We start from the raw sequence: 57,671 nt of genomic DNA, 5'->3' as shown, positions 1-57,671 counted from the left end.
GGCGAGTGAGTGACTTGGTGTGGACGTATTCGATCTTCTTCGTGGTGCTGGGTGCGGCGGCCGCGCTATGGGGCGGGTGGCTAGAGCGCGTGGGGCCACGCAAGGCGGGCGTGGTCGCTTCCTGCTGCTGGTCAGGTGGACTGCTCCTGGGAGCGCTTGGCGTCTACCTCCATCAACTCTGGCTCCTGTGGTTGGGCACGGGCCTGATCGGTGGTATCGGACTTGGCCTTGGCTACATCTCGCCAGTTTCAACGCTTATCAAATGGTTTCCGGATCGCCGAGGCATGGCGACAGGTATGGCCATCATGGGCTTCGGCGGTGGGGCGATGATCGGTAGTCCTTTGGCTACGATCCTCATGGAAAGATTCGCCACTGCTTCGCAGGTGGGCGTTTGGCAAACGCTGTTGGTCCTGGCTGTGCTGTATTTCGCCTTCACCATGGCGGGCGCACTAGGCTATCGAATCCCTGCGCCCGGTTGGGCACCAGCCGGGTGGACGCCGCCGGCGACGGTGGCCAGCAGCCAGTTTGACGTGCACCTCAAGGACGCGCATCGCACCCCTCAGTTCTGGCTGATCTGGCTTGTGCTATTCCTGAATGTCTCCGCTTCCATCGGGATCATTGGCATGGCCTCACCCATGCTTCAGGAGATCTTTGGTGGAAAGCTGATTGCTTTGCCGAATATGGCCTTTTCCGAGTTCGGTGATGCCGAGCGTGTGGCTGCCGGCGCGATCGGTGCCGGTTTTGTAGGGGTCATCAGTCTGTTCAGTATCGGCGGTCGGTTCCTGTGGGCCAGTTCCTCGGACAAGCTGGGTCGCAAGCTTTCCTATGCCGTCATGACGGGCCTGGGAGCGCTGCTCTATGGCGTGGCGGCACCGGCGCTGGTGGGTGGCCCCATCGCCTTGTATATCCTGGTGTTCTGCATCTGTGCCTCGATGTATGGCGGGGGCTTTGCCACCGTTCCGGCCTACTTGGCCGATACGTTTGGCACCCGGTTTGTGGGCGCCATCCACGGACGCCTGCTTACGGCTTGGTCCACCGCAGGCATTGTGGGGCCTTATCTCGTCACTTCGATTCGAGATGCGCGCATTGCTGCTGGGGCCCAAGGCGGAGATGTGTATCAGCCCATTTACTGGACATTGGCGGGACTTCTTGTGGCCGGCTTCTTGCTGAACTTGCTGATCAGGCCGGTGAACAAGCGCTTCCATATGGGCGCTTCATCAGAAGAGCGTGGGAGCAAGAGCGCGGCCCCTAAGGCGCTGGGTTTGGTTGGGGGCGAATCCGTTCACCCTGTCCATGGAAGGCTAGCCCTTGCTTGGATTGCCGTGGGCATTCCCATCAGTTGGGGCGTGTTTGAGACCATCGAGAAGGCAACTGCATTGCTGAGCTGACTATGCCACTGGCACAATGGCAGCACATTGCCTGAGTCCTCCTCATGACCTTGCCTGCAACCCATCCTGACGCTCCCAAGGGGCATGGCGCTTCCAGGCGGACGGTGTATGCCGCGTTAGCTGGGAACCTCGCTGTGGCGATCACCAAGATCGTCGCAGCGGTGGTCACGGGCAGTTCGGCCATGCTCAGTGAGGCCATCCACTCCATCGTGGATACTGGCAATGAAGTGCTTCTTCTCTATGGGTATCGTCAATCGGAGAAGCGGCCCAACCTGATCCACCCGCTGGGGTATGGGCGTGAGCTCTATTTTTGGAGCTTCATTGTCGCCTTGTTGCTCTTCTCGGTTGGGGCGGGTGTTTCGATCTATCAGGGCGTGCGCCATGTCATGGAGCCTGATCCCGTAGAGAACATTCGCGTCACCTATGTCGTGCTGGGGCTGTCCATTATTGCGGGATTGCTAGCCATGGAGAGCAAAAGCTTGCTGATTGGAGAGCGGGCGCCGCCAGCGCTGGTTAAGGCGATATGCCGAATCGCCGCCCAACAGCCCGGCGTGCGTTCGGCCAACAGTGCGCTGACCGCGCAGCTATCCCCCAACCAATCCCTGGTAGCGCTAAGTATTGAGTTCGCTCCCACCCTGACAGTGGCCCAAGTGGAGTCTTGTGTGTCCTCCATTGAGAACAGGGTGAAAGTCATGCATCCCGATGTGATCGCCCTTTTCGTGAAGCCGCAGACCCTGCACCAATTCCAATCAGCCGTTCGCCATCGGTTTGGCGATGCCGAAAACTGAGTTCAACAATGCCTGGAATAGATACAAGCTTGACCTTCAACCCTGTGATGCAGGGCAACTTGGAGGTCGTGCGTGACCTGCTGGGAAGTCAGGCCGATACGGCGGATGTCGAGCTCAAGCTACTGGACGAACAGATACACCGAATCAGCACAATCGTGACAAAACTCTTGCAGTTCTCAAAGCCGGCGGAGTATGCCGGGCACTTGGATCAGCAGGATGCTTCGGAAGTTGTATTGGATACGCTGCCGGTGGTCCAGCATATTCTCAGAAAGACGTTGATCGTGGTGGAGAAGCAGTTCTCTGCCACGAGATTGGTATCGGTGAACAAGAGTGAGGTCCAGCAGATTCTGGTCAATCTCATCGTCAATGCCATTCATGCCATGCCCAAAGGCGGAGAATTGGTGCTCCGGACGGTGGATGCAGAGAGCGCCACGGGCGATGCGGGAGTGGCCATCCAGGTTGCGGACACCCGAGCGGGTATTGCGGCAGATATGCTCGACCGCATCTTTGACCCCTTCGTTTCGACCAAGCAGCAGGAGGGGACGGGGCTTGGCTTGTCCATCAGTCAGATGCTGGCTGTCAGGCAGGCGGGCACACTCACCGTTACAAGTGGCGTTGGAAAAGGGGCAACCTTTACCCTCTGGCTGCCCGAAAGCGTCCCTTGATTGCCCTCTATCGGGCATCTGAAGTGAACACGTCTGTGGAGATCAGGTTTTGAGCAATCCATACCAAGTGCTTGGCGTCGAGGCCAACGCCTCCCTTGATCAGATCAAGAAGGCCTATCGTCGGCTGGCCAGGAAGCTGCATCCCGATTTGAATCCTGGCGATAAGGCGGCTGAGGAGACATTCAAGGACGTTAACAATGCCTACCGCTTGCTCAGCGATCCTGAGAAGCGAGCGCGATTTGATGCGGGGGAGATCGATGAGACCGGCGCCGAAAGGCCGCGGCATAACTATTACCGTGACTATGCCGATTCCGAGCAGGCGTATGGATACGGTGGTGGTGATGCCTATGCGGACTTCATGCAAGGCGATGATCCGTTCGCCGACCTGCTGCGGCGAAGCGCACAGGCTCGAGCCAACCGCCCCGGACAGGATCTCCACTACCGCTTGTCCATTGACCTGTCTGAGGCCATCGAGGGCGGAAAGAAGCGTTTGACCTTGCCCACAGGCGACACGTTGGACGTCGTCGTCCCGGCCGGTGTGGTGGACGGACAGGCCATAAGATTGAGGGGCAAAGGCGCACCGGGCGCCGGCAAAGGCAGGGCGGGCGATGCGCTGATTGAGCTCGAAGTCAGGCCAGATGCTCGCTTCACGCGCGATGGTGATGATCTGACCATTGAGATTCCGATATCACTCAGCGAAGCCGTGCTTGGTGGGAAAGTTCGCGTGCCGACGCCCACTGGCAGGCTCGAGGTGACGGTTCCATCGGGTTCAGACGGAAGTGTGAAGATGCGGTTGAAGGGCCATGGGATGCCAATCCGCGGAGGGGGCAGGGGAGATGAGTTCGTCAAGCTGCGGATCGCACTGCCGAGGCCAGTTGATCCTGCTCTGAAAGACTTTGTAGCCGCGTGGGAGGCTGGGCGTTCCTTCGACCCACGCCAGGAGAGCAAGCAATGAACATTGATATCGAAGTGTTCCTATCCAATTCCGGCATCAAACGTGAAGTCCTGCAACATTGGATTGAGAACGAGTGGGTCAGTCCGTCAAAGACCGAAGTGGGTGTTCACCTGACAGCGGTGGATGTGGCCAGGGTCTACTTCGTTCGGGATCTTAGTGCAGACTTCGGTGTGAACGATGCGGGTATCGAGGTGGCGTTGCATTTGGTCGATCAGATCCACGCGCTGCGCAGGGTGCTCAGGTCGATTCAGCATGAGCTGGGATCATCAGGCGCGTCGAACGAGGACTCCGTGTCCTGAGTCTTCTGACTCCATGGTGCCTAAGCCCGTCGCTGGAGAATAGCCGGCAGTAGATGGGATTGAACGATGGCCTGCGCCGCCGGACGAGTGAGTTCATCGCCCACGAGGTCGATATTTTCGGCTGACATCAAGAGCAGGCTACGGGTGTCTTGTTCGGACAAGGCGCCTCGTTCCAAGAGTTTTCTGATCAGGTTCTGCAGGATGAGATTGGTCAGTGCCACGTCGACGTCCCCCCGGTTTTGAGTAGCACGGCGAATTGGAGTCCAATCCCACCTGACCAGGAGATTGGACGTGAAGAAGCGCTTTTCCGAAGAACAGATCATCGGCTTCCTGCGTGAAGCCGACGCCGGCATGGCGGTCAAGGACTTATGCCGCCGACATGGCTTCAGCGAAGCCTCGTACTACCTGTGGCGCAGCAAGTTCGGCGGCATGAGCGTGTCCGATGCCAAGCGGCTCAAGGAGCTGGAGGCGGAGAACACCCGGCTGAAGAAGCTGCTTGCCGAGCAGATGTTCGAGAACGACGTCATCAAGGACGTGCTGCGAAAAAAGCCGTGACCGCACCGGTGCGTAGGGCACTAGTGCGGGAGATGATCGATCGCGGTCTCAGTGAGCGGCGGGCCTTGGTGGTGGCCCGGATGAGCGCCAGTGCGTTGCGCTACCAACCCCGGCCCGATCGGAACGTCGAGCTGCGCGAACAGATCCATGCGCTGGCCATCCGGCACAAAAGATACGGCGTGGGGATGATTCACCTCAAACTTCGGCAGGCGGGCTGGCCGGTGGAGTTACCAGGATTTAGTGGAGACCTGAGCGGCGAGGCCGATGTGCCGCCTCGAACTCGATGGGACTGACGCCGCCGAGATGGCTGTGTCGACGGATCGGATTGTAGAAGCCTTCGATGTACTCGGACACGTCCAGAGCAGCCGCTTGGCGATCCGCGTAGATGCGCTTCTTGATCCGCTCCTTCTTCAGACTTCCGAAGAAGGATTCAGCGACGGCATTGTCCCAGCAGTTCGCACGCCTGCTCATGCTGGGCTCAAGATGGTTGGCCTTGCAGAAGCGCCGCCATGCATCGCTCCCATACTGTGTTCCCTGATCCGAATGAATCAGGGTCTTGCGGGGTCGCCGAGAACGAACAGCCTTCAATACCGCTTCCAGGACCAGCTCTCGATGAATCGTCGGCTTCACAGCCCAACCCACGACCTTACGCGAGAACAGATCTACGACGACGGCCAAGTAGAGCCATCCCTGCCAAGTACGGATGTAGGTGATGTCCGTCACCCACGCCTCATTGGGCTTGGATACCGTGAATTGACGTTGCAAAACGTTGGGGATCAGCACGTGTGGCTTGGCAACCGGGATATGACGTATGCGGTAGCCGTGGAGCGCGTGCAGGCCGTTCTCGCGCATGAGTCGAGCAACCCTGTGCTTGCTGCAGGTCTCACCTCGTTCGCGCAGATCCAGGAATACCCGGGGGGCGCCATAGATCCCGTGACTGGCTGTGAATGAAGCACGGATGAGACGCAGCAAGCGCGCATCCTCCAGTGCTCGCTCGGACATCGGATGATCGAGCCAGGCGTAGTAGCCGGCACGAGCTACACCGAGAAGCCGACACATCATCTGAATGCTGAACTCATTCCGATGCGACTCAATGAACTGATAAACCCGCCGTGTCCGGCTCGGAACCTTCTTCGAAGACATGATGCTTGCCTCCCGCTGATCGCGTGGATGCTAGACCCTGTCCACAAGATGCTGGTAACTCCACGGCCGCCCGGTCCAGGTTTCCGGATGGCGGTCGGCGCTGGGCGGCAGGCTTGCGACGGCCTGTGACGGGGTTTGCGCCGGGGTCTGTGCGGCCTGCGTGGCTTGCCGCACTTCGGGGTGATGCGTCCGCGTGGGTTCGGCATGCGGCGGCGGCGGATGCTCGGCATGCTGCACCAGCGTGGTCTGCACCGGCGTGCTGGCCTTGGCGTGGCGGGCCGAAGGCGATGCGGGCTGCTTGCTCTGCACCGGCTGGGGCGAGGCGTCGCCGACGAAATCCACCTTCATCCGGCTGCCGCCGGCGGCGCCGTCGGGGTCGGACACGGTGGGTACCGAAGACGACAACAGCAGAAGCAACAGCAGCAGGTGCAGCAAGGCGCTGACCAAGGCCGCCACCCACGATTGCAGCCGCTCGCTCCGGGTGCGGGCCCGGGGCGAGGTGCGCAGCGATGCGTGGCTCATGCCGGCACGGCTTCTGCGGGGAGGTGAGCCTTCATGTGGAACGTGCGCAGCGCGGCCGACGGGGTGGCGACATCGTACGGCAGGCGCGTCGGTGCCGGTTGCCGGCAGTGGCAAGATCGACGCGATTTTCCGCAGGCGCTAAGGCGCGGTTTACATGCCCGGGTCACGCCGTGACCGGCATGGCGGGCATGTCGGCCGTGCGCAGCATCTTCTCCCCGCATGCCGCCGCCCGCCTCGACAGGCCACCGGTGATGGTGCGGCTATGATCGGCCCTGCATCGGGCCGTCCGGCCCGCCACGTCAACGGGAGAATCACTCCATGAACCTGCGTCGTTTCGTCATCGCCGTCGGCCTGCTGGCCGTGGCCGGGTCGGCCTCGGCCGTGGACCTCAAGAGCCTGAAGAAGTCGCTGGGCGGCAGCGAGTCGTCCGCGCAATCGAGCGAGGGCGTGTCGTCGCTGGGGGGACTGGGCGGGTTGGCCTTGCCGGGCATCAGCGGCAAGACCGCGGGCAACGCGGCCGGCGTGCTGGAGTACTGCGTGAAGCGCAAATACCTGAGCGGCAACGCGGTGGCCTCGGTGAAGGACAAGCTGCTGTCCAGATACGGGCTGGGCACCGAGAAGAAGGCGCAGCAGGACAGCGGCTACAAGAGTGGCCTGCAGGGCATCCTGCAGGGCGACGGCGGGCAGTCCTTCAACTTGGATGCGGTCTCGGACAAGCTCAAGGACAAGGGCTGCGATTACGTGCTCGACAACGCCGGCAAGCTGATCTGAAGGCTGGCGCCGGCATCGGCCGCAGTGCTGTTTTCCCGGATGAAGAAAAGGCCCGGCAATTGCCGGGCCTTTCCGTTTGCACCGCCGCCGCGATGGGCGGCGGCGTGATCGGCCGGACGGCATCGGCCGCCCGGCCGGTGCGGCTTACTTCTTCGTCATGCTGTCCGGCAGCGCATAGGCGATCACGTAGTCGCCCACGTCCGGCGAATGGCTGGTGCCGCCGGCGGAGATCACCACGTACTGCTTGCCGGTCTTCGGCGAGACGTATACCAGTGGCGCGGCCACGGCGCCCACGGGCAGGCGGGCCTTCCACACTTCCTTGCCGGTGGCCGCGTCCAGCGCGCGCAGGTAGTAGTCCTGCGTGCCGGCGAAGAACACCAGGCCCGAAGCGGTGGAGGTGGGGCCGCCCAGGGTCGGCATGCCGATCGGCATCGACAGGTGGGTCTTGATGCCCAGCGGGCCGGTGTCTTTCACGGTGCCCAGCGGCACCTGCCACACCAGCTTCTTGGTGGTCAGGTCGATGGCGCTCATCGTGCCGAACGGCGGGTCCACGCAGGGCACGCCCAGCGGCGACTGCAGGATGTCGATCTTCACGCCGCCGTAGGGGCCGGCCAGCTGCGGACGGATGGTGCCCATGAAGCCGGGCACTTCGTCGGTGGACACCTTGAACTTCTTGGCGTCCTCGCGGGTGATCAGCTGCATCCGCAGCGCCATGCGCATGTCGTTGACGAACATCAGGTTGCGCGATTCGTCGATCGAGATGCCGCCCCAGTTCATGCCGCCCAGCAGGCTGGGCCACTCGATGTAGGGCTTCTCGCTGGGCGGGGTGAAGGCGCCCTGGTAGTTGGAGTCCTTGAACTTGATGCGGCAGTACAGCTGGTCGAACGGGCTGATGCCCCACATCGAGCGCTCGGTGAGGGTATCGGCGCCGATGATCGGCATGCCCACCGAGAACGGCTGGGTCGGCGACAGGGTGTCGCCCTGCGCGTGCGGGGTGGTCGGGACCGGGCGTTCTTCCACCGGCGTGACGAACTCGCCGGTGCGGCGGTCGATCACGAAGATGTGGCCGGTCTTGGTGGTCTGGATCAGCGCCGGCACCTTGCGGCCCTGCGCATCGGTCACGTCATGCAGCACCGGCTGCGAGGGCAGGTCGTAATCCCACACGTCGTGGTGGATCAGCTGGCGCACCCAGCGCACCTTGCCGGTGGAAGCATCCAGCGCGATCACCGCCGAGCCGTTCTTCTCCTTGGCCGGGTTGCGGCTGCCACCCCAGTAATCGGGCGGGCCGTTGCCGGTGGGCAGGTAGACCAGGTTCAGCTCGTGGTCGTAGGTCGGGATGGTCCACACGTTCGGCGTGGCCAGCGTGTAGTCCTCGCCGGGCTTGGCCAGCTCGTCGGGCTTGCCCACGTCCCAGGCCCAGGCTTCCGAGCCGTCGCGCACGTCGTAGGCGCGCACCACGCCGGAAGGCTCGCCTTCCATGATGTCGCGCACCCAGCCGCCGATCACGGCCAGGTGGCCCATCACCACCGGGATCGAGGTCGGGTGGTAGCGCTTGCTGTTCTCCACCGGGCCCATGTGCGGCTTCAGGTCCACGACGCCGTTCTGGCCGAAGCCCGGGCACTGTGCGCCGGTGGCGGCATCCAGCGCGAACAGGCGCGCATCGACGGTGGATACCAGGATGCGGCGGCGGCAGGTCTGCCCGGTGTACGCGGCCTTCTGCGCGGCGTCGAGGCTGGCGTCCTTGTCGATGTCGTAATAGCCCACGCCGCGGCAGGTCACGTGCTCGGCGGTGTGCGCCTTGGGATCGAACTTCCAGATCGCCTTGCCGGTATCGGCGTCGATCGCGGTCACCAGGTTCTCGGGCGTGCACGAATACAGCGAGGTGCCGATCTGCAGCGGGGTGTTTTCGTCCACGCCCGCCGCCGCGCCCGGTTCGGACACGGTGCGGCGGCCGGTTCGATAGGTCCACGCCACCTGCAGCTGGTTGACGTTGGCCGGGGTGATCTGCTCGAACGGCGCAAAGCGCGTGCCGGCGGCATTGCGGCCGAAGAACTCCCAGTCACCCGGGTTGGCCGCAGAGGCCTTGGCGGCGGCCGGATCGGCGGTGATGGCCGCCGGGTTGGAGATCGTGCCGTGCGGGAAGAATGCGGCCACCAGCGTGGCCAGCAGCGCGACGAAGGTGGCCAGCGCACCGCTGTTGCCCAGCCGGCGGGTGATGGCCGACACGCCCGGATAAGCGGCGCCGGACCACAAGGTCATCATCAGCACCAGCGCCGGGAACACCAGTCGCGGCAGCAGCTCCCAGTAGCCGAAGCGCGGCGTGTCCAGCAGCGCCCACACGGCGGTGGCAACGAACACCAGCAGCGAGAACGCGGCCGTGTGGCGATGGCGCAGCAGCACCAGCACGCCCAGCACCAGGTAGGCCAGGCCGGCGATCAGGTAATAGGCGGAGCCGCCCAGCTTGAGCAGCGATATGCCGCCATAAGCCAGCGCCACGCCCGTGGCGAGGACGATGAGGGCGAGCAACAGCCGGGGGATGGCGCGCAAGGCGGATCCCTGTCCCGGCAAGGGAGTGTCGACCATGAGGTTTCTCCGTGATCAGGTCAGTGAAAGGTGGGGGAGGCCACGCGGCGGCGGTGCAGCCCGTCGCGATCCGCGTGGTGGTAACCAGCGCGTCATCCGGAACCGTGCATGCATCCGGCATGAAGGTTCCCGATCGGGCGATGGTTGCCGAACGGACACGATGCCGTCCAGACGTGCGGTGGTGAATGGATTTGCTTGCGTGATTGAACCATGTGCAGCGTGAAACCGGTCATCCGGCATGAAAGCGCGGCCGAATGTGGCGGCGCGTGAAGGCCGCCGCTCAGGCGGGGACCGCGATTTCCGCCGCTTCGGCCTCGCCGGCGGCGAAGAAATGGCGCAGCCCGATCAGGCCGAGCAGGCCCTCGTCGCGGCCGGTGCCGGGCGGCAGCGTGCGCACGCGCGCCAGCGATGCGTCGATCGCCTCGCGCAGCGCGGCCGGCGCCGCCAGCTTGCGGCCATGCGCGGCCTGTTCGCGGTAATGCCGGCAGACCGCATCGAGCAGGCGGTCCAGCGCGGCGGCATTGGTTTCGGGCAGCACCCGGCGCGCGCGGCGCAATTCGATCACGTTGAGGCCGGCGCGGATTTCGTCGAGCAGGTCGACCGTGGCCAAGTGGCTGTCGCTGGATACGGCGGCCATGCGCGAGGCGAGCTGGCCGAGCAGGTCGATCATGCGTGCGGTGAACACGTCCCGGTCCAGCACGCCGTGCCCGGCCGACGCCTCGGCGATCACCGTCCACGCCCGGCGCACCAGCCGGCGCGCGCTCAGTTCGGCACCGACCGAGCGGAACAGCCGGGTCATCACGATGAAGAAGCCCACCCCCAGCACGATGGACACGCTGGAATTGACGAAGGACTGGAAATCGCCGGTGTAGGTGCTGCGCAGGTTGAGCAGGGTGGCCCTAGCGCTGTATGCCATCGAGGATCGCGTGGATGGGGCCGGCCAGATCCTCTACTCCGTCTTGTATGGGACATAGCTGGCCATTGATGAAGAAGCTCGGCGTGCCGTTAACGCCACTTCGCAAACCGCCGTTGAGATCGGCTTGAATGCGGCTGGCGAGTTGTCCGGCTTCGAGCGCTTCCTGCAGGCCTTCTATATCCAGTGCGAGTTCGCGCGCCAGTTCGACATAGAACGCAGGGCCTAAACGGTCCTGGTTCTCGTAAAGGGCATCGTGTGCTTCCCAGAACTTGCCATGGGTGGCTGCATACTCAGCAAAGACGGCTGCGGGCAGGGCTTGTGGGTGGTCATCGCTCAGAGGGAAGTTGCGGAATACGAAACACAGGCTTGCGCCGAACTGTGCCTGTAGTTCTTTGATTCCTTCATAGGCTTCGCCGCAGTACGGGCATTGATAATCGCCGTATTCGACCAGGATGACGGGTGCGTCGAGGGGGCCCTGCGCGTGATCGCGAGTGTTTACAGGAATGCGAAGCGTGGACATGGCGGATATCCTGTTCTGGGATGAGGTCAGGAGTGTTTGAGAGATTCGAGCGCGTCCAATACGCCGTCAACGCCAGGGTTGATGGCCGTTGGCGAAAGGTAGCTCCAGGTAATGCGACCTTGTGCATCGATGACGAACAGGGCTCTCTTGCAATAGCCATTTTCGGCGTCATATGCGCCATAGAGCGCCGACACAGAGCCTTTGGGATGGAAGTCCGAGAGTAGATCGAAACGTAGCTTGTGCGCGGCGGCGAAGGCTTGGTGGCACCATGCGCTGTCTACAGAGATTCCAAGCGTTGTGGTGCCACTTTCCGAGATGAGCGAAAGGGCCTGGTTGAAGAGTGTAAGCTCATCCGAGCAGACTTCGCTCCAGTCGGCGGGATAGAACACCAACACGACGGGCCTTCCCCGTAGCTCATGGAGCGATAATTTCTGGTCGGGCGTGGCATTGAGCGTGAAGTCCGGCGCCAGGGTGTTGGGCGATAGGATGGCATCTGATCCAGGAGTTGGGGCGGACATGGCTTCCTCGATAGATTCAGTATTCTTGCTGAGCTATTCTTGCTGAGCTATCAGCGCAGGTGGGCGAAGACACCTGTTGGAGTTCCACCGAATAGTGAGAGCGAGCCTGGCCCCACTGCGGCGAGCAGGAAGAAACCACCTGCCATGCCCACATGAGCCAATAGTTGGTTCACATCGCCCCTGTGGGCCGCATAGCCCGTCAGCAGGCACCACACGCCTAGCAGGACGCCTACCGTGCGAACGGGATAGCCAATGCACACGGCTATTCCACCAACAAGTTCGCAAACACCCACCAGGTAGGCCAGCACCCTGGCGTCGGGCAAGCCCATGCCGGCAAGGACGGGCACGAGCTTAGCCTCACCCCCATGAAGTTTCATGACGCCCCAGATGATGAAAGGCACGCCCAAGAACAGCCGAGCCACAAGCAACGCTATTGCGTTCATCATATATACCTCCCCGTGTGCCGCCGCTCCCGTGCGTCGCGACCGCCGCGCGCATTGCAGGGCTTACCCGGGCCAACTCTACGCCTCCGGTAGGTGAGTGAGAACCCTTCCCTCACGCGGATTGAACGCGGACATTCTGATAATTTGGACAACTTGTCCAGCATTGTGCGGTTCAAATACTGATAAGTTTGGCCCCCGCGACGGCATTTCGATCCGGCATGAGTCGGCTGGATTGATGTCCGCCGATTTGATGCGCTGTAGGGAGAGCAGATGCGTCTTGAGAAGCTAACCTCGCGCCTGCATCAGGCATTGGTCGAGGCGCAGGCATTGGCTGCTCGCCACGACAACACGCTGATCGAGCCTGTGCACCTGCTTAAAGCCCTTGTGGATCAGAGCGGAGGCACGACGCGGCCCCTGCTGGTCAGGTCCGGCGTGAATGTTTCCCATCTGGATGAGCAACTTGACGCAGGGATAGATAGGCTCGCGCGCGTTAACGGGCAATCAAACGTCTCCATCGGCAATGACCTTGCGCGTCTTCTCAACGTGGCGGACAAACTGTCCCAACACAGTGGCGATACCTATGTCGCCAGCGAATGGTTCCTACTGGCGGCGGCAGAGGACACCGGAGAGGCGGGGCGGACACTTCGACACGCAGGTGCGAACAAAGAAAGGTTGCTGGCCGCGATACAACAACTGCGGGGAGGAGACAAAGTGGATTCCGAGCACGCCGAGGACCAGCGAGAGGCGCTGGACAAATACGCCATCGATCTGACCAAGCGGGCCGAAGAGGGCAAGCTGGATCCTGTTATCGGTCGAGATGAGGAGATTCGGCGCACCATCCAGGTCCTCCAGCGCCGCACAAAGAACAATCCGGTCTTGATTGGTGAGCCTGGGGTCGGCAAAACGGCGATCGTGGAGGGTCTGGCTCAGCGTATCGTCAACGGCGAGGTGCCCGAAGGCTTGAAGAACCGTCGGGTGCTGTCGCTGGACATGGGGGCATTGATTGCCGGAGCAAAGTTTCGCGGTGAGTTCGAGGAGCGGCTCAAGGCCGTGCTCAACGATCTGTCCAAGACCGATGGGCAGGTCATTCTGTTCATCGACGAACTGCACACGATGGTGGGCGCTGGCAAGGCTGAAGGCTCCATGGATGCGGGCAACATGCTCAAACCGGCGCTGGCGCGTGGCGAACTCCATTGCATCGGTGCTACGACGCTGGATGAGTATCGCAAGTATGTAGAGAAGGACCCCGCGCTCGAGCGCCGTTTCCAGAAGGTGTTCGTGGGTGAACCGTCCGTGGAAGACACGATCGCCATCCTGCGAGGTCTGAAGGAGAAATACGCCGTCCACCATGGCGTGGAGATTACCGACCCGGCCATTGTGGCCGCAGCCACGCTCTCGCACCGCTACATTGCTGATAGGCAGTTGCCGGACAAGGCGATTGACCTTATGGACGAAGCGGCCTCTCGCATTCGCATGGAGATCGACTCAAAGCCAGAAGAACTGGATCGCAAGGAGCGTCGTCTGATCCAGCTCAAGGTCCAGAGTGAGATGCTCAAGAAGGAAAAGGATCCTGAGTCCAAGAAGCGCCTGGCGGACCTGGACGCCGACATCGCTTCGCTTGAGCGTGAGTTTTCGGATCTGGATGAGGTCTGGAAGTCAGAGAAGGCGGCCTTGCAGGGGGCCACCAAAGTCAAGGAGCAGATCGAGAAAGCCAAGTTGGAATTGGAAGCCGCGCAGCGCCACCAGGATTATGCTCGGATGAGCGAGATCCAATATGGACAACTGCCTGAGCTTGAGAAGCAACTCCGCGCAGCGCAGGAGGTTGAGCAGAAGGACTTCAAGCTGGTCCAGGATCGGGTCACAGCTGAGGAGATCGCCGAGGTGGTTTCGCGCTGGACCGGCATTCCGGTGGCCAAGATGCTTGAAGGCGAGCGCGAGAAGCTCTTGCAGATGGAGCAGTCCTTGGGCAAGCGCGTCATCGGCCAGGAGGAAGCCATCAAGGTGGTGTCCGATGCGGTGCGTCGCTCGCGCTCGGGCCTGAGTGACCCCAATCGTCCCAGCGGTTCGTTCCTGTTCCTGGGCCCCACGGGCGTTGGTAAGACCGAACTTTGCAAGGCGTTGGCCGAGTTCCTGTTCGACAGTAGCGAGGCCATGATCCGCATCGATATGAGCGAGTTCATGGAGAAGCACAGTGTCGCCCGGCTCATTGGCGCACCACCTGGCTATGTCGGATACGAGGAAGGTGGCTACCTGACCGAGGCCGTGCGTCGTCGTCCCTACTCGCTGATCCTGCTAGATGAGGTGGAGAAAGCCCACGCCGATGTGTTCAATATCCTGTTGCAGGTACTGGACGACGGTCGGCTCACCGATGGCCAGGGCCGCACGGTGGATTTTCGCAATACCGTCATCGTCATGACCTCCAACTTGGGGTCCAGCCTGATCCAGGACATGTCCGATGCAAGCGGGGCTGCGGACAGTGCCGAGAGCTACACGCAGATGAAAGCGGCGGTCATGGGTGTGGTCCAAGCCCATTTCCGGCCTGAATTTATCAATCGGCTCGATGACATCGTGGTCTTCCATCCCTTGGACAAGGCACAGATCCGGGAGATCGCGCGCATCCAGACTCGTTACCTGGCCAAACGCCTGGAAGAGCGCCAGATTCACCTGGAGCTGGACGACTCGGCGTTGAACCTGCTGGGCAACATCGGCTTTGACCCGATCTACGGGGCCAGGCCCCTAAAGCGCACCATCCAGACCCAGTTGGAGAATCCCTTGGCCAAACAGATCCTGTCGGGAGACTTCACGCCGGGGGACACGGTGAAGGTCTTCGCGCAGGACGGAAGATTGGGCTTCAAACGAAACTAGGTAAGCGTAGTTCGTCCTGCATTGATGGTTAGTGCCTTGGATCGCACAAGTGGTTTGGGTCCGGGCGCATTGCTTCTACTTCTCAACCGAAAAAGGTGATCAAGATGGGCAAGATTATCGGCATTGACCTGGGCACCACCAACTCATGCGTGGCCATCATTGAGGGCGGAAAGGCCCGCGTCCTGGAGAATTCCGAGGGCGATCGCACCACTCCCTCCATCGTGGCCTATACCAAGGATGGCGAGGTGTTGGTGGGCGCTGCGGCCAAGCGGCAGGCAGTGACCAACCCCAAAAATACATTCTATGCCGTCAAGCGACTGATCGGCAGAAAGTTCAAGGATGCAGAGGTGCAGAAGGACATCGGCTTGGTGTCCTACAGCATCGTCGAGCACGAGAACGGCGATGCCTGGGTTGCCACCTCCGAGGGCAAGAAGATGGCACCCCAAGAGGTGTCAGCCCGCGTGCTGGAGAAGATGAAGAAGACCGCCGAGGCCTTCTTGGGGGAGACCATCAACGAAGCCGTCATCACGGTGCCGGCCTATTTCAACGACAGCCAGCGTCAAGCCACCAAGGACGCGGGCAAGATCGCGGGGCTCGACGTCAAGCGCATTATCAATGAGCCTACCGCGGCCGCCTTGGCATATGGACTGGACAAGGAAGGCGGCGATAGGAAGATCGTGGTCTACGATTTGGGTGGCGGCACGTTTGACGTATCCATCATCGAGATCGCCAATGTCGATGGTGAAAAGCAGTTTGAAGTGCTGGCCACCAATGGCGATACGTTCTTGGGTGGTGAGGACTTCGACAAGCGCGTCATCGACTACCTGATCGATGAGTTTCAGAAGGATCAGGGCATCGATCTGCGTAAAGACCCCATGGCCCTCCAACGGCTCAAGGACGCCGGCGAGCGCGCCAAGATTGAGCTCTCTTCGGCCCAGCAGACTGAGGTCAATCTGCCGTATGTCACGGCTGACGCCTCAGGCCCTAAACATCTGAGCGTCAAGCTGACGCGAGCCAAGCTCGAGGCACTGGTGGAGGATCTGGTCAAGAAGACTATCGAACCGTGCCGCATCGCGCTCAAGGATGCCGGCATCAAGACCAGCGAGATCACCGAGGTGATCCTGGTGGGCGGTCAGACACGCATGCCCAAGGTGCAGCAGGCTGTGTCCGACTTCTTTGGCAAGCAGCCGCGCAAGGACGTCAACCCCGATGAGGCCGTGGCACTGGGTGCCGCAATCCAAGGCGGCGTGCTGGCCGGTGACGTCAAGGATGTGTTGTTGCTGGACGTGACGCCGCTGAGCCTGGGCATCGAGACCATGGGCGGTGTGATGACCAAGATCATCGAAAAGAACACCACAATCCCGGCCAAGGCGTCGCAGACGTTCAGCACCGCCGAAGACAACCAGCCGGCGGTGACGGTGCACGTGTTGCAAGGCGAGCGAGAGCAGGCGCAGTTCAACAAGTCTCTGGCCAAGTTCGACCTCACCGGCATCGAGCCCGCACCACGCGGTGCGCCCCAGATTGAAGTGTCCTTCAACATTGATGCCAACGGCATCCTGCATGTCTCGGCCAAGGACAACAAGACGGGCAAACAGCAGCAAGTGGAGATCAAGGCCGGCTCGGGCCTGTCAGAGGCCGAGATCAAGCGGATGGTGGAGGATGCGGAGAAGCACCGGGACGATGACAAGAAGTTCCAGGAACTGGTAGGGGTGCGCAATCAGGCCGATGCGTTGATCTATACCGTGCGCAACGCGGTCAACGAGCATGGAAGCAAGGTCGGTGGCGGCGTGATCGGCGAGGTAGAAGCGGCCCTGGCCGACCTCCAAACCGCCATGAAGGGGGATGATCAGGCCCAGATCCAGGCCAAGACGCAAGGCCTCGAGCGCATCGCGCAGCCATTGATGGAGGCGGCAAGCGGCGCACATACCCAAGAGGCTGGCGGCAGCGGCGAGGGCGCACACGATCCCAACGTAGTCGACGCCGAGTTTACCGAGGTCAAGGATGACAAGGAGTAGCCGCCCCACGTTGGGCACCGTCTGAGACCAACCCGTCCTACCTGGGAAACCACCGCCATGCCGCGAGCCTCAACCGCATTCCTCTTCGATCTCGATGGAACCCTGATCGATAGCGTCTATCAGCATGTGCTGGCATGGAAGGAGGCGCTGGATCGGGAGGGCGTTGATCTGCCGGTGTGGAAGATACATCGCAAGATCGGGATGAGCGGCGGCCTATTCACCAATATCCTGCTGCGCGAGACGGGCTTGGATATCACGCAGGAGCGTCTAGCCAGGCTTCGGCAGTATCACGCCGAAGCCTATGGGCGATTCTCCCGGGAGGGCTCAGTGCACCCTCTTCCCGGGGCGCGCGAGCTGCTGGACTTCCTCAGTGGCGCATCCATTCTGTGGGCGATCGCGACCAGTGGCCGCATGGAGACGGCGGGACCCAACATCGCGGCGTTGGGCGTGGACCCAGCTCAGGTGCCCGTCATCACCCGGGACCTCGTCCGGCATGCCAAACCAGATCCGGATCTCTTCATTGCCGCGGCGGAGCGGCTCGGGGTAGACATCACGCAGTGCCTGGTCATCGGCGACAGCATCTGGGACATGCTCGCGTCCCAACGGGCTAGATCGTTGGGCGTTGGCGTGCTCTCGGGTGGGTATGGGCAAGAAGAGCTCGAGCGTGCGGGTGCCTTTCGTGTTTACGAGGATCCGGCGGATCTGTTGCGGCACATCGATGAGGTTGCGGCGCGCAGCTAGCCTGTCTGCGATCCAGCCGCCACTGTCCAGAAGGAATGTTTGGCATGAATACAGAGAAAGTTCCGCCTGAGGACTCGGAAGCGCTGAGTGTCAGCTCACCTTCCCCTGGCGGTGTTCATTCATCGGAGGAGTTTGATGGCATTCCCGATGAGTTCGAAAAGCAGCCAGATTCTTACGTCAAACAAGTGCCAGATTCCAAGCACGATGCTCATCACTTCTCGCTATTGGCGCGCCTGTTTGGTATCAAATCGACGTGGGACCTGGCCTGGTTGAGTATTGCGATCGTGGCAATCATTATCGGTATCGTGCTTGCGCTGTCCGACTTGATTCCGGGGCAGGATCCAACTGCGCAGATGAACGCGCTCCTGCTCGGGTTACTCGCTGCCGGCTGGGCAACGTCCATGTGTTCTGAGATAAAAACACGCTGGTGGGGAACTGGATTTTCGGTGGCAGGAATTGCTATTTGGGCGATGGATGTCGTCTACGGTGCGGACGGAGACATTGGCGCGCTTTGGGACGTGTTCTGCAGGGGGGCAGGTTGCCGATGAGCCTTCGCATACTGGCAGCCATAGAGAACAAGCCATACATATCCGAGCAGCATCAACACGCCCCCACTGATGGCCGCCCGCTCTTTCCATGTAAGCGCTAACAGACTATTGGATTTCATGTTCTTCACCTTCGAATGGGGGTATACCCATAACGCAGGTGCTCGTTTTGTCAACTGCGTCTGCCGTCGATGATTGGGCGCGCCGATAGCGATCTCAATCTGGGCAAAACCTCGTTTGGTTGGCCAGTAAAGGTGAGTGATGATCAAGCTGTCGCATGCCCGAGCTAGCTTCTACCTCGCCGCCGTTGCTGGTCTTCTGGCATGGGTTTGGGCCCTTTACGCCGTGCCCTACCTGGCGTTGGTGGTGGGCGTGGATGTGTTCTTCATCGCCTATCTGGTGCGCACCCTCGCTGCGGTGCCTTCCTTTGATGCCCAACGGATGAGAGAAAATGCTGGGCACCGAGATGAGCCGTTATGGTTGGTCTTGATCATCACCCTGGCTGCGGCAGCGCTGGCCGTGATCCTGGTGATAACCGTGAGTGGACAGAAGGATCGCGATGCCATCGCCTTGGTGATGACGTTGGCGTCATTGCCGCTGGCATGGGCCACGATCCACGCGATGATGGCCTGGCACTACGCTCACATGTATTGGCGAAAAGCGGACAAGGAAGAGGCCGACAGCGCGGATGGCTACCACGGCGGCCTGATATTCCCCGGCGGAAAGCCTCCTGGCGCCAGGGATTTTCTCTACTTCTCATTCATCATTGGCGTCGCGGCGCAGACGGCGGATGTTTCCATTTCGTCTTCGCGCATCCGAGCGGTCAGTTTGCTGCATTCGTTGGTTACTTTTACATTCAATACGGTGCTCCTGGCAGCCGTCGTCAATGTCGTGGTTTCGCTGGCTTAGCTTGCAAAGTGTGTAGGAGGGACAAGGGAGTGACCAGGAAATTCAAAGTGGGTGATCATGTGTGCTGGAACTCAGAGGCGGGCAAGGTATCTGGCACGATCATTGCCGTGCATACCGAAGATTTCGTCTACAAGAACTACACGCACCACGCATCAAAGGACGATCCGCAATACGAGATCAAGAGCGACAAGACTGACCATATTGCCGCCCACAAAGGTGGCGCGCTTGAGTATGTATAGATCTTTCAGGGCGGTTCTAATCGTGCGTTAGGATGTGATCTGCTTTGTGTGTTTTGGTGAGGAGAAGAGCGATGACTGCCGTTTCTTATGAAAAGCTAACCCATGATATGCGTGCGAATGCACAGCAGTTGGTGAGTGGCATTGGCATCATCCCGCGGGCCGAAGATCGACCGTTGGAGTCGGATGATCTGATCTTCTACCTCACTGAGACCTCAATGCCCATGGCGGCGGCGATGCGCGAACATGGCTTGTTCATTGATTCTGGTGGCTTGAACTTTGATATCAGCCAGTTCAGTGTTATCCGTCGTCTTGCCAATAGTGTGATCGACGAATACAAGATCGGCGACCGCAATGGCATATGGAAGCAGCTGGATCTATCTACTGATGAGGATGTGGACTACAACGGTGGCTATGTGCTCACTGCGCTCGAAGCGCTGGAGTTGCTTTACGCTCCACCCGTCTAGCAAGAGATAACCTCTAGCGCTGGCGATTGCGGTGCAGGTGCGAAACATGGGGGTGAGCAGGGACATGCCAGCGCCACGGCTGGTCTACGGCATGCCGTATCCCTATTCGGGGTCCCACATCGGGCACCTCAGGTGGGGGCGTGCCGTCGGAGGCGATGCTGATTCCTCGATCATTGCGGACGATATCGGCGCCATCCAGATCGCCAGTGATGCCCATCGCCTGCGTCAATCGTCCTGGGCCAGAGCCGATCTCCGTCTCCTTGGCCGGGTAGTGGCGTGCTTGGCGCATCAGTTCGATGCCGGCGACAGGTTCGATGGCGCGCATTAACACGCCAACGCCCTGGCCAATCTCGCCACATACGGCGTTTGCACCCCAATGCATGCCGTAGTTCAAGTAGACATAGAGATGGCCACAAGGCCCGAACATCGTGGCATTGCGACGGGTTTGGCCACGGTAGCTATGAGCGGCGGGATCTTCCTGACCACAGTAAGCCTCCACTTCGACAATGCGACCCACGCGGCCATCGTCGCGCACCAGGAGCTTGTTCAGCAGCTCTGGCGCCACGATGCGTGGGTCGCGGTGGTAGAAGGCGCGGGGGAGGGCTGGAAAACTCACAAGCCCTGATTCTCTTCGGGGTAGATGACGCGCAAGTCGGATTCGATGACGGCGCCTGGCGTGAGTTGGGCCGGCTCGATGCGGTTCTCGCTCATGATGTGGAACACGGCCTCTCCGCGCGCAATGAGATGGTCGGCGACGATGCGGCGATGGCAGCGCCACCATACGGCTTCGGCGCACATCATCACGCAGCGCTGCTTGCGCCCTTGTCCAATCAAGTGCGTTATCCCGTCATTGAAGTGCGATGACAGCGCATAGTCGGCGTAGTTGTGGAAGCTACGGTTGATCCAGAAGCCGTTCACATCAGCGGGCACCTGCACGGTCTTCGCGCGTAGGCCGCCTAGCGCTGCGATATGTTCATACCCTATGCCAAGCGTTGCCAGCCAGTTCACAAGGCTGTCCTCGTTGAACTGAGGATTTGCTCTGGATCTAGGCATTTTTCGGATGTCCGCCACGTGGGTGACATCTGCTTGCTTTAGCAGTCCGGCGAAGGTGTCCAGGCTGCGGTCGGAATGACCGATAGTAAAGAAGGGAAGCTTCATTCAGAACAGGAGGGGCGCTAAAGGGGGGGTTAGAGGACCGGTGCCATCATGCCCACTGTGTTCTGAAGCAGGCGCGTATGGAGGGGCCATGCTTTCACAGTATCGAGAGATACTGCCGATGAGACGGAGAGATAGCCGAGCTGACGGTGCTTGATGGTCGCTGTGGTGGCTGCATCCATGATGAGAAGATTGTTCTCAAAGTTCAGCTGTAAGCTGCGCCGGTCCATGTTGGCGGAGCCCACAAGGGCGAATTCACCATCTGCGGTCAGCGACTTGGTATGCAGAAGCCCCAGCGGATACTCGTAGATGGTAACCCCGGACTGCAGTAGATCGCGATAGGTGCTTCGGCAGGCACAGGCGACCAGCCAGGAATTATTTCGTTTGGGGAACACGATCGTCGTCTTCACGCCACGTCGTGGCGCTGCGCATAGGGCCCGCAGAAGGGCCTCGTCCGGCACGAAGTAGGGCGTGGTAATCAGCAGCTCGCGCTGGGCAGCATAGAGGGCTCCCACGAAAGCGTCGGACATCGCGTTGCCCGGCGTGGAAGGCCCAGTGCCATACATCTGGGCGGCGACGCCGGGCTCGAAGGTGGCTGGCTCAGGCTGTGCCGCCGGCGGGGCTTCCAGCGGCTCGCCTGTCTCGGCGATCCAGGTGCTCAGAAAAAGCCATTGCGCTTGCCGCACCACCGGGCCTTGGCAGCGCAGGAAGATATCGACCCATGGCGCATAGTGGGCCAGCACCCTGAACTGGGGGTCGGCGCAGTTCTGGCTGCCGCAGTAGGCGATGGCGTTATCGATGACTGCGAGCTTGCGGTGGTTGCGCAGATCCAGCCGGCCTACAGCTAGGTGGCCAAGGCGGGGTATGTCATCCAGTGTGGCCAGCAGATGGACCCCCGCTTGGCGCAGCTGCTGCCAGCGGGGACCGTGGACAAAGGCGCGTGAGCCCAATGCATCGACCATCACCCGGCACGCAACCCCACGCTGGGCCGCCGCCGCTACCGCATCGGCCACCTGGCCGCCATGGGTATCATCCAGCCATATATAGAAGCTGATGTGCACATGATCGCGGGCTTGGGCGATATCGGCGACGAGCGTGGCGATGGCCGCCTCCGAATCGAGCATGGGCTGGGCCGGAGTCGCATCTGGATCGCCGAGCAACTCGATACGATTGCCGCCGACGGCGGGGAGTCCGTTAATGGCCGTGCAGAGCTGAGACAGTTCACCTGCGGATGGGACCAGAAGGGCCGCCGATCCTTCTGGTTTGGCCAGCGTGCGTTCGGCCTCATGCAGGCGACGCACTCGTGCGCGGCCGATACTCGTTTCGCCGAGGAAGAGGTAGCCGATCAGTCCCAGGGTGGGCACCGCCATGATGACCGCCACCCAGGCTGCCCGCGAAGCGGGTGTGCGCCCAGGGCGGGTGAGGGCCCGCGCGGCCACGAAAAGATGCAGGGCGAACAAGGCCAGGGAGAGCGCCATGCTCAGTGGATGGTGCGTCCAACTCAAAGCAAGTGACATCGGGCCCCCAAGCTTCTCGATGTTCCAGTGAGTCTAGGGGAGGTTTAGGGCCCCGTCACGCGATTAGTACCGATCTGGTCGCGAGCGCTGCTCGAGTGTGATCAGACGATTGGAACCTTGCGTCCTAGGTGGCGACACAGGATGCTTGACAGGCCCACCACCAGTTCTGCCTCACCAATGGACGGTTCCCCGCCACACATGCCGCCCGTTGTCGGATGCGAAGCTGTAGATCTTCGAGACTGCCTCCCTTGGCCGGAGAGGGAGAGGGGCGAATTGTCCTTTACTCACCTACTAGTACGTCCTTGAAGTACTTTCAGTTCTTTGGAGAGGAGCTTTAGGGCCGCGACATGATGATCATCGCGGTGCAGTTCGTGCCAACGCCTGTTCAAGGAAGGGAGCAGTCCGACTCTGTGGTATCCCCGCCACTTGCTGTGGGGAGCCGGTCGCCACGATCCCGGCGGTCGCATTGTGATCTCTGGCTCCCCTGAACAGGTAGCGCGAAAGCCGGGCAGAAGGCTATGAGCACGATGGTACGTTTCCATCGCTTTGGCGGCAATGATGTCCTGAAGATCGAAAAACTCGAAACTTCGCAGCCAGATGCGGGGCAAGTGCTGGTATCGGTGCACGCCGCGAGCATTAACCCGATCGACTTTAAGATCCGCTCAGGCCTGTATCCGGGCGTCAGGGACGACCGTCTTCCCTACACGCCTGGCCGAGATATTTCTGGGGTCGTCGCGGCCTGCGGCGCCCAGTCCACTCGCTTCAAGGTAGGCGACGAGGTATTCGGCATTGTCGATATTCACGGCGGTGGTTACTCTCAGCAAATCGCCGTAGAGCAACGCGCCCTTTCGGCGAAGCCCGCCGGGCTCGACCATGTTCACGCGGCCGCCATCCCGCTTGCAGGGCAGACTGCTTGGCAGGGCTTGTTCCGTTATGGCCGTCTTAAAGCAGGACAGTCGGTGCTGATCCAGGGGGGATCTGGCGGAGTAGGTCATTTCGCTATCCAGTTTGCGAAGGCGAGAGGTGCCCGCGTGCTGACGACGGTCTCGACCGCAAACGTCGAATTTGCGCGCGCACTAGGTGCCGATGTTGTGATCGACTACAGAAGCCAGCGCGTCCAGGACCAGGCTTCGAACCTGGACATGGTGCTTGACCTCATCGACGGCGAAACCCGCGAGCAATCGTGGGGTCTGCTTAAGAAAGGCGACGTTCTCGTTTCGACCCGAAGCGCACCGTCGCTGGAGATGGCGGAAAGATATGGCGTGCGCGCACTGCGGTTCACGGTCGAAGCGGACGGTGATGAGCTTGCCGATATCGCCGCCCTTGTTGCCTCTGGTAAAGTAAGACCACATGTTGAGCAGGTCTTTCCGCTTGTTTCGGCTGCCGACGCGCTGGCCTTAGTCGAACAGGGACACGCGCTCGGCAAGGTGATGCTAAAGGTTGTCTGACCACTGTTGGGAGACACCATGTCCAATGCACTTTCCCGTATGCCCGCCGAGATGACGGCGATCGAAATCAGCCATCCCGGCGGCCCCCAGGTGCTGATTCCCGTGCGGCGCCCCGTGCCGCGTCCCGACGCGGACGAGGTCTTGATTCGCGTCTCGGCTGCCGGCGTGAATGGAGCCGACGTGCTGCAACGTAAGGGCCAGTACCATCCCCCGTCGTGCGCCTCCGACATTCCCGGCCTTGAAGTCTCCGGCGAAGTCATCGAAGTGGGCGCCGCGGTGCACGTCTTCAAGCCTGGCGATCTCGTCTGCGCGCTGCTTACCGGTGGCGGCTATGCGGAATATGCGATCGCCAATGAGGCCGTCACAATGAGACTGCCAGCGGGTCTCAACTTGGTCGAAGCAGCGGCCATGCCGGAAACCTTTCTAACCGTATGGCTCAACCTAATGCAGCGTGGCAAGCTGCAGGCAGGCAACTCGGTACTGATCCACGGAGGAACCTCCGGCATCGGTACCACTGCGACGATGATTGCCAAAGCCATGGGCGCCTCCAACATCATGACTACCGTCTCTTCCGAAGCAAATCGGGACGCGAGCATGCGGCTCGGCGCGAATCACGCGATCAACTATCGAGAAGAGGATTTCGTCGCAAAAGTCGAGGAATTCATCGGTGGTATAGGCGCTGATTTGATTCTCGACATCATTGGCGGCGACTACGTTGCACGTAACTTCGCTGCTGCGGCGATGAACGGTCGCATCGTACAGATCAGCGCGCTCGAGGGCCCGGCCAAGGAGCTCAACCTGTGACCACTGATGGTCAAGCGCCTTACCCACATCGGCTCGACGCTGCGGTCGCGTCCCGATGCGGAGAAACCCGCGCTCATTGCCGAGCTCGAGCAACATGTGTGGCCATACATGAAAACGGGGCAGATCAAGCCACAGATCTACCGAACCTTTCCACTTGAGAACGCGCGTGAGGCCAACGAGTTGCTCGACTCGGGTCGGCATGTTGGCAAGATCGTACTGACTACCTCCGCTGCGAGCGTTGGTGGGGGGGATTAGGAAGATTTATCGGGGGTAGCGCGGAGCCGCAGCCGACCCAAAGCCGTCATTCGGGCAGGAGCATTTTGGGCGCTATGAGTGCCGATGATGGAGCGACTTGCTAGTGACTTGGCGCTTGTCCAAGCCCAGAGTAATGGTCAATTCTTCTGACAGGTCCATCCACGGGCGCATTCCCACCTACCATCTTTTGCTTGGTCAGTGCATCAACGAGGAGACGCCTGCCGGCGTCTCCTTCAAAACGTTCGATCATTCGCATACAGTTCCCCATCCTTAATTTCGTCATCTCGCGCTGCTGGCAGCGGAACAGAGGTTGAAACGAAGGCATCAGGCAGTTACAACCAGCCCCGCTTGAGCCCGGCCACTACTTTGCGATCTGGAGTGAAGATCGCACGCCGAGCTTCTCGATGGTCTTCTTGATCTGCGTAACAGCGGGCCCCAGAGCCGACGAAAGCGGTTGGTCCTCGGTGTTGTCATCGTATGAGATCGGCGTAATGCCCTTGAAGTCCGTGGGGATCTTGATGTCATTGCCCCGTGGAACCAAAAGCAGCGTCCGATGCCGACCAATGCTCGACATGAAGAAGCCTAGTTCGAAGATGACATTATCTCGGGGTGCGGCCTGCTGGCGATGTCGAGCCCTGACGATATCGTCTGCGCTCGCGATAGCGATGCAAAAGTCCGAGGAGCTTACCTGCTCCTCGAGCGCTTCGATCGGATAGGCGCCGACGGGAAATATTTCATCGTCGCTCCATCGAATAACGACGCAGTTTGCATACTGCAAAGCCAACTGGATTTCATCTGCAATCGTCAGTGCCTCGACAGAGCTGACGATGAAGACTCTAGGTCGCGCATTGGCTCTATTTACGTAGCGATTTCGCTGTTCAATGCGCCTGGCGAGATCGGATGCGATGAGTCGCCATGAAATAGGATGCTCGTCCAGCGCAGCGACGAACGAGGCTTCATCCACCTTGAGCGCTACGCAGGATTCCTCGGCACAGAGCGTGGCGGAACGAGAAATGGTAGGGTTGAGCGCCGACATCTCCCCCACCGTATCGCCCGCCTCGCGTGTGTGATGACGGACGCCATTTACAATGATTCGGAGCTTTCCGGTCAGGACAAAGTAGACGTCGCGATCGGTCTGACCTTGTTCGATAAGGTTCTTACCCGGCGGACACTCCACTAGCGTTCCGGCCTCAGCAATTTTGGACGCAAGCTCACGATTCCCCTGAATGATGCGCTGAGCCAGCAGCGCGTCAACCAGCGTGCCTGTCTTTTCAAACCGTTCCTTCATGACTGTGCTCTGCCGTTGGTTATGGATCTACTCTGAGGGTCGAGACGGGCGAGGACCATGGCAGTCGGCGACTGGCGCGCGGCCGTACTTCATTAAAGCCCTTATTATTGGTACTTCCATCACCTGCGAGCAAGGCGACTGGGGAAGGAAGCCTATCTGGGCGAAATTCTGTCGCCGACAAGTCGAGGCCACGAAAGAGCCGCCTACGCGCGATCAGGAGCACCGCGAACGGCGTGTTAACCGCTGGGTCCATGACGATCTCCTGCATAGACAGTACGTCCTTTACGCTCGGGACTGCGGCGACGTTTGGGTGTGAGTGCCATTCACCAAGATAGTTGAATCTCGCGTAGTCATGGTCCGTTCGATGGAAGAAGTCCGCCAGAAAGGCCTGATGCTCCGCCGGGTCACGTTCGAAAAAGACACTGGAGCCACCGCTGTGCTGCACAGAAAGGCCAGCAATCAGAAATTCGTCTCCACCCAAGCGTTCTGCAACAAGCACACCGCCAATTTCTCGTCCACGGGCCGTCTTCAGCTCCCGCTCTAGCTTCTCTATGACAAAAGCAGGAATACGGATCCTCATGTGAACTCGGTGGGCCCGGCCAGGACCCGCTGCAAGAAGGAAATCTCCTCGCCAAGTTCCTTCTCGGTCAGCACAGTCTCAGCGACGGCTGGAGGTGGCTCGGGCAAAGCGATGGGATGGGTCTCAAAGGGCTGGGCGAACAGGGCGCAGGGCGATAGGCCCATGACGTAGATCGACCACGGGAAATATGATGGATCTCTCCCCAAAAGCGCATCGATGGCCATGCGCGCCGTATTGGCTGCAATCGTCGTCACGTCGGCGTCGTCCGCCACCATGGGCGCCTCATCGCCTGTTTCATAGTTTTCGACCTGAAGTTCCGAGGCGACGCCTCTGTCCGCAAACCAATTCTCAATCGCACGACGCATCAGGGGCATCGGAGGCTCAATGCCCGGGCGATGCCGTGCGACTAGACCGCCCACGCCCCCCCCAAAAACCTCTGCCCATACTAACGGGATATTGGTGGCCTGAGTGAACCCTGAAAGGATGTTGCCCGCAGCTGGATTCGCCGTCGCGTCCATGATGAGATCGCACTCTGCCAGTCGCGACAGAATGGTCTCGGAGGAACGGCTGGACTCCTGGCCCGCCAATTGTTGGGTGCGCACACGCACTTCGGCGCCGGGCCGTACGCGGCGAATGCGATTGGCAAGAGCCATTACTTTGTGTTGGCCGACCTCACGCCAGTCCAGATCGTGGCGCACCAGGTTATCTGCGCCAAGGATGTCGTCATCCACGAGATCGAACTTCTTGACGCCGGCGCGAGCAAGCATGGTCGCAATCTTGCTGCCCATCGAGCCGCATCCAAGAACGGCGACGCGCTTGTCCGCCAGAAGGCGATGCTCGTCGCTAAGGCGCGCCGCAACGGGCGCAGCGCGTATGACGGAGACCGGGGCGGCATGGTCGTCGAACGCGTGATACGCATGAATGGCGTCGTCCTTCAGGACAATCAGAAGCTGGTCGGCCGCCTGCCATCCCAGGGGCTCGGAACCCGCAGTAAAATCGGCGTAAGAGGCTGTGGATGGAAGGGATTCATGAGCCATCAGACGCCTCACATAAACACGCGCTTTCCATGTTTCAGATCCCAGCATCGACGGCACATCGGGATCCATCCAGGGGTCTTCGCCAGGAAGACCGAGTCCGGTAATGAAGCGAACTACGTTGTCCTCAGTCAGATAGAGGACTGACGAGCCTCGAACACCCGCGCCAGGAAGCAACTGACTCAGGCGTTCCTCAAGGGCACGCGTAAGCGGAAGGCGACTGAATGCGGCGCGAAGGCGCTGGCCTTCCGTGGTCCGATGTGCTGACGCTACGCGCGCATGCTCGTTCGGAGCGGGGTTCTCGCCCTGCAGCAGGCGATAGGCGCTCTCCACCATCTGCCACCCCATGAGCTCCGGTGACCAGTTGTCGGGGCGATACTCCAGGCACAGATCGCCGCCATCCCCGAATTGATGGATCGACCACCGCCCTTGTCCGTCACGCGGCCGTATTGAGGGAGGGGAGTGGGGGAAGGTTTCTGGAAACCGAAGAACGGCCTGATAGACCTGGTGTCCAATGTCTATGTCGCAGTCCACCACCATGCATCCCGCATCAAATCGACAGGGACCCAGGTTCAGCCAATCGGTCCGGTTGGCCAATTCGACCAGCGCTTCACGCTCACGACGGAAGCGCGCCTGATCAGCCAGAAACCAGAGACTAAGCGAAGCCATTGGGTTTGGCCGGTCCGCTCGGCGAATTACGGAAGGCATACGGATCGGCTGCAGACGTCGCCGGCTGCAGCAGAGCGCCGGCAGCCGCGGCTGCCTTGGCCACACGCGCGGTCTTGTCATCCTTCGCGGCCAGTTCGTCGACCGCCGTCGCGTAGTCAAGGCCTTTGCGTTTGCGCGTCGATCCGAAGATCGTCCGCACCGCTTTCGAGCCCTTGTCGTGGGCGACCTGGCCAATCGCAGTCTCAGCGCCGCTGCAGCGACCTTGCTCCGCTTCGGCGACCAGCGTGCCGCGGCTGACCGAGCAGCGAATGAGATCCCCCTTCATGCCCAGACGGGTTGCGGTCATCGGGCCATATTCGAAGCCCACCTGCAGGCCGAGGCTCGAGGCATCCGTGCCCACTTCATTCAACTTGGCCAGCGCCAAGTCGAAACTGCTGCGCATGCCGCCTGCGCACAGGACCATCGTGCTGATCGTGCGCTCGACGTCGGTTGTCTGTGCCGTGCCTTCGACCAAGAGACCGTGAATGCAGTCGCCAATGAAGCGGACTTTGCGACCCTTGAAGTCCTCGTGCAGCACGGCATCCAACTCGCTACGGAGAACGCGCAGCGCACGGACGACGTGCTTGGCTTTCTCGTCATCGGCGATGTTGGTACCTACGTACTTGGTGAATCCATCGATGTCGCCATAGACGGTAGCGGCGTCCTGTCGGCGGGAGTTCTTGACCGAGAGCGTTTCCAGGTCAAGATCGGCAAACGGGGGGGTGTGTCCACTGAACTCGAACTTGCCAATCGGATTGGCATCAAGGTCGGCCTTCCAGTCCTTGACCACACCGTCGACGGTGCTTGAGAGCTGGGCGATCGCTTGGCTGTTGGCGATCTCCTCAGTCGTGAGGGCCGTTGCGTCCTCATTGGCGTCGGCAGCCAAGCCGATGGCATTGCGCGCCTTGTTGGTCAAATAGATGCCCGTGGCCGACCCACCACCTGAACGCTTTGCCGCGTGATTGGCGGGCTCACCCAGGAACAAGGGCTCACGGTGGCCGCGGCGCCCGTTGTTGACGGCAAGCGCCTGGCCCGTGTCGATACCGACGCGTACCGCTGCCGCAGGATGGTCGGCATCCTCGCCGGTCTTGGCGAGCACGTCGATCATCAACTGGCCGATGGCGATGGCGCGATGGATGCGTTTGGCCTCGTCGTCGTAGGGCTTCGTCACGACTGAGTGCAGGCGCTGGTTGTGGAAGTCGATCAGCAGAGCCTCCTCGTTGTTGAGGATGCGCTCGACCGCACGATAGTGGAGATTCAAAAAGCGCAGGACGCGGCGATGGCAGGTTTCGCCTTCCACCTGCGTGACGTGCAGCATGTCCTTCAAATTGAGGATGTCCGCATACAGGTGTACGCCGTCGACCCGGTAGGCCACATTCTTGGCCAGGCGGTGTAAGTCGGTGTCGCGCACATAATTCTTGATCTGGAAGTCCTTCAACGCGACTTCGTCGATCTTTTGTTGAATGCGCTTGGCGGCGCGATCCTTGTTCCACGTCCGGGTACTCATGGCCGCACCTCCGACGTGGCCAAATGGTGGGCTTGCAGTGATTCCGGACCGACGTGCCTACACATAGATGGAGCTCCTTGGCTCAAGTTTGTTGGCAACGGTGTTCCCTGTCCGTCGCAAGACACGCGACGGGCGTTTTACGTGCGGTTTGCCCCCCGGAGGGCGCCCACATGACCGTCCACGTTCATGTTTATGATTTGTGACGGATGCGCGCATTTCAAGCCCCCCCCATCGACGGACTTGGACAGACGTCTGCTCTCGTAGGAACTGCAAGAAATCGCTGACCTCTTATTCCCCTGAATGCGTGCGTCCAAAATGCTCAAACACGGCGAGCTCGACCGCCGTCCCTTGAGCACCAAACCAGCCCAGCAGTTTCTTCAGTTCGGCGCGGCCGTCGGGGGCGAGCACCAGCTGATTGATCATCGCGCGCACGCCGAGCCGGTTGCGGTATTTGCGCCATATCGCAGCCGGGTCCCAAGATAGGCTGAAACCGTCAAAGCCCACGCTCATCGACGATTGATCGAGCCCCGCGCTGGCCAGGGCGTCGTCGACCCCGCGCGCGATCCCCACCAGCGTGCGCTCGTAAGTGGAGATCGGGGCGCCACTAGGGTTGTTGACGTGCTGCTGGTACAGTCCGAGCCAGTCACGCACTGGCCGGAAGCGGTCGCGGAGCGCCACGGCACCGGCAATCAAGGCCGCGGGGCTGTCCACCTCACGGATCACCTGTAACGGGATCGGGTCGAGCATCAACCGAAGGGACATCAGCGATTCATTGCGCGTCTCACGCCGCTGCAGCTTGGTCCGGCTGGTACGCACCATGTCGAGGGTGCGATCGGCGGCGCTGGCGTCAGGTAGTGCGACGCCGGCGATCTGGTAAAAGCGGCGCCGTGCCGGGTGCGGCGTGTAGGGCACGTCGAACTTGACCGCGCGCGCCAGCATGCCAGCGCCGCCCCACAAGATCTGCGACTCCAGTGGGTGCGAGCTGAACCCGTGCTCACGGTAGACGGTCGTGTACTGCGCGTGGAGCTCGCGAAGCGGCGCCGTAAACGCCAGACGCTCGACAAACGCATCACGCACCGCCCCTAGTTCTGGATCCCGCGGCTGGAAGTCGTAGCCGCGCAGGGCCCCCAGGCGGGTGGCGGGAGCAAATACATGGCCGGCGCGCTGCCACGTGTCCATGTGAGCGGCCTCGACCAGGATCTGGTCGCGCAGGACCAAGTCAGTGAGCAGGTCGAACAGGCACTCCAGTGCGATGGCCGCCGCGGGCGCCGACGTCAGTCGCGGAGCGCCGTCAGACGTGACCTGCAGCAGCTGACACTGATCGCGGTCGAGTCCGTCGGTGAGCAGCTCCGCCACAATCTGCAGCGACCAGTTGTCGGCGATAACCGCTTGTCCCATGCGTCAATACCGGGCTGAGGTGTTTCGGTATCGTAACCAGAATCGGCCCGGTATCTGCTGCCCAGGCTTTCGATCATTCCACGACGCTCGAACGAAGGTCCACGGCGATCACTGATGCGGCTTTAGCCATCTTCCAATAGGCGAGCGGCAGGATTCGCGGATGCGCTGCCGGTCTGGAAGTATCCAACCACACTGGACACCGACCGGTGCTCGGTCAGTTGCATGATCGCCGGCAGCGCCACGCCTTGGCGGCTGGCCTCGGTCACGAATCCCGACCGCAGACTATGCCCGCCGAAATCCCCCTCCAGCCCGGCCAATCGCGCCCGCCGCTGCACGATCTCGCCGACCGCGGCCGGGGACAGGGCAGGGCCGACGCGCTGCTTCCAGAGCCGTCGGAAGATAGCCCCTTCGGTGATCCCGGCTGCGTCCAGCCAGTCCTGCAGGGCGAGGGCGGCCCGATCAAGCACCGGCTTGTCCGGGGTCGAGGTGGCCGTAACCCCGGCCTGCTGGGTCTTGCTGTGCTCCAGCCGGTAGATATAACCCGCCTCGCCAATCCGGCGCAGGTCGCGCAGGTCGGCAGCGGCGATCTCGCTGCGCCGGCGGCCGCCACTAGCGAACCCGAAGCAGAGTAGGGCGCGATCCCGAATTCCTTCCAGGCTGTCGTCGCAGGTGGCCAACATGGCCTCCAGCTCGGCCAGGGTGATCGCAGTCTTCTTGCGTGGGCGCTCGCCGCGTTTAACCGCGGCCCGCGCCGCGCGGCTGAGCACGGTGCGAATTGCCGGCTGCTCGCAGGGATTGGCCACGTGCTTGAGCCGGTGCGCAGTGGACAGCACGGCAACGCGATGGCGCACGGTGGCCAAGGTCCACGGGCCGACCTTGGCTTTGAGGCCAGCGGCCACCAAGGCCTGGTCGACGGCTGGTGGAAGTTCCCAGGCCAATTCGCCGTCGGTCGAGCGGCGCTGTACGTGATCGACTACGAACTGGAGCACGATGGCTTCGGGTACCGGCAAGGCCAACCCGATGCCGTAGCGCGCCGCGTGCCAGCCGGCCCAGTAGCGCAGGGCGCTGGTGTAGCTGCGGGTCGTGTTCTCGGCTGCGGCTTCGGCCAGCAACTCGCGGACCGCATCGGCAGCCTGTTGGGCCAGCTGTTCGGGCAGTGCTAGGCAGGTGGCCGTCGCAGCAAGTGCGGAAATTGTAGAAATATTTTTCATACTATGTAGCTTACGCTACGTTTAGAAGATCATACCCGCGATAATCATCACTTATCGCGAGTAGGCTACCAGCAGAGCAGGGCGCCAGTACAGGAGACTTCGCATGGCCCGCGGTATCACCGAATCAGACGTCCACACCGCCGCCGACGAACTGGTGGCCAAGGGCGAGCGCCCAACCGTTGAGCGAATCCGGACTCACTTGGGGACCGGCTCTCCGAACACAGTCACTCGCTGGCTAGAGACTTGGTGGAATCGACTCGGCACACGCCTGCAGCAACGACGTCCGGACTTTGAAGACGCCCCGGCGGTGTTGGCGGAACTGGCCGGGCAATGGTGGGAACTCGCGCTGAAGCACGCTAGGGAGGCAGCCCTTCGAGAGTTCGCAGAGACTGAGCAGTCGCTGGCTACCCAACGTGAAGCGCTAGATGCCAGGTCACGGGTCGTAGCTGACGAACTGAGTCAAATGAACTCAGAGCGCGCCACTGCTATCGCCGGCGAACGTGTGGCTAGTACGCGAGCTGCAGAACTGGAGCGGCTGGTCGAGCAGCTACACCTGCAGATCTCAGAGCTCACGGAGCAGCGCGATCTCGGGCTTCGAAGAGCCGATCGAGCTGAGGCAGCAACACAGCATCTTGATGCCCGGCTTCACGAAGCGCTGGAAACGGCGAAATCTGAGCGAGAGGATTGGACCGAGTACGTCAGATCTGTCGAGAATCGGGCGCTGAGCGATGTAGATCGAGCACGCCAGGAGGTGAAGGATCTTCAGGCGCAAATAAGCAAGACATCCGAACACCACAGGACCCTTGAGAACCAACTGCGGCAGAATCTCCAGACCGCCCAATCGGCGGCCGCAGCAGCCAGTCAGTCGGCGGATATCCTACGCGGCAGATGTGACGCTCTAGAGGGGCAACTTTCGAGCCTCCGAGATCTCCCAACGCAGCTAGAGGCAGCACTCAAACGATCCGAAGAAATTCGCATCAGTGCTGATGTTCGGCCCAAAAGGAAACGCTCGAAACAGTGAAAACATAGCAGCCAGATGCCTGCAAGGGAGGCAGAACGCTAAACGCTTTCCAGCGCATCGGCTGCACCGTCAGGCGTCTCCCTGAAACTCCATACACGCGGCCCGCAGAACGCGGCAGGGGGCCGCGGCCAAAATTTGGGATGGAGCCGCGCCATCGAGCGTCGCGTGAGGCGACAGGAACCACTCGACCTCTCCCCAATAAGTGCTTCGCCGCAGTCCGCCCAACTCGCGCTCAAAAGGACCGAACTCCCGCAGCAAAGCCAAAATCTCGGCCAAGTGGTCCACAGGCTGGCCGCTCGGCAGGAATTGCCAAGCCGGATACCGGTAACTGGGCGACGGGCGGGTGACGTAGGCCCCCAAGAGCTTGCCAGCGCGGCGCAACCGGCTGACCAGGTGGCTACCGCTGGGCGCATGAGAGCCAAGCCCCTGACTGACCTGGGCGGCGCTCAGCCACTGCGAGGCAAGTGCTTGTCGCGCGGTAGCCGCATCGAGGAAGACCCGTTGAGCGGGCGTAAAGGTGCCGAAGTGCATCCAGCCGCCTCGAATTGTAGAGACTACACAGGATGTGAGTCTAGCAAGCCGGAAGAAATGTGCGCCAGCTTCCGGCCCAAATCAGGCGCCTAGGCGCCAATACACGGGTCGGGCGGGCTTCAATACTTTCAACCTTGCGGCAACCAGCAACCAAAAATGTCTGCAACGGTTCGTCTTGTACTGAAATTGTCTGCCTCAAAAGCTAAAAACTCTGCAATGGCACGCTGAAAATGACTGCAATGAACACCTGTCTCTAGCGGACGATTCGGATCCAGCGCATACGTGGCCCGACCTGCCAGACCATCGAACACCTTTGGATTGTGCATGCTGCAACAAACGAGGAACACGATGGCCTCCAAAGGGCGAACCGAATCGCCCGAGCTCCTCCAGCTAATCCATTTGCCCGCCAATCCGCCGTTAGACCAGATCTGGGGCAACAGTTTCGCGGTTTCGTCGAATTAGGGGCGCCTTGATGGAAGTTCCACCAAATGTGTGGCGACTTTTCGTAGCAAATGGGGCGACTTTCCGTAGTAGGTGGGGCAACTTCTCCCCGTCAATCAAGAGAGCAACATGATTTTGTACCATTTATCACGTCACTGTTGCGGTCAAGTAGGCCTAGAAGGTCTTCTCAACGCAACACCTCAATAACTACCACTTTTTCGCATAATGTATATTATGTAAACTCACAGATGGAGCCAGGCCGCTCTCCACCAACGCCTGGACGCCAACCCAGCTGACTTCACCAGAACTCCCCCGACCAGCCCCAGAGTTCCAAACGCACCGTCGATGCTACCTCACGCATCGATTCTCCCATTTGAGTTCAACCTCCATCTCCAGACGTTGTCCCGGCTCCAGTCGGTTCGGCGCCAACGTAAAACCATCAGGCGGGCCCGTCTGCGGCTCGACACAGGTCGCGTGCGGTGCGCCGTCATAGATCACCCAATGATCGGCATCGGCCCGAATCCGTAGCTGCTGGCCGGCAGATGCGAGCAGCACGTCCGCCTGGTTGATGAAACAGTCATCCCACGGCCCGGGCGCCGGGCTCACGCACGGCAAGGTGGCAATGCCCTCGTGATCCCGTGGATACATCGTGCCGGGGGCAAACTGCAGGCGATCCGGCTTGCGAAACCACGGATGCCAGCCGATCACGGCGGGCATTGCCTGATGGCCGGCCTCAACGGAAAGGTGGAGATGCAGGCGATCCGGCTGCAGGTGAAGGGTCTGGGTTGCCCTGCCTCCGAATGGCCAATAGTCATCCTCGGGCAGTGCCAACGACAGCCTGGCGGTGTCCGTGTCGAGGCTGTCGATGTGCCACGGCCGGGTAAAACCGACGCCATGAATCGCGTGGGCATCGAAGTTCGCGGGCAGCGAACGGCGCCTGCCGTCAAAGGTGAAGCTCCCATGCCGGATGCGCCCCGCCCACGGAACCATCGGATAGCACCCCCAGGCGATGGCTGGCGTCCCCGCCCCACCCGCTTGCTCGCCCACCAGCCATGCCACACCGTCGTAGCGTAGCTGGGCAATGCGTCCGCCGGCGTCCGGGGCAAGCACGACCTCCAGCAGGCCTGACCGCAACCCGTGCAGCCGGCCAGCCGGCAGCGGGGCCCGCGCGTCGTCCTTCGGCGAGGGCGTATCAGGCGCCATAGGGATCGAGGGTCCGGATGCTGCCGTCTGCCTCGATGTGCAGCGGCGCGGCCTTGATTGAGCGCAGGTGGGTCACGCCGCCGGACAAGAGCGCGTCGTGGTAGAAGAGATACCACTGCCCCTCGAAGGCGCAGATGGAGTGGTGTGTGGTCCAGCCGACCACGGGGGTGAGGATCACGCCGCGATAGGTGAACGGTCCATACGGGCTGTCGCCGACGGCGTAGCACAGCAGGTGCGTATCGCCTGTGGAGTACGAGAGGTAATACCGGCCCTGGTACTTGTGCATCCACGCGCCCTCGAAGAACCGACGCGCGTGGTCATCGGCGCGCAGGGGCTGCCCGTGTTCGTCCAGAACGATCACTTCCCGCGTGGGCTCCGCGAGCCGGGTCATGCCCACGTCCAGCCGGCCAACCCGCGGGCCCAGCGCTGCCGCACCGCCGGTGGGCTCCTCGTGCGACGCGTCATGGCAGTTGTCGCGGTACTTCTGCAGTTGCCCGCCCCAGATGCCGCCGAAGTAGAGATAGTGCGCACCGTCGTCGTCCTCAAACACCGCCGGGTCGATCGAGTAGGTGCCCGCCATCGGCTCGGGTTCGGCTTTGAAAGGCCCCTCCGGACGATCAGCTACCGCGACGCCGATGCGGAACGTCCCCTGCCCGTCCTTGGCCGGGAAGTACAGGTAGTAGCGGCCGTCGCGTGTGGCCGCGTCCGGTGCCCACATCTGTTTTGCGGCCCAGGGCACGTCACGCAGATGCAGTGCCATGCCGCAGTCCGTTGCCTCGCCGTCGGGCGTGTCCATCCGGAATACGTGATAGTCCTCCATACCGAAGTGACCGCCCTCATCATCGAACGGGGCGCCGCCGTCGATGTCGTGTGACGGGTAGATGTACAGGCGCCCGCCGAACACATGCGCCGACGGGTCGGCCGTGTAAATGTGAGTCACCAGTGGCTTGGAGATCGCATGTGCCGCCAGATGGTCAAGGTTCGTTCCTTGGCGGCGCTGCAGCAGCTCCTGCTCGATGCGGGTCTCCATGCGTTTGTCGATCCTGTAAAGAAACAGCAGCGCAACCGCCACCAGGAACGGCAGGGAACAGTACACGCTCACGGTCAGGCGGATGCCATCCACCACGGCCTGGGGCTGCTGTTCGAGGCCGGCCGTGTAACCGTGGTGCGCGAGGATGCCGGCGACCAGCGCGCCCCCGATGCTCAGCCCTATCTTCAGTCCGCACAGCATTGCGGAGAAGATGATCGCGGTGGCGCGGCGATGGTTCTTCCATTCGGAGTAGTCCGCGACGTCGGCGATCATCGCCCACAGCAACGGGATGGTGATGCCGTAGCAGAAGCCGTGCAGCATGAAGGCGCCGAAGGCCACGGCCACGGCGGTAGGCGGGAAGAAGTAGAACGCCAGCAGGAACACGGTGGATACCAGCAATGCACCGCCAAAGACATCGCGTTTGCCGAAGCGGTCGGCCAGGCGGCGGGAGATGCCGATCCCGAGGATCATGCAGAGGATGCCGCAGGCGTTGAACAGACTGAACGCCGACGTCGCCGGGTCCGTGGGCCAGGTGAAACCGGACAGACTCCATCCGTTGAGTACCGCATTCAGTCCTGCAATGAAGTGGTTGAAGCCGGAGCTGTCGAGGAAGCCCGCCAGGGCGCTCTCGCTCATGTAGTACTGGAAGTAATAGACGTAGGTGCCGCCCTTCAGGGCCAGGTTGATGAAGACCAGCACCGTGAGCGCCAGCATCACTTTCCACGGCCGGTTCCGCACCAGGTCGGCCAGATCCTGCAGCACACCACCGGTCTGCTCCTTGGCCGGCACGATCCGCTCGCGCGTGGTGGCAAAGGTGATCAGGAAGAAAAGCGTTCCCACCACGGCGAACACGGTCATCACCCGTTCGAAGCCGAGCACGCGGTCGCCCTCGCCAAGGATCAGCACCAGCGGCAGCAGCAGGACCTGGATGATGAACTGCGCGATCATCACCGCCACGAAGCGGTAGGCCGACAGGCTGTTGCGCTGGGCCATGCTGCCGGTCAGAACCCCGCTGAGCGCGGAGTACGGCAGGTTGTTGGCGGCGTACACGAGCATCAGCAGCCCGTAGGTCACCACGGCGTAGATGACCTTGGCGCGCTCACCCAGTTCGGGCGTACTGAAGGCAAGCAGCGACAGCGCGCCGAACGGGATCGCTGTCCACAGGATCCACGGCCGGAACTTTCCCCAGCGACTGACCGTGCGGTCGGCGGCAATGCCGATCAGCGGTGTGAACACGAAGGCGCCCATCAGGCCGATCACGAAAATGATCGTGGCCGCGGTGGCGGGCGGCAGCCGGTATACATCGGTATAGAAGAACGCCAGGTAGGTGATCAGGGTCTGGAAGATCAGGTTGGCAGCGAGGTCGCCAAGGCTGTAGCCCAGCTTTTCCAGGATCGACAGCGTGTGGCTGGAGGGCTCCGCGCGGCGAGGTTCAGTCACGGGCCGCCTCCACGGTGAACCCGGCCTGCACCCGGGTATCGGCGCTTGAACCGCCAATCCGCACCTCGTACGCCCCGGGCGTCACGACGTATGCGCCGCGCGCGTCGTCGTAGTGGCGCAGCGCCTGGGGCGCATCCAGGACGAACGCCACGGTCCGCCGTTCGCCGGGGGTCAGATGGATCCGCTGGAAGCCGCGCAGTGCCTGCTGCGCCTCTCCCGGAGCGGCCTGCAGCCGCCGCACGTACAGTTGCACCACCTCATCGCCTGCGCGCTTGCCGATGTTGGCCACCTCCACCTGCACATTGAGCGTCCCGTCTGCGGCGATCCGTGACGTGTCGAGGCGGGGCGTGCCGTATCCGAACCGGGTGTAGGACAGCCCGTGACCGAACGGATACAGCGGTGTGCCGCGGAAATAGCGGTATGTGCGGCCTTCCATTGTGTAGTCGTCAAACGCGGGCATCGTCTGGTCCGCTGTATAGAACGTCACCGGCAGCCGGCCAGCGGGATTGACGTCGCCGAACAGCGCGTCACCCACGGCCGTGCCACCGCGTTGCCCTGGATACCAGGCCATCAGAATCGCGGACAGGTTTGCCTGGGCCCACTCGACGGCCAGCGCCGATCCGCCGGTCAGCACCACCACCACCGGCTTGCCGGTGGCGTGCAACGCTTCCAGCAGCGCACGCTGGGTGGCGGGCAGGCGCAGGTCGGTGCGGTCGCCGCCGGCGAAGCCCGGGTAGTTGACCGTCATCTCTTCGCCCTCGACATCGCCGGTCAGTCCGCCGACGAACACCACCACATCCGCGCTCCGGGCGGCCTCCAGTGCCTCCTCGAACGGCGGCTTCGCGCCGGGCATGCGCCAGCCGAGCCGCACGGCTGCGTCGCGCTCGGCGTCGAAGTACTCAAGGGTCACGTCGTAGGCCTTGCCGGCCTGCAGGTCCAGCTCCACGCCATCGCCATGCAGGCGATCACGTTGCTTCCAGTGATCCAGCACGCGCCTGCCGTCCACGTAGAGGCGGAAGCCGTCGTCGGCGGCGGCCTCAATGCGGTAGCGACCCGACACCGGTGGCAGCAGCTGTCCACTCCAGCGGATGCTGAAGCCATCGTTCGGAATGCCCTGCCCCGGCGCTGCTTCACCGCGGGCCAGCAGGTTGTCGGTGGGTGACCCCCGATCCCAGCGGAATCCGATCTGGGCATCGGTGCGGACCAGCGCCGGTGTTCCGGACAGGTCGGCGGTGCGGAAGTACTCACCGCGCAGGCCGCGTTCCGGTGAACTGGCCGAGGGCCGCAGGTACGCGGCCTCGATCAGCGGGGTCGCAGCGGGATCGTCGCGCCCTTCGACCAGGTCCACGCCACGCGCATAGCGCACCTCGACGCCTTTTGCCGCGTCACGTATCCCCTGCAGGATGGTCACCGGTGCGGCGGGGGTACCAAAGTAGTTGCCGAGCAGCGCCATCGTGTCATCGGCGGTCGGGCCGACCACGGCAATCCGCTTCAGGGTCCGTGGCAGCGGCAGCACGCCATCGTTCTTCAGCAGCACCAGCGACTCCTGTGCGGCCTTCAAGGCCAGCGCATCGTGCGCGGGGGCCTGGTTCACCGACGCGGGGATGCGTGCCCACCTCACGCGCTCCGGCGGGTCGAACATGCCCAGCCGCATCCGGGCGGTGAACAGACGCGTCACCGCTTCGTCGATCTCTGCCTGGCTGATCAGGCCCTGGCGCACCGCGGCCGGCAGTGTGGCGTATTCCTGGCCACACTCCAGCTCGGTACCGTTCTTCACTGCCAGTGCGGCGGCGGCCTCGCGGGTGGGAACGATGTGGTGATGCTTCCAGATATCGACGATGGCCCAGCAGTCCGACACGACGTAGCCCTTGAAGCCCCAGTCGCGGCGCAGTACGTCGCGCAGCAGGAAGCGGCTGGCGCTGGCGGACTCGCCGTACACGCGGTTGTAGGCACCCATGACGGCATTCACCTGCCCTTCCTTCACCAGTGCCTCGAATGCCGGCAGGTAGGTGTCGTACAGGTCGCGCCGGGTGGGGCGCGCATCGAAGTGGTGACGGTCGGCCTCGGGGCCGCTGTGTACGGCGAGGTGCTTGGCCGTGGCGTCCAGCTTGCGGTACACCGGGTCGTCGCCCTGCAGACCCTGCACGAAGGCCACGCCCATGCGCGCGGTGAGGTATGGGTCCTCGCCGTAGGTTTCCTGGCCCCTCCCCCATCGCGGGTCGCGGAAGATGTTGATGTTCGGCGACCAGAAGGTCAGCCCCTGATAGCGCCCATGCGCGCCCTCCCGGAGAAACTGGTGGTGCTTGGCGCGCGCTTCGTCGCTGATGGTGGTCGCCACCTGCCCCATCAAGGGCACGTCGAACGTGGCGGCCAGGCCGATGGCCTGCGGAAACACGGTGGCCTGCCCTGCCCGTGCGACGCCGTGAAGGCCTTCGTTCCACCAGTCGTAGGCGGGCACGCCAAGACGTTCGATGGCGGGTGCTGCGTTCTGCATTTGCCCGACCTTCTCCTCCAGGGTCATCTGCGCCACCAGCGCGGCGGCGCGGGCCTCAAAGCTGGCCGACGGATCAAGCCACGGCGCGGGCGACGCGGCGTGCCCGACGGTGACCAGCCCGAGGGCGGCACACAGCACCACGGTGCGGAAGACGGGGCCGCGAGGGCCACTGCAAAGGGAAAGCCTGCGCGTCATCATCTGCTCCTCAAGGCACGCTCGTCGCGTGCGAATGGTCCCAGCAGCGCGCCAACAAAGCCGCCTGCACGATCCGTACTCAATACCGTTCCGTCCACGTCAGCGGCGAGGGTCTGCCACCCCCGGCCATCGCCCGTGTCGAACGCGAACGCATAGTGCCCCTCGTTGCCGGCAACCTTCAGGCGCAGCGATGCGGTCGCGTCCAGCGTCCGGCTGGCCAGCGTCCGCGGTACGCCGTTTCCGTCGCGCACTTCAAGGAAGACCGCCACGCGGTCTTCGCCAAGGCTGCGCACCCCGAGGAAGTACCAGTAGGCCTCGCTTTGGAAGGCGGCAAGGCCTGCCGCCACGCCTGCCGCCGGGCGCGTCATCTCGGTACTGGCCTCGAAGCGCAGATGCTGCTGACGGCGGCCGAGGAAGGCGGGATTGCGCAGCGTATCCAGATTCTCCGCCAGGGGATGCACGGCCAAGGCACCCGGGCGCGCGCGCAGGTCCGCCCACGGCTGCCTGGGGACGCGCACGCGCAACCAGCCGCGGCCAAGCGTGGGGGCATCGAAGTCGTCGCGGTCGATGAAGTTGCCGGTGGAGGGTGCCTGCCTGGCCTCGCCCTGCATCCATGACGGCGCTTTGACCGCATACGGGATGGTCTGGCCAGCCGGCAGGATCACGGGCCAGCCGTCACGCCATTGCACCGGCAGCAGGAAGGTCTCCCGTCCCGTGTTGTAGTGGCGTGTCTGGTAGTTGCGACTGGCAAGGAACACCGCCCACCAGGCGCCGTCCGGACCTTCCACCAGATCGGCATGCCCGGCATTGGTGATCGGCCGTGGCCGGTCGTCGGGCAGATCGCGCTGGGTGAGAATCGGATTGCCCGCATACGGGGTGTACGGCCCCCAGACGTCGCGGCTGCGCAGGACCACCTGGGAATGCTGCGGCCCGGTACCTCCTTCGGCGTCGGAGAGGTAGTACCAGCCCTCGCGTTTGTAAAGGTGTGGTCCCTCGATCCAGATCGGGTTGCTGGCCGGGTCCACCCCGCCGTCGATCAGTACCCGGCGCGGCCCCACCGGCTCGAACGACGGCAGATCCAGCTGCTGCATCCAGATCGCACGATGGCCCTCGTAGCGCGGTGGGCCGGGGGGCAGGTCATTGTTGAGCAGGTAAACGCGGCCGTCTTCGTCGAAGAACAGCGATGGGTCGATGCCGCCGATGCCCGGCAGCCAGTGCGGGTTGGACCAGGGGCCGGCGGGATCGCGCGCGGTGGCGATGAAGTTGCCGCCGCTGTCGACCGCCGTGGTGACCACATAGAACACACCGTCGTGGTACGCGATGGCCGGGGCAAAAATGCCGCGCGACACACTCAGGCCATCGAAGTCCACCTGGGTCGGACGGTCGATCACGTTGCCGATCTGCGTCCAGTGCACGAGGTCAACGCTCTCGAACACCGGGATGCCCGGGAAATAGGTGAAGCTGGAATTGACCAGGTAGAACCGGCCCTTCGCGCCAACGATGCTCGGGTCGGCGTGGAATCCGGCCAGGATCGGGTTGCGGTAGTACCCGGCCGGCAGCGGTGCTTCAAAGGCCGCATCGCGGCCAACGTATTCGAACCACTCGAAGTACACCGGTGGCGCAGGCGCGGCCCGCAGTGGCGCCGCCGTCGTGGACAGCAGCAGGAACAGTGTGGCCATCAGCAGACGCATCAGCGGTCCTCCGCGTTGGTGAGGGAAAGATCGAAGGGCCCTGCCGGGGCGCCACGGCTGTCGCGCAGCGTGCAGACCGGGCCGTCGGCCCAGCAGTAGCGGACGCGCGCGCCTGGCGCTGCCTGCGGACTGCGCAGGACCACCTCGCGCCCGTCCAGGACGGCGTCGGCATAGGTGCAGTGCCGCGCCTCGGCATCGCAGAGCTCGAAGCCGATGGGACCGTTCGCGCCGGTCGTGACCAGGGTGCCGGTGACGTCGTCAAACACGATCCGCACCGCGCCCTGCAGGCGCGAGGCCCTGCGTGCGGTGGGCCCGGACGGGTCGACGGTCCGGTCGCCGTAGACCACATGCCGCGCCAGCCTCGCCAGGCGACGGCCCAGCACCTGTTTGTTGGGCGGATGGATGTCGTAGGCGTCGCCAATATCGATGGCCAGCGCCAGCCCACTGTGCGGATCTTCCGCGGCGACCCGTCGCTGTGCCTCGCGGACCTGTGCCCAGCCACTCTCCGCCGGCGCCACGGGCGGCGCGCCGTAACCGGCCAACTGCACCACCAGCAACGGCATCCGCGCGCCAAACCGGCTGCGCCAGTCCTCGCGCAGGCTGCGCAGCTTTGCCGCGTAGGCCGGGCCATCCGCTGTGTTGGATTCGCCCTGATACCACAGCATGCCGCGCATTCCGTAGTTGCCCAGCGGCGCGATCATGCCGTTGTAGAGCGTCGACAGGCCTGCGGCGGCCTGCCACGGTGCAGGGGGCGGCGCTGCTGCACCGGGTGCTGCGCGGTACTGCCAGGGCGCGTCCAGGACGATGCGCGTGCCATCGTCCAGGTGCACTGCGTGGGCATCCGCAGGGCCTGCCAGCCCCCCGTCGCCATAGGTGTCCAGCACGTTGATCAGGACCCTGTTCACGCCGACGTGCAACAGGCCCGCTGGCAGGGGATAGGAGCGCGCCTGCCCTGGGCCGTACTGGCTGCCCACCGCCACGCCGTTGACCCAGGTCATGTCGGTCTCGTCAACCGGCCCCAGCTCGAGTCGCGCGCCCTGCGCCGCCTGCGCGGCGGTCAGGGTCACCTGCGTGCGGTACCAGACCATGCCGTTGTAGTCCGACAGCGCCGACACGCCCCACCGCTCCCACGCGCCCAGCGTGGACGGTGCGTCCTGCCAACCGGTGCCGCCCGCGTCAGGCTGCCAGGGCGCATCGCCGGCGATGGCACCTTCGCGCGTCGTCCACCACTGCTGCCAGTGCCGGCCCCATCGCCGGGTCGCCGCAGCGGGATCGCGCGCGTACAGCGCAAGCGCATCCAGCGCCGGGTCCATGCCGCCCTGCGTGCGGAGCGCAGGGCTGCTGGTCCATGCCTCGATGCGCGAGCCGCCCCACGCTGCCTGGATCAGGCCCATCGGCACGTTGACGGTCTGCTGCAGCTCCCGCGCGAAGTAGAAGCACGCTGCGGAAAATTCGCGCACGGTGTCCGGCGACGCAGGCTGCCATGCTGCGGGTGCCTGGACGTCGTGCTGTGGGGTGACAGCTGCCGCCTTCGATACGGTGAACAGACGGATCGACGGATGCGTGGCGGCGGCGATCTCGCTGGCCGCGTCGAGCGTGCGCCACACCGGAAGCTCCATGTTCGACTGCCCGGAACACAACCAGACGTCGCCCATCTGCACGTCACGCACGACACGGTTCACCTGCCCTGCCCGCACGGACATCTCGTACGGCCCGCCAGCGGCAGTGGGCGGCAGCGTTGCGTGCCAACGGCCGCCGGGATCGGCGCGCGTGGTGACGGTGCGCCCGGCGAGCGCCACGGACACGGCGGTGCCGGTCGCGGCGCGGCCCCAGACGGCGATCGGCTCGTCCCGCTGCAGCACGGCGTGGTCCTGGAAGAGCGGATGCAACAACGCGGTGGCCGTATCCTGTGCCATTGACGGCGTGGCGCAGCACGCCAGCGTGGCCGCCACGATGCCGTTCCACCACGTTCCTGGGTTCATCGCCCATCTCCGGGTGCGGAGGGAAACTGCAGGGCCTGGTACCAGGCCAGCGGGTGTGGCGGCGCGGTTTCGCCGGCTGGCAACGGCCTGCCACTCACCGACTGGAAGTACGCCACGCTGGCGTCGCGCCACCACTGGGCCTCGCGCAACTGGATGCGCAGGAAGGCCGCGATCTGTTCGTGCCGTTGCGGGTCCACGCCGTGCGGCGGCGGAGCGGCGCCCCGCGCGTTGGTGTCGGGCGCACCGGGGCCCAGGGTTGCCCAGAGCGCCTGCATGGCCTGCACCTGGCGCACGCCCTGCGAATAGCGCCCGACCAGTTCATCCCACAACGGCCGCCCGGAGGTCATGCGGTGGTCCCACGGGACGTGGTGGAACCACAGCAGCAGCGGCTCCGGAACCTGCGCCAGGTCGCCATAGCGGGCGGCCACCTCCGGTGCGTATTGGCTTACGGCATTGCTGCCACGCGCGGTCCGGTCGAAGCCGATGCCATTGCGGTCGGCCCGGTGGTAGTACACCGAGGTCCAGTCCGCGCGCGGCCCGCCATCGACCCAGGGGCCGGGCCCGTAGTGGTGCCCGCGCGCCATCAGGTGGTGCAGGCCCAGGGGGGTCATGTAGTTCACTGCGGCCTCGCGCGAACCCATCATCATCTCGACGATGGGCTGCACCACGCCGGGATTCTGCGCGAAGGTCATGGTCGCCCAGTCCGCCGCGATGTCGCGGACCGATTGATGCGGGTTCCATGCCAGGCGGCCGAACGCGTACCAGTTGGCGGGGTCGAAATGCGAGCCACTCCAGGTACGGTCGTTGCCGATGTTGGCCACGCCCGCCATGCCGGTCAGCGACTGCGCCACGGTGTCACCCTGGCCGCGCATGCGAGGGTCGGACCGCAGTGCTTCCTGGTACAGCGGGCCGAGATACACCAGATGGGTGGCGAAGCCGAGGTACTCCTTGGTGATCTGGACTTCCATCATCAGCGGCGTGCGCGGCATGGCCCCGAACAGCGGGTGGAACGGCTCGCGCGGCTGGAAGTCGATGGGCCCGTTCTTGATCTGAAGAATCACATTCGGCAGGAACGCCCCGTCCAGGTCGGCAAATTCGGTATACGCCTGCGCGGCCCGGTCCGCAGGCACGTCATGGGCATAGACGAAGGCGCGCCACATGACCACGCCGCCGTGCGCCGCCAGCGCGCCGGCCAGCAGGTTGGCACCGTCGGCATGCGTTCGGCCGTAATCCTGCGGGCCGGGCTGACCTTCCGAATTGGCCTTGACCAGGAAGCCACCGAAATCCGGGATGCGCGCGTAGATCTCGCCGACTTTGTCGCGCCACCAGCGTTGTACGCCGGGATCGAGCGGATCGGCGGTGGGCAGTCCACCCAGTTCGACGGGGGCACTGAAGCGCGCGCTCAGGTACACGCGGATGCCGTACAGCCGGAACGTGTCGGCGAGCGCGGCTGCCTTGGCCAGATAATCCGGCGCCAGGCTCTGCGCGCTCGCGTTGACGTTGTTCAGCACCGTGCCGTTGATGCCGAGCGAGGCATTGGCGCGCGCGTAGTCTGTGTAGCGTGGGTCGTGCCATTCCGGCAGCGTCTGCCAGTCCCACAGCGAGCGGCCTGCATAGCCGCGTTCGACATGGCCATCCAGATTGTCCCAGTGATTGAGCACGCGGAGCCGCAGCCGGGGCGACTCGCGCACCTCAAGCACGTCCAGCGACGCGCCTGTCTGCAGCAGTCGCAGCAGGTGGAACACGCCGTACAGCACCCCGGTATCGTGGCGGGCCGCCACCACCAGCACGTCGCGTCCGTCCATCCGTGCATGCCGAAGCAGGTAGCCTTCGTCACCCAGTGTGTCGATCTCGTGGCGGAGCGGCGCGATCAAGGCAGAGGAGTCCGGCGTACCCAGCACCAGGGTCGCGCCGCCGGCCGCCGCGCCCTGCATGGGTGGCGCGCTGCCAAGCAGGCCCGTCAGGCCGCGCGCCAGCTCATCGCGCGCGGCACGCTGGGCCGGCGTCTGATCAGGGGCGACCACCTGTGCCAGGTGCCTGCGGTAGTCCGCCGCGAGCGCAGGTTCAAGCGGCACATAGCGCATCCACAGGGCGTATCCATCCTCCGCGTGCGCATTGCCCGCACAGGCAAATAACACCATCGCGGCACCCAGCAACCGATGACACCGCTTGACACCCGAGCACGCCCGCAGCGCGGACAGCAAACCTTGTAAGCTCGGGACGTGCGTTGGAGGCGTCAGCGTCACAGAGAAGAACGGGAGCGCGAATTGGAGAAGCCGAAAAAGTCGGTCCGCCGCAAAACCAGTGGCGTGACGATCGACGAGGTGGCGGCCCTGGCCGGGGTTTCGCCGATGACCGTGTCGCGGGCGATCAACCAGGGCAAGGTGCGCGATGCCACCCGCGAACGCGTGATGCGCGCGGTGCGCGAACTGGGTTATACGCCCAACCTGGCGGCCAGTTCGCTGGCGGCCGCACAGCACACGCGCATCGCGCTGATCTACACCAATCCCAGCGGTGCCTATCTGCGCGAGCTGCTGGTCGGCTTGCTGCGTGTCGCATCCAACGCTGCCATCCAGCTGGTTGTCGACTATTGGGACGATCTTGACCCCGCCGCCGAGCGCAAGGCCGCGCGGGCCCTGGCCGGCCGGGTGGATGGCGTCATCCTGCCGCCACCGCTGTGCGAATCGCAGCCTGCCGTGACCGAACTCGTCAAGGCGGGCATCCCCGTGGTCGCGATCGCACCGGGCCACCTCGGCAACCACATTTCCTGCGTGCGCATCGACGACCTCCAGGCTGGCAGGGACCTGGCCGAACACCTGATCCGGCAGGGTCACAGCCGGATCGGCTTCATCCGCGGCCGCAACGACCTCAGCGCGAGCGCGCGGCGCTACGACGGGTTTGTCACCGCCCTGCGCGAGGCCGGGCTGCAGGTCGAACCCGCCCTCGTCCAGCAGGGAGACTACACCTACCGTTCTGGGCTTGCCGCCGCCGAGAAGCTGCTCTCCCACCGCCGGCCCCCGACCGCGATCTTCGCCAGCAACGACGACATGGGCGCGGCAGCGATTTCCGTCGCACACAGACGCGGCCTGGAGGTCCCCCGCGATCTGTCGGTCGTGGGCTTCGATGACACCTCGGCCGCGACGACGGTCTGGCCGGAGCTCACCACCATTCATCAGCCGATCGCATCGATGGCCGATGCGGCCATCGACATCCTGCTGCGCACCATCCGCCGCAGGCACGACGAGGCGCGCGTGTTGACCGACCACGTCATGCCGCACCGGTTGGTGGTGCGCGACTCGGTCGCGCCCCCGCCCACGCGCTGACCGCGCACGTCGCGGGGTCATCGGCCCGGACATGCGATGGTGGTCTCCGCCTCGTTCAAGGCCCCCAGGGCGACGCGCGACACCGAGAGCGTCATCGCATCGGCCGTCCCGATGGACCAGGGGCGCTCCAGCTTGCCCACATCCGCGCCGGCCGCGGCCAGGCACTTCAAGGGAAGGCCCACGCGCGTCCATTGCCCCACCGGCAGCGTTGCCAGCGTTGGCCCGAGCGCAATGCGTGCCGAGCAGCCCGTGCCGCATCCCACCGACAGCCATGCGTCGCCCCGGGGCGCGGCCTCGACCCGCAGCGTGGTCAACAGCATCAGGTCGCCGTTGCTCTCGCGCTGCAGGTCCAGCGGCGTATGCGACTGCAGCGCGACGATCGCCTCGCCCTTGCCCGTCCAGGCAAAGCGGCGACCATCTTCCTGCGCCAGATGATCCACCCCGGTGACCTTCAGCAGGCCGCCTTCGAGGGATTCCGGCACCTTGGTGACGGTCACGCCCTGCCCCGTGGCATTCTCCAGCCGCAGGGCGATGCCGGACCCGGCGTCACCTCGCGCGAAGAACACACCGGCCGCACCTTCATTGCCGGTCACGCCCGATACTTCCGGCAGCGCGGCGAGATCGCCGTTGTCGGCATACGTAAGCCCGAAGCCGAATGCGAACTGCGGGTCGTAGTCCTTCTGCCCCACATTGTTGGCGTACTGGACCGCGGTGCGCGGCCAGCTGAAACTCAGCTTCCCCTTGAAGTCGTGCTGGACGCTGCCGTCGGGACTGCGCAGCAGCACGTCGGCAATGCCACCACCCTCCGAACCGGGAAGCCATGCGGCCACGAATGCATCGGCGGCATTGATTTCGCGGTTCACCCACAGCGGCCGCCCGCTCAGGAACACCGCGACCACCGGAATACCGTCAGCCTTCAGCCGCTTGATCAGCTCGAGATCCGAATCGTCCCCCGCCTTGTACGCCAGGGTCGCCAGGTCGCCCTGGAATTCGGCGTAGGGATTCTCGCCGAACACCACCACGGCAACGTCTGGCCTGACCGCGTACCTGCCATCCACCGCCAGCACCGCTTCACCGCCGCCGGCCTTGGCCTGCTGCGCGATGCCTTCGAAGATCGTGTCCGCATTCGGGAAGTCCTTGCGGCGCGTGCCGGTACCCTGCCAGTTCAGCGTCCAGCCGCCGGCCTGCTTGCCCACGTCATTGGCACCGTCACCGGCGACAAGGATGCGCTGCTTCGGTGACAGCGGCAGCACGCCGCCCTGGTTCTTCAGCAGCACCAGCGATTCGCGCACCGCCTGGCGTGCCACCTCACGATGATCGGGAGCGCCGACGAGCGCGAACTGTCCACCAACCGCGCGCGACGACGGCCTGCCTGCCTCGAACAGACCCAGTCGCATCTTGACCCGCAGTATCCGTCGCACCGCGTCGTCAAGGCGCTGTTGGGGGATGGTGCCGTCCTTCACGGCGGCCAGTGTGGTGTTGTAGAAGCCCTTCCAGCTGTCCGACGCCATCGCCATGTCCAGCCCGGCATTGATGGTGGCCGGGCAATCGGTCGTTGTGCAGCCCTTGACCTGGCCGTGGCCGTTCCAGTCGCCCACCACAAAGCCACCAAAGTTCATCCGCCCCTTCAGCGCATCCGTCAGATACGGCCGGTGACCGTGCATCTTCTCGCCGTTGACGCTGTTGAAGGACGCCATGACCGTCTGCGCGCCCGCGGCGATCGCCGGCGGATACCCGGCCGCGTGGATGCGCACCAGGTCGGCCTCGCTGATCCGGGTATCGCCCTGGTCCCTGCCATCGACCGTTCCGCCGTCGCCGAGGAAGTGCTTTACCGACGCGATCACGTGGCGGCCATCAAGGAACGTGGGCGAGCCGACCGTGCCCTGCAGTCCCTCCACCATCGCCCCGGCGTAGCTGGCCACCACGTCGGGCGATTCAGAGTAGCCCTCGTAGGTACGCCCCCAACGGTCGTCCTGCGGCACGGCCACGGTGGGCGCGAATGCCCACTCCATGCCGGTCGCACGGGTTTCCAGCGCGGTGATCTCGCCGATCCGCCGCAGCAGCGCCGGGTTGCGCGTTGCGCCCAGGCCGATGTTGTGCGGAAACAGGGTCGCGCCGATGATGTTGCTCTGCCCATGCACCGCATCGATGCCGAACAGCACCGGAATGGCCTTGCCGCCCTGTGACGTATCCATCGAGGCGTCGTAGAAGGCATCGGCCAGCGCCAGCCATTCGGCGGGCGAGGCGTCGTAATGGCCGCCGGGGTCGGAATTGCCGCCCGCGAGGATCGAGCCGAGCCGGTAGTTGCGGAGGTCAGCCGGGGTGATGCTGGCGATGTCGCCCTGCACCAGCTGTCCCACCTTTTCCTCCACCGTCATGGTGGCCATCAGGTCGGAGATGCGCGATTCCAGCGCGGGATCCTCGGGTAATGGCCACGCGACCTGTGGCCACGGCCCGGGGTCGACCGCTGCAGCTCCAACCGCCTTGTCACCGCTCCCGCAGGCCGCCAGCGCCAGGATCAGCACACCTGGCAGCAGCCCATTGCAGGCCCGCGCAAACCGTTGCGTCGTCATCGCGTTCATCCTTCCATCTGCTCCAGTTCCTTGCCCTTGGTTTCGTGCACGTACCGCAGCACGAAGAAGACCGAGATGATCGCGGACGCCAGGTAGAGGCTGTACGTCGCGGCCAGCCCGATGGCGGCCAGCAGAATGGGGAACGTCACCGTGACGGCGAAGTTCGCGGTCCATTGCGCCGCACCGGCCACCGCCAGCGCCGACCCGCGTATCTGGTTGGGGAACATCTCGCCCAGCATCACCCACATCACCGGACCCCACGAGACGTTGAAAAACACCACGTAGGCATTGGCTGCCACCAGCGCCAGCGTGCCCATGCGCCCAGGCAGCTGCAGGTGGGCATCAACCAGCGAGCCGCTGGCGAACGCCGCCACCAGCAGCGCCAAGGACACCGCCATGCCGGCCGAGCCAATCCACAGCAGCGGCTTGCGGCCGATGCGGTCGATCAGCAGCACGGTGACGATGCAGGCGCCGATGCTGAGCGAACCGGACAGCACATTGATCAGCAACGCGTCGTTTTCGGAGAAGCCCACCGCCTGCCAGAGCACGGCGCCGTAGTAGAACACCACGTTGATGCCGACCAGCTGCTGGAAGATGGCCAGGCCAATGCCCACCAGCACGATCGGCCGGACCCTGCCGGTGGCCCGGCTGCGCAGGTCCGACAGCCGCGGGCGGTGATGGTCGGTGGACAGCGAGGCGTCGATCTCGGCAAGCTTGGCCTGCGCGTGGGCACCGCCAAACAGCCGCGTGAGCACCTGCAGCGCCTCGTCCTTGCGGCGCTTCACCACCAGGTAGCGCGGGCTTTCCGGGATGGTCAACAGCAGCGCCAGGAACAGCAGCGACGGCACGGCCTGCATCCAGAACATCCAGCGCCACGCCGCGTGGCCGCCCCACAGCGCCTCGGTCGAGGCACCCGCCGAGGCCGCCAGCAGGTAGTTGGACAGGAAGGCAACGGTGAGCCCGCTGATGATGGCGATCTGCTGGACCGTGGCGAGGCGGCCCCGATAGCGCGCCGGTGCAACCTCGGCGATATACGCCGGCGAGATCACACTGGCCGCGCCCACCGCGAAACCGCCCATCACCCGCGCGATGATGAACATGATCGACGAGGACGCGGCCCCCGCACCGATTGCCGACAGCAGGAACAGCACCGCCGCGATGATCAGCACGTTGCGGCGTCCCAGGCGGTCGGCCAGACGGCCGGCGCTGAAGGCACCAATGGCGCAGCCCAGCAGCATCGAGGCGATCTCGAACCCCTGCATCCACTCGCCGGACCTGAACGTCTGGTGCAGGCCGTCCTGCGTGCCATTGATCACGCCACTGTCGAACCCGAACAGGAATCCGCCAATTGTCGCCACCACGCTGATCACTACGATCAGGCGCGTGTTCTCGCCACTCCGCATTGCCTGGTTCATTGCCCTTCCCCTCCCGGTGTGATGTCAGCGCAGCAGATACTGGTTGAGGAGGTTCTCGTAGCGCTCCTGCTTGCCGCTGACCTGCGCGGGCTCACCGAGCTTGATGGCCATCGCCGCCAGGTCGGTCAGGCCAAGCGTGCCGTTTTCGAAGTCCCTGCCCGCGCCGCTGTCGAAGCTGGCATACCGCTCGGCGCGCCACTGCTCCCACGGCGAGTCGTGCAGCAGGGCGTGCGCCACTTCCAGCCCGCGCGCGAACGCGTCCATGCCACCGATGTGGGCGATGAACAGATCTTCCAGGTCGGTCGACTCCCTGCGCAGCTTGGCATCAAAGTTCAGCCCCCCCTCCAGCCCGCCCTGCCGCAGCACGACCAGCATCGCGCCGACGGTGTCGTACAGGTCGGTCGGGAACTGGTCCGTGTCCCAGCCGTTCTGGCCGTTGCCACGGTTGGCGTCGATGCTGCCCAGCAAGCCGTGGTCGGACGCGACCTGCAGATCGTGTTCGAAGGTGTGTCCGGAGAGTGTGGCGTGATTGGCCTCGATGTTGAGCTTGAAGTCCTTGTCCAGGCCATGCGCTTTCAGGAAGCCCGCCACGGTCGCACTGTCGAAGTCGTACTGGTGGTTCATCGGCTCCATCGGCTTGGGCTCGATCAGGAAGTTCCCTTTCAACCCGATGCTGCGGCCGTAGTCCCGCGCCATCGTGAGGAAGCGCGCGAGATGGTCGAGCTCGCGCTTCATCTGCGTGTTCACCAGCGAGGCGTAGCCTTCCCGACCACCCCAGAACACGTAGTGTTCGCCGCCCAGTTCAACCGTCGCTTCCAGCGCCGCCTTCACCTGTACGGCGGCACGCGCCACCACGCCGAAATCCGGATTGGTGGATGCACCGTTCATATAGCGCGGATGCGAGAAGAGATTGGCTGTTCCCCACAGCAGCTTGATGCCCGTAGCCTCCTGACGCGCCTTGGCCAAGCCGACCATGTGCTTGAGGTTCTTCTCGTACTGGGTGACATCGTCGGCGTCCGGTGCCAGGTCGATGTCATGGAAGCACCAGTACGGCACGCCAAGCTTGGTGAAGAATTCGAACGCGGCGTCCACCTTCGCTTCGGCGGTGGCCATCGGCGAGCCGGCCTCCCACGGGAACCGGCGGGTGCCTGGACCAAACGGATCATGCCCCGCGTTGCAGAACGTGTGCCAGTAGCAGGCCGCGAAGCGCAGGTGCTCCTGCATGGTCTTGCCACCGATGACCCGGTCCGCGTCATAGACCTTGAATGCGAGGGGGTTGTCCGAGCCCCGGCCCTCAAAGGGGATGCGGCCGATGCCGGGGAAGTATTCCGTGGCGCCGATGAAAGGCTGATTGCTCATGGTGGGTCTTCCTGTTGGTGTGGGAGGTGTCGCGAAAGAGGGAGATCAGCCGTGATACAGCGGCATGATGGCGTCGAGATGGCGCAGGAATCGGGCATACGCCGTGGCGTAGGCGTCCGTGCGCGCCGGATCGGGCTGTGCGGACTGCAGCGGGTCGAGCGCTACGTGCCGGTCTGCGATCTCGGCGATGGACGCGCCCTCTCCACGCGCGTGACCCAGCGCCCACAGGGCCTGCAATGCCGCACCGAATGCCGCGCCTTCGGACTGGGTCGGCACGTCCACCGGAAGGCCGAACACATCGGCCACCAGTTGCCGCCACTGCGCGCTGTTGCTGCCGCCGCCGGTCAGCACGATGCGTTCGAACCGCATGCCCGCGCGGACAAAGGCGTCGTAGCCGTACTTCAGGCTGTACGTCGCCCCTTCGACGGCCGCACGGTAGAAGTGCGCCGGGGTCATGTTGGCCGTGTCCAGGCCCGCCAGTACCCCTTTGCCCAGCGGCAGGTCCGGCGTGCGCTCGCCATTGAGGAACGGCAGCATCACCAGGCCGTCTGCACCGGGCGACGTCGCCCGCAGGTGCCCGTCGGCATACCGGGTGCTGAACCCGAACGCATCGGCGACCTGCTCGGTGACGACCGTGCAGTTCATCGTGCAGATCAGCGGCAGCCAGCCGCCGGTGGACGAGCAGAACGCGGCCCATTTCCCGTCCGGGTCGACCACGGGCGTGTCCGAGTAGGCGAACAGGGTGCCCGAGGTGCCCAGGCTCATCGCCAGGCGACCGGGCACGACGCAGCCGGTGCCGATCGCCGCCATCATGTTGTCGCCACCGCCCACGGCCACTTTCACGGTCGCACGCAGCCCCAGTGCCGCCGCGATGGCCGGGTCGATGTCCAGCATCTCCTCGGGCGCGGCGATGCGTGGCAGGCACGCGGCAAGGTCGCGCTCGGGATCGGTCGCGCGCAGCAGAGGGCTCGACCAGGTGCGGGTGCGCACGTCCAGCCAGCCCGTGCCCGACGCATCGCCGTACTCGCAGAAGCGCTCGCCGGTCAACACGAAATTGAGGTAGTCATGCGGCAGCAGGATCGTGGCAAGCCGCGCGTAGGCCTCGGGCCGATGGGTCCTGGTCCAGGGCAGCTTGGAGGCGGTGTACCCGGTGAGGACAGGGTTGCCCGCCAGCGCGATGCTGCGCGCTGCACCGCCCACTGCGTCCATGATCTGCACGCACTCGGCCGACGTGCTGGTGTCGCACCACAGCTTGGCCGGTGCCAGCACCTCGCCTGCCGCGTCGACCGCTACGAACCCGTGCTGCTGGCCCGACACCGCCAACGCGGTGATGCGCGAGCGAACCTTGGGTTCGATCGCATGGAAGCAGGCATGAAGTGCGGCGACCCAATCGGCCGGGTGCTGCTCACGGCTGCCATCGGCGCCGGACGTGAGGTCCAGCGGCGAGCTGGTGCTGGCAACGAGTCGACGCCCGGCAGGGTCGTACACCACGATCTTCAGGCTCTGCGTCCCTGCGTCGATTCCGGCCACCAGTTCCATGTACTGCACTCCCGCCCGTTATTGAAGTTAGCGCTACCATTTCCAGACAACACCATGCTGCCGCGTTACGTCAGGGTTGGCGCCCGCGGCCATACGTCCTCTCCCGCCCTGCAGTAGCGCTCGATGAAGGCGGCCTGCGACGGCATCGTCGCAACCGCCTGCTGCACCGGCTGGCGGATCCGCGCCAGCAACGTCCGCAGGTCCGCGTCATCGATGGCACGTGCCAGCGGGTGCGGCGGACCCGGCTGGATCCCCTGCCCCATCAGCACACTGGTCCAGGAATCGACCCGGAACAGCTCGCCGGGGTCCTGCCACGCATGGGCCCGCTCGCGCCAGGCACGCAGCCGGATGGCGAGCGACTCGGGCAATGGCATCTCGCGGCACGCCTTCCACATCGGCTCGTCGCGCTGGTTTGCGTGGTAGTGCAGGATGATGAAGTCGCGCACATGCTCCATCTCCTGGCGGCTGACATCGTTGTACAGCGTCATCAGCGCCGGGCTGATGCCGTCAAACGGGAACAACTGGATCAGACGCACTACGGCACTGATGGTCAGGTGGATGCTGGTCGATTCCAGCGGCTCGATGAAGCCACTCGCAAGCCCAAGCGCCACCACGTTCCTGTTCCACGCCTTCAGCCGCCGCCCGCTACGGAATGGCACCAGCCAGGGATCGCGCAGGGGCGGGCCCTCGACGTCACGCAGCAGCTTGGCGTGCGCTTCGTCGTCGGACATGTGGCGGCTGGAAAACACCAGGCCGCAGCCGACCCGATGCTGAAGCGCGATATGCCACCGCCAGCCGGCCTCGTGTGCGATGGCGCGGGTGTACGGAACCGGCGGCGAGACCGAGCCGGTCTGCACCGCCACCGCGCGGTCACTGGGCAGCCAGTCGTGCCAGTCCTCGTAGCCGGTATGCAGGGTCTGCTCGGTCAACAGGCCGCGGAAGCCGGTGCAGTCGATGAACAGATCGCCCTCGATGATCTGCCCGTCCTCCAGCACCAGTGCCGCAACGGAGCCGTCATCGGCATGTTGCTGCACGTTGCGGATCTTGCCCTCGACCCGCCGCAGGCCCTGCGCTTCGGCCCTGCGTCGAAGGAACTTCGCATAGAGGCTGGCGTCGAAGTGATACGCATAGTTGAGTTGCGGCCGGGTGTCCAGCGAGAACCGGTCGCCGCGCGAGGCGACGCTCTCCAGGCAGAAATCGCCCAGCTCCGACGGCATGCCGCGGCGCAGGCTGTCCAGCCAGAAATGGTGGAACGGCGCAGCCCACGTTCCCTGCCCGATCGTGCCGAAGGGATGGATGAAACGGTCCCCTGGTCGACGCCAGTTCTCAAACGAGATCGAGAGCTTGAACGTGCCGGCGACCGCGCGCAGGAATTCCTGCTCGTCGATCTGCAGAAAGCGGTGGAACGCACGGATGGGCGGCACGGTCGACTCGCCAACGCCCACCGTACCGATCTGCTCGGACTCCACCAGGGTGATGTCCAGCTGGTCGCGGAACTGGTGGGACAGCGCACAGCCGGCCAGCCAGCCGGCCGTGCCGCCACCGGCGATGACGACCTTGCGGATCCGTGCGTGTGGTGTGTTCGCAACGTTCAATGCGATGCTCCCATCAGCGGTTGAGTCGAGCCAGCAGCTGTGCGCGCGTGCGCCGTGCCTGCGTCTCGTCGAACGGTGCCAGCTCGCCCCTGGCCGCTTCAGGCAGGTGCTGCCCTGCGCGCTCGCCCGGACCGAAGACGTAGTAGTCGAAGATCGTCGACCAGGCCTGCTTTTCACGTGCAGGCAGATCGCGCAGCGCCCACATCGCATGCTGGAGCGCCGGCAGCGGGGAGGAAAGAAAGCCGGGTGTGCTGCGCCACCAGTAATTCACCAGCACGTTGAATGGCGCCAGGCTGCGCACGTGGTGCCACCACATGCTCGGAATGAAGATGGCATCACCCGGCTCCAGCTCGGCAGTCCGCGCGCTTGCCAGGGCATCACGGAAGCGGGGATGGCGCGCGAAATCCGGGCGCTCGAAATCCACCACGCTGACCACCTGGCCTCCCGGCGTGGGTTCCAGTGGCCCGGGATACAGGTTCTCGATCTGATCCGGCGGAAAGAGCGTGAAGCGGCGCCGGCCCACTGCGCAGCACGCCAGGTTGTCCGGGGTGTCGAAATGGCACGACGCCGTTACGCGGTTGCCAATCCAGATGCTGGCCGATGCCTCGATGCCCTGCCCCGCCAAGCCGGCATCGTTGGCCTGCGCGAACCCGGGGAGCGCCCGCTCGATCAGCAGCGCGGCAACATAGTAGGTAGGCGGCCTGGGCTCCTCGAAGGTCTCGGCAATTTCGTCCAGCACCTGCGTCAGCAGGCCGCGCCGGACCTCGACGTTCAACCGCGTGAAGTCCTCGTTGTAGAACGGACGCCCTTCAATCTCCGGCCCGCCGAACGAATACGGCACAGGCACGCCCGCATCGAAACCGCGCAGATAGGCCAGCGCCTCGTGTGTGGAACGCCGCCCGGCCTGCACCAGCCCCCAGTCGCGCGCGATGCCGCGCAGCACGACCGGCTCGCCGACGGCAGCCAGTGCCGACAGCGGCAGCGCTTCCGGCGCAAGACCGTCGAGAACGCGCATGGCAACGCCGTCATGCATGGGTCAGTTCCTGCCCGCCGCCACGGCGGCATCCTGCGTGCGCAGGCGGCGCTGCTT

The 57,671-nt window shown here is 63.6% G+C and carries 47 protein-coding genes and 3 pseudogenes (2 of these 50 only partly in view); 18 read left to right on the top strand and 32 right to left on the bottom strand.

The window, feature by feature from the left end; genetic code table 11:
- The 5 genes in view from OC534_RS03985 to OC534_RS03965 are tightly spaced (at most 49 nt apart) and all read left to right on the top strand, a layout consistent with a single transcriptional unit that may run on beyond the window.
- On the top strand, positions 1 to 1,388 hold the 3' portion of the coding sequence (locus OC534_RS03985; protein WP_262071401.1) for an OFA family MFS transporter. It extends 244 nt beyond the left edge of the window; 1,388 of the gene's 1,632 nt are visible here — the last part of the coding sequence; its start codon lies off the left edge, out of view; its stop codon occupies positions 1,386 to 1,388.
- Positions 1,389 to 1,432: 44 nt separating this feature from the next.
- The gene (locus OC534_RS03980) at positions 1,433 to 2,176 is read left to right on the top strand and encodes a cation transporter (protein WP_262071400.1); all 744 of its coding nucleotides are present in this window, start codon (positions 1,433 to 1,435) and stop codon (positions 2,174 to 2,176) included.
- 29 nt (positions 2,177 to 2,205) lie between these two features.
- Positions 2,206 to 2,841 (top strand): ATP-binding protein, encoded by a 636-nt coding sequence (locus OC534_RS03975; protein WP_262071399.1) that lies wholly within the window; start codon positions 2,206 to 2,208, stop codon positions 2,839 to 2,841.
- 49 nt (positions 2,842 to 2,890) lie between these two features.
- A complete protein-coding gene (locus OC534_RS03970) occupies positions 2,891 to 3,796 on the top strand; it encodes a J domain-containing protein (RefSeq protein ID WP_136004729.1) in 906 nt (301 codons plus the stop codon).
- Positions 3,793 to 4,095, top strand: a complete 303-nt coding sequence (locus OC534_RS03965; protein ID WP_136004727.1) for a chaperone modulator CbpM — start codon at positions 3,793 to 3,795, stop codon at positions 4,093 to 4,095. Before OC534_RS03970 ends, OC534_RS03965 begins: the two co-directional genes overlap by 4 nt.
- 20 nt (positions 4,096 to 4,115) lie before the next feature.
- Here the strand turns inward: OC534_RS03965 and OC534_RS03960 are convergent, their stop codons facing one another.
- Positions 4,116 to 4,316, bottom strand: a complete 201-nt coding sequence (locus tag OC534_RS03960; protein WP_210433870.1) for a hypothetical protein — start codon at positions 4,314 to 4,316, stop codon at positions 4,116 to 4,118.
- A 130-nt stretch (positions 4,317 to 4,446) separates the two neighbouring features.
- On the opposite strand from OC534_RS03960, the pseudogene OC534_RS03955 reads away from it, so the two are divergent.
- A pseudogene (locus tag OC534_RS03955) lies at positions 4,447 to 4,865 on the top strand (transposase); the annotation flags it as partial.
- A gap of 22 nt (positions 4,866 to 4,887) precedes the next feature.
- Here OC534_RS03955 and OC534_RS03950 read toward each other — a convergent pair.
- Both OC534_RS03950 and OC534_RS03945 read right to left on the bottom strand, forming a co-directional pair.
- Complete coding sequence (locus tag OC534_RS03950; RefSeq protein WP_262071397.1) at positions 4,888 to 5,793, bottom strand: IS3 family transposase; 906 nt, start codon at positions 5,791 to 5,793, stop codon at positions 4,888 to 4,890.
- A gap of 30 nt (positions 5,794 to 5,823) precedes the next feature.
- Positions 5,824 to 6,315 carry a hypothetical protein gene (locus OC534_RS03945; protein ID WP_136004723.1) on the bottom strand — a complete coding sequence of 164 codons (492 nt, stop codon included), beginning with the start codon at positions 6,313 to 6,315 and terminating at the stop codon, positions 5,824 to 5,826.
- A 318-nt stretch (positions 6,316 to 6,633) separates the two neighbouring features.
- Between OC534_RS03945 and OC534_RS03940 the strand changes: the two genes are divergently transcribed.
- Positions 6,634 to 7,086, top strand: a complete 453-nt coding sequence (locus tag OC534_RS03940) for a DUF2501 domain-containing protein (protein WP_065867995.1) — start codon at positions 6,634 to 6,636, stop codon at positions 7,084 to 7,086.
- Between the two features lie 144 nt (positions 7,087 to 7,230).
- On the opposite strand, the gene OC534_RS03935 is transcribed toward OC534_RS03940, so the two are convergent.
- From OC534_RS03935 to OC534_RS03915, 5 genes are all read right to left on the bottom strand, one after another.
- A complete protein-coding gene (locus OC534_RS03935) occupies positions 7,231 to 9,633 on the bottom strand; it encodes a membrane-bound PQQ-dependent dehydrogenase, glucose/quinate/shikimate family (protein ID WP_246864002.1) in 2,403 nt (800 codons plus the stop codon).
- A 316-nt stretch (positions 9,634 to 9,949) separates the two neighbouring features.
- Positions 9,950 to 10,585, bottom strand: coding sequence for an FUSC family protein (locus tag OC534_RS03930; protein ID WP_262071396.1), 636 nt, complete (start codon positions 10,583 to 10,585; stop codon positions 9,950 to 9,952).
- Positions 10,569 to 11,105: a thioredoxin domain-containing protein gene (locus OC534_RS03925; protein ID WP_062165828.1), complete on the bottom strand. Its 537-nt coding sequence runs from the start codon at positions 11,103 to 11,105 to the stop codon at positions 10,569 to 10,571. The genes OC534_RS03930 and OC534_RS03925 overlap by 17 nt, the downstream gene beginning before the upstream one ends.
- Positions 11,106 to 11,131: 26 nt before the next feature.
- Positions 11,132 to 11,623 (bottom strand): redoxin domain-containing protein, encoded by a 492-nt coding sequence (locus tag OC534_RS03920; protein WP_062165826.1) that lies wholly within the window; start codon positions 11,621 to 11,623, stop codon positions 11,132 to 11,134.
- A 50-nt stretch (positions 11,624 to 11,673) separates the two neighbouring features.
- Positions 11,674 to 12,069, bottom strand: a complete 396-nt coding sequence (locus OC534_RS03915; RefSeq protein WP_062165824.1) for a DoxX family protein — start codon at positions 12,067 to 12,069, stop codon at positions 11,674 to 11,676.
- A 267-nt stretch (positions 12,070 to 12,336) separates the two neighbouring features.
- Between OC534_RS03915 and clpB the strand changes: the two genes are divergently transcribed.
- From clpB to OC534_RS03880, 7 genes are all read left to right on the top strand, one after another.
- Complete coding sequence (clpB, locus tag OC534_RS03910) at positions 12,337 to 14,931, top strand: ATP-dependent chaperone ClpB (RefSeq protein ID WP_262071395.1); 2,595 nt, start codon at positions 12,337 to 12,339, stop codon at positions 14,929 to 14,931.
- A 104-nt stretch (positions 14,932 to 15,035) separates the two neighbouring features.
- On the top strand, positions 15,036 to 16,946 hold the full coding sequence (gene dnaK / locus OC534_RS03905) for a molecular chaperone DnaK (RefSeq protein WP_062171279.1): 1,911 nt from the start codon (positions 15,036 to 15,038) through the stop codon (positions 16,944 to 16,946).
- A gap of 57 nt (positions 16,947 to 17,003) precedes the next feature.
- The gene (locus OC534_RS03900; protein ID WP_262071394.1) at positions 17,004 to 17,687 is read left to right on the top strand and encodes an HAD family hydrolase; all 684 of its coding nucleotides are present in this window, start codon (positions 17,004 to 17,006) and stop codon (positions 17,685 to 17,687) included.
- Between the two features lie 44 nt (positions 17,688 to 17,731).
- The gene (locus OC534_RS03895; protein WP_235645431.1) at positions 17,732 to 18,235 is read left to right on the top strand and encodes a hypothetical protein; all 504 of its coding nucleotides are present in this window, start codon (positions 17,732 to 17,734) and stop codon (positions 18,233 to 18,235) included.
- A 258-nt stretch (positions 18,236 to 18,493) separates the two neighbouring features.
- Positions 18,494 to 19,141, top strand: coding sequence for a DUF1345 domain-containing protein (locus OC534_RS03890; RefSeq protein WP_235645430.1), 648 nt, complete (start codon positions 18,494 to 18,496; stop codon positions 19,139 to 19,141).
- A gap of 29 nt (positions 19,142 to 19,170) precedes the next feature.
- On the top strand, positions 19,171 to 19,380 hold the full coding sequence (locus OC534_RS03885) for a DUF2945 domain-containing protein (RefSeq protein ID WP_062165813.1): 210 nt from the start codon (positions 19,171 to 19,173) through the stop codon (positions 19,378 to 19,380).
- Between the two features lie 71 nt (positions 19,381 to 19,451).
- Entirely contained in the window at positions 19,452 to 19,844 is a 393-nt protein-coding gene (locus OC534_RS03880) for a hypothetical protein (protein WP_136004710.1), read from the top strand.
- Positions 19,845 to 19,857: 13 nt separating this feature from the next.
- On the opposite strand, the gene OC534_RS03875 is transcribed toward OC534_RS03880, so the two are convergent.
- The 3 genes from OC534_RS03875 to cls are packed head-to-tail and all read right to left on the bottom strand — an operon-like array spanning position 19,858 to position 22,477.
- On the bottom strand, positions 19,858 to 20,460 hold the full coding sequence (locus OC534_RS03875) for a DNA-3-methyladenine glycosylase (RefSeq protein WP_082746429.1): 603 nt from the start codon (positions 20,458 to 20,460) through the stop codon (positions 19,858 to 19,860).
- The gene (locus OC534_RS03870; RefSeq protein ID WP_235645429.1) at positions 20,457 to 21,002 is read right to left on the bottom strand and encodes a DUF488 domain-containing protein; all 546 of its coding nucleotides are present in this window, start codon (positions 21,000 to 21,002) and stop codon (positions 20,457 to 20,459) included. The genes OC534_RS03875 and OC534_RS03870 overlap by 4 nt, the downstream gene beginning before the upstream one ends.
- A 29-nt stretch (positions 21,003 to 21,031) precedes the next feature.
- Positions 21,032 to 22,477: a cardiolipin synthase gene (cls, locus tag OC534_RS03865; RefSeq protein WP_235645428.1), complete on the bottom strand. Its 1,446-nt coding sequence runs from the start codon at positions 22,475 to 22,477 to the stop codon at positions 21,032 to 21,034.
- Between the two features lie 557 nt (positions 22,478 to 23,034).
- Between cls and OC534_RS03860 the strand changes: the two genes are divergently transcribed.
- Complete coding sequence (locus tag OC534_RS03860; protein ID WP_235645427.1) at positions 23,035 to 23,964, top strand: NADP-dependent oxidoreductase; 930 nt, start codon at positions 23,035 to 23,037, stop codon at positions 23,962 to 23,964.
- An 18-nt stretch (positions 23,965 to 23,982) separates the two neighbouring features.
- Positions 23,983 to 25,023: pseudogene (locus OC534_RS03855) on the top strand (NAD(P)H-quinone oxidoreductase).
- Positions 25,024 to 25,384: 361 nt separating this feature from the next.
- On the opposite strand, the gene OC534_RS03850 reads toward OC534_RS03855, so the two are convergent.
- The 6 genes from OC534_RS03850 to OC534_RS03825 form a co-directional block, all read right to left on the bottom strand.
- Complete coding sequence (locus OC534_RS03850; protein ID WP_235645426.1) at positions 25,385 to 26,311, bottom strand: TIR domain-containing protein; 927 nt, start codon at positions 26,309 to 26,311, stop codon at positions 25,385 to 25,387.
- Between the two features lie 19 nt (positions 26,312 to 26,330).
- Positions 26,331 to 26,891 (bottom strand): Mov34/MPN/PAD-1 family protein, encoded by a 561-nt coding sequence (locus OC534_RS03845; RefSeq protein ID WP_235645425.1) that lies wholly within the window; start codon positions 26,889 to 26,891, stop codon positions 26,331 to 26,333.
- Positions 26,888 to 28,594, bottom strand: coding sequence for a ThiF family adenylyltransferase (locus tag OC534_RS03840; protein ID WP_185741878.1), 1,707 nt, complete (start codon positions 28,592 to 28,594; stop codon positions 26,888 to 26,890). Before OC534_RS03840 ends, OC534_RS03845 begins: the two co-directional genes overlap by 4 nt.
- Positions 28,581 to 30,140 (bottom strand): adenylate/guanylate cyclase domain-containing protein, encoded by a 1,560-nt coding sequence (locus tag OC534_RS03835; protein WP_235645424.1) that lies wholly within the window; start codon positions 30,138 to 30,140, stop codon positions 28,581 to 28,583. Before OC534_RS03835 ends, OC534_RS03840 begins: the two co-directional genes overlap by 14 nt.
- Before the next feature lie 288 nt (positions 30,141 to 30,428).
- Entirely contained in the window at positions 30,429 to 31,538 is a 1,110-nt protein-coding gene (locus tag OC534_RS03830; protein ID WP_235645423.1) for a hypothetical protein, read from the bottom strand.
- Between the two features lie 122 nt (positions 31,539 to 31,660).
- The gene (locus tag OC534_RS03825) at positions 31,661 to 32,749 is read right to left on the bottom strand and encodes a site-specific integrase (RefSeq protein WP_235645422.1); all 1,089 of its coding nucleotides are present in this window, start codon (positions 32,747 to 32,749) and stop codon (positions 31,661 to 31,663) included.
- Between the two features lie 103 nt (positions 32,750 to 32,852).
- Between OC534_RS03825 and OC534_RS03820 the strand changes: the two genes are divergently transcribed.
- Positions 32,853 to 33,770 carry a DNA-binding protein gene (locus tag OC534_RS03820; protein ID WP_197596075.1) on the top strand — a complete coding sequence of 306 codons (918 nt, stop codon included), beginning with the start codon at positions 32,853 to 32,855 and terminating at the stop codon, positions 33,768 to 33,770.
- Between the two features lie 69 nt (positions 33,771 to 33,839).
- Here OC534_RS03820 and OC534_RS03815 read toward each other — a convergent pair whose 3' ends face one another.
- From OC534_RS03815 to OC534_RS03785, 8 genes and pseudogenes are all read right to left on the bottom strand, one after another.
- The gene (locus OC534_RS03815; RefSeq protein ID WP_164133642.1) at positions 33,840 to 34,301 is read right to left on the bottom strand and encodes a hypothetical protein; all 462 of its coding nucleotides are present in this window, start codon (positions 34,299 to 34,301) and stop codon (positions 33,840 to 33,842) included.
- A gap of 789 nt (positions 34,302 to 35,090) precedes the next feature.
- Complete coding sequence (locus OC534_RS03810; protein WP_262071392.1) at positions 35,091 to 35,945, bottom strand: aldose epimerase; 855 nt, start codon at positions 35,943 to 35,945, stop codon at positions 35,091 to 35,093.
- The gene (locus OC534_RS19300; protein ID WP_316044049.1) at positions 35,935 to 36,900 is read right to left on the bottom strand and encodes a glycoside hydrolase family 43 protein; all 966 of its coding nucleotides are present in this window, start codon (positions 36,898 to 36,900) and stop codon (positions 35,935 to 35,937) included. The genes OC534_RS03810 and OC534_RS19300 overlap by 11 nt, the downstream gene beginning before the upstream one ends.
- A gap of 33 nt (positions 36,901 to 36,933) precedes the next feature.
- Positions 36,934 to 38,415 (bottom strand): annotated as a pseudogene (locus OC534_RS19295) (MFS transporter); the annotation flags it as partial.
- Positions 38,408 to 41,104, bottom strand: a complete 2,697-nt coding sequence (locus OC534_RS03800; RefSeq protein WP_262071390.1) for a glycoside hydrolase family 3 protein — start codon at positions 41,102 to 41,104, stop codon at positions 38,408 to 38,410. The gene OC534_RS03800 and the pseudogene OC534_RS19295, both read right to left, overlap by 8 nt.
- Entirely contained in the window at positions 41,104 to 42,795 is a 1,692-nt protein-coding gene (locus tag OC534_RS03795; RefSeq protein ID WP_017355158.1) for a glycoside hydrolase family 43 protein, read from the bottom strand. The genes OC534_RS03800 and OC534_RS03795 overlap by 1 nt, the downstream gene beginning before the upstream one ends.
- On the bottom strand, positions 42,795 to 44,711 hold the full coding sequence (locus OC534_RS03790; protein WP_262071419.1) for a sialate O-acetylesterase: 1,917 nt from the start codon (positions 44,709 to 44,711) through the stop codon (positions 42,795 to 42,797). The genes OC534_RS03795 and OC534_RS03790 overlap by 1 nt, the downstream gene beginning before the upstream one ends.
- 62 nt (positions 44,712 to 44,773) lie before the next feature.
- Positions 44,774 to 46,918 (bottom strand): alpha-glucuronidase family glycosyl hydrolase, encoded by a 2,145-nt coding sequence (locus tag OC534_RS03785; RefSeq protein ID WP_262071389.1) that lies wholly within the window; start codon positions 46,916 to 46,918, stop codon positions 44,774 to 44,776.
- Between the two features lie 126 nt (positions 46,919 to 47,044).
- Between OC534_RS03785 and OC534_RS03780 the strand changes: the two genes are divergently transcribed.
- Entirely contained in the window at positions 47,045 to 48,100 is a 1,056-nt protein-coding gene (locus OC534_RS03780; RefSeq protein ID WP_017355989.1) for a LacI family DNA-binding transcriptional regulator, read from the top strand.
- Positions 48,101 to 48,117: 17 nt separating this feature from the next.
- Here the strand turns inward: OC534_RS03780 and OC534_RS03775 are convergent, their stop codons facing one another.
- From OC534_RS03775 to OC534_RS03745, 7 genes are all read right to left on the bottom strand, one after another.
- Entirely contained in the window at positions 48,118 to 50,682 is a 2,565-nt protein-coding gene (locus OC534_RS03775) for an exo 1,3/1,4-beta-D-glucan glucohydrolase (RefSeq protein ID WP_262071388.1), read from the bottom strand.
- A complete protein-coding gene (locus tag OC534_RS03770; protein WP_136007041.1) occupies positions 50,679 to 52,088 on the bottom strand; it encodes a sugar porter family MFS transporter in 1,410 nt (469 codons plus the stop codon). The genes OC534_RS03775 and OC534_RS03770 overlap by 4 nt, the downstream gene beginning before the upstream one ends.
- A 24-nt stretch (positions 52,089 to 52,112) precedes the next feature.
- Complete coding sequence (gene xylA / locus OC534_RS03765; RefSeq protein ID WP_153164118.1) at positions 52,113 to 53,447, bottom strand: xylose isomerase; 1,335 nt, start codon at positions 53,445 to 53,447, stop codon at positions 52,113 to 52,115.
- Positions 53,448 to 53,492: 45 nt separating this feature from the next.
- Positions 53,493 to 54,986, bottom strand: a complete 1,494-nt coding sequence (gene xylB, locus OC534_RS03760) for a xylulokinase (RefSeq protein WP_262071387.1) — start codon at positions 54,984 to 54,986, stop codon at positions 53,493 to 53,495.
- A gap of 65 nt (positions 54,987 to 55,051) precedes the next feature.
- Entirely contained in the window at positions 55,052 to 56,581 is a 1,530-nt protein-coding gene (locus OC534_RS03755) for a tryptophan halogenase family protein (protein ID WP_262071386.1), read from the bottom strand.
- 13 nt (positions 56,582 to 56,594) lie between these two features.
- On the bottom strand, positions 56,595 to 57,614 hold the full coding sequence (locus OC534_RS03750) for a cupin-like domain-containing protein (protein WP_017355983.1): 1,020 nt from the start codon (positions 57,612 to 57,614) through the stop codon (positions 56,595 to 56,597).
- A gap of 3 nt (positions 57,615 to 57,617) precedes the next feature.
- On the bottom strand, positions 57,618 to 57,671 hold the 3' end of the coding sequence (locus OC534_RS03745) for a SapC family protein (protein ID WP_208020029.1). The gene runs 705 nt beyond the window's last position; only the last 54 of its 759 coding nucleotides appear in the window; its start codon lies off the right edge, out of view; the stop codon is at positions 57,618 to 57,620.

The sequence above is a fragment of the Stenotrophomonas sp. Marseille-Q5258 genome (genome assembly GCF_946900935.1).
Classification (GTDB): domain Bacteria; phylum Pseudomonadota; class Gammaproteobacteria; order Xanthomonadales; family Xanthomonadaceae; genus Stenotrophomonas; species Stenotrophomonas nematodicola.
This window is presented reverse-complemented; position numbering and strand designations above follow the sequence as displayed.

Bases quoted from the DNA above. Each gene is read 5' to 3' on its own strand.
- OC534_RS03980 (WP_262071400.1), top strand. From the start codon at position 1,433: ATGACCTTGCCTGCAACCCATCCTGACGCTCCCAAGGGGCATGGCGCT.
- OC534_RS03830 (WP_235645423.1), bottom strand. From the start codon at position 31,538: ATGGGACAAGCGGTTATCGCCGACAACTGGTCGCTGCAGATTGTGGCG.
- OC534_RS03940 (WP_065867995.1), top strand. From the start codon at position 6,634: ATGAACCTGCGTCGTTTCGTCATCGCCGTCGGCCTGCTGGCCGTGGCC.
- OC534_RS03925 (WP_062165828.1), bottom strand. From the start codon at position 11,105: ATGTCCACGCTTCGCATTCCTGTAAACACTCGCGATCACGCGCAGGGC.
- OC534_RS03770 (WP_136007041.1), bottom strand. From the start codon at position 52,088: ATGAACCAGGCAATGCGGAGTGGCGAGAACACGCGCCTGATCGTAGTG.
- OC534_RS03775 (WP_262071388.1), bottom strand. From the start codon at position 50,682: ATGAACGCGATGACGACGCAACGGTTTGCGCGGGCCTGCAATGGGCTG.
- OC534_RS03785 (WP_262071389.1), bottom strand. From the start codon at position 46,918: ATGGTGTTATTTGCCTGTGCGGGCAATGCGCACGCGGAGGATGGATAC.
- OC534_RS03900 (WP_262071394.1), top strand. From the start codon at position 17,004: ATGCCGCGAGCCTCAACCGCATTCCTCTTCGATCTCGATGGAACCCTG.
- OC534_RS03810 (WP_262071392.1), bottom strand. From the start codon at position 35,945: ATGGCGCCTGATACGCCCTCGCCGAAGGACGACGCGCGGGCCCCGCTG.
- OC534_RS03800 (WP_262071390.1), bottom strand. From the start codon at position 41,104: ATGACGCGCAGGCTTTCCCTTTGCAGTGGCCCTCGCGGCCCCGTCTTC.
- OC534_RS03920 (WP_062165826.1), bottom strand. From the start codon at position 11,623: ATGTCCGCCCCAACTCCTGGATCAGATGCCATCCTATCGCCCAACACC.
- OC534_RS03750 (WP_017355983.1), bottom strand. From the start codon at position 57,614: ATGCATGACGGCGTTGCCATGCGCGTTCTCGACGGTCTTGCGCCGGAA.
- OC534_RS03835 (WP_235645424.1), bottom strand. From the start codon at position 30,140: ATGAGTACCCGGACGTGGAACAAGGATCGCGCCGCCAAGCGCATTCAA.
- OC534_RS03795 (WP_017355158.1), bottom strand. From the start codon at position 42,795: ATGCGTCTGCTGATGGCCACACTGTTCCTGCTGCTGTCCACGACGGCG.
- xylA (WP_153164118.1), bottom strand. From the start codon at position 53,447: ATGAGCAATCAGCCTTTCATCGGCGCCACGGAATACTTCCCCGGCATC.
- OC534_RS03825 (WP_235645422.1), bottom strand. From the start codon at position 32,749: ATGAAAAATATTTCTACAATTTCCGCACTTGCTGCGACGGCCACCTGC.
- OC534_RS03845 (WP_235645425.1), bottom strand. From the start codon at position 26,891: ATGAGGATCCGTATTCCTGCTTTTGTCATAGAGAAGCTAGAGCGGGAG.
- OC534_RS03930 (WP_262071396.1), bottom strand. From the start codon at position 10,585: ATGGCATACAGCGCTAGGGCCACCCTGCTCAACCTGCGCAGCACCTAC.
- xylB (WP_262071387.1), bottom strand. From the start codon at position 54,986: ATGGAACTGGTGGCCGGAATCGACGCAGGGACGCAGAGCCTGAAGATC.
- OC534_RS03965 (WP_136004727.1), top strand. From the start codon at position 3,793: ATGAACATTGATATCGAAGTGTTCCTATCCAATTCCGGCATCAAACGT.
- OC534_RS03870 (WP_235645429.1), bottom strand. From the start codon at position 21,002: ATGAAGCTTCCCTTCTTTACTATCGGTCATTCCGACCGCAGCCTGGAC.
- OC534_RS03815 (WP_164133642.1), bottom strand. From the start codon at position 34,301: ATGCACTTCGGCACCTTTACGCCCGCTCAACGGGTCTTCCTCGATGCG.
- cls (WP_235645428.1), bottom strand. From the start codon at position 22,477: ATGGCGCTCTCCCTGGCCTTGTTCGCCCTGCATCTTTTCGTGGCCGCG.
- OC534_RS03890 (WP_235645430.1), top strand. From the start codon at position 18,494: ATGATCAAGCTGTCGCATGCCCGAGCTAGCTTCTACCTCGCCGCCGTT.
- OC534_RS03820 (WP_197596075.1), top strand. From the start codon at position 32,853: ATGGCCCGCGGTATCACCGAATCAGACGTCCACACCGCCGCCGACGAA.
- OC534_RS03895 (WP_235645431.1), top strand. From the start codon at position 17,732: ATGAATACAGAGAAAGTTCCGCCTGAGGACTCGGAAGCGCTGAGTGTC.
- OC534_RS03945 (WP_136004723.1), bottom strand. From the start codon at position 6,315: ATGAGCCACGCATCGCTGCGCACCTCGCCCCGGGCCCGCACCCGGAGC.
- OC534_RS03840 (WP_185741878.1), bottom strand. From the start codon at position 28,594: ATGGCTTCGCTTAGTCTCTGGTTTCTGGCTGATCAGGCGCGCTTCCGT.
- OC534_RS03880 (WP_136004710.1), top strand. From the start codon at position 19,452: ATGACTGCCGTTTCTTATGAAAAGCTAACCCATGATATGCGTGCGAAT.
- OC534_RS03850 (WP_235645426.1), bottom strand. From the start codon at position 26,311: ATGAAGGAACGGTTTGAAAAGACAGGCACGCTGGTTGACGCGCTGCTG.
- clpB (WP_262071395.1), top strand. From the start codon at position 12,337: ATGCGTCTTGAGAAGCTAACCTCGCGCCTGCATCAGGCATTGGTCGAG.
- OC534_RS03860 (WP_235645427.1), top strand. From the start codon at position 23,035: ATGAGCACGATGGTACGTTTCCATCGCTTTGGCGGCAATGATGTCCTG.
- OC534_RS03950 (WP_262071397.1), bottom strand. From the start codon at position 5,793: ATGTCTTCGAAGAAGGTTCCGAGCCGGACACGGCGGGTTTATCAGTTC.
- dnaK (WP_062171279.1), top strand. From the start codon at position 15,036: ATGGGCAAGATTATCGGCATTGACCTGGGCACCACCAACTCATGCGTG.
- OC534_RS03790 (WP_262071419.1), bottom strand. From the start codon at position 44,711: ATGGCACAGGATACGGCCACCGCGTTGTTGCATCCGCTCTTCCAGGAC.
- OC534_RS03915 (WP_062165824.1), bottom strand. From the start codon at position 12,069: ATGATGAACGCAATAGCGTTGCTTGTGGCTCGGCTGTTCTTGGGCGTG.